The following is a 43,347-nucleotide window of genomic DNA, read 5'->3' on the forward strand; positions in this document are numbered from 1 at the left end:
GCCTGGTCCGCACGGCCTGTTCGATGCCGGCGGCATCCAGGCCGCACAGGCTCAGCAGGCGAGCCGGCTCGCCATGTTCGATGAACTGGTCCGGCAAGCCCAGCATCAGCACAGGCTTGACGACGCCAGCCGCAGCCATCGCCTCGGCCACGGCCGACCCGGCGCCCCCCTGCACGCACCCCTCTTCCACCGTCACGATCAGGTCGTGCTCGGCGGCCAGCTGCTTCACCAGCTCGACATCGAGCGGCTTGACGAAGCGCATGTTGGCCACGGTGGCGTCCAACGCCTCGGCCGCCTGGAGGGCCGGATACAGCAGCGTGCCGAACGCCAGGATGGCCACACGCCGCCCCGCTGCCGGCGCCACGGCCTGGCGACGCACCTCGCCCTTGCCCCAGGGCATGGGGGTGAGGTCGGCGGGCACCGGCACGCCGGCCCCTGCACCACGCGGGTAGCGCACGGCCACCGGATGGTGCTGCGCATAGGCCGCACTCAGGGCCTGGCGGCACTCGGCCTCATCGGCCGGGGTCAGCAGGCTCATGTTCGGGATGCAGCGCACAAAGGCGATGTCGAACGCGCCCATGTGGGTCGCGCCATCCGCGCCCACGATGCCCGCGCGGTCGAGCGCGAACACGACCGGCAGGTTCTGCAGGGCCACGTCGTGGATCAACTGGTCGTAGGCGCGCTGCAGAAAGGTCGAGTAGATCGCCACCACCGGCTTGAGGCCTTCGCAGGCCAGGCCGCCGGCAAACGTCACGGCATGCTGCTCGGCGATGCCGACGTCGAAGTAGCGACCCGGAAAACGCTGGTGGAACTCGACCATGCCCGAGCCTTCGCGCATGGCCGGCGTGATGCCCACCAGGCGGCTGTCGGCCGCGGCCATGTCGCACAGCCACTGGCCGAACACCTGCGTGAAGGTGGGCTTGGGCGGCTCGACCGGCGCCGGCTTGACCAGGCCCACGGCCGGGTCGAACTTGCCAGGGCCGTGGTAGGCAATCGGGTCGGCTTCGGCCAGCTTGTAGCCATAGCCCTTCTTGGTCACCACGTGCAGGAACTGCGGGCCTTCCAGCTCGCGCAGGTTTTCCAGCGTGGGGATCAGGCTGTCGAGGTCGTGGCCGTCGATCGGGCCGACGTAGTTGAAACCAAACTCTTCGAAGATGGTGCCGGGCACGACCATGCCCTTGGCATGCTCTTCCAGCCGCTTGGCCAACTCGAACAGCGGCGGCGCGTTCTTCAGCACCTGCTTGGCGCTTTCGCGCGCGGCCGTGTAGAAGCGGCCCGACATCAGGCGCGCCAGGTGGCGGTTCAGCGCGCCCACCGGCGGCGAGATCGACATGTCGTTGTCGTTGAGCACCACCAGCAGATTGGGCATCTTGCCGGCGTGCGGCACCCCGGCGTTGTTCAGGGCCTCGAAGGCCATGCCGGCGGTCATCGCGCCGTCGCCGATGATGGCCACGGCCTTGCGCGCCTCGCCGCGCAACTGCGCACCCAGCGCCATGCCCAGCGCCGCCGAGATCGAGGTGGACGAGTGCGCCGTGCCGAAGGTGTCGTACTCGCTCTCGTCACGCCGCGGGAAGCCGCTCATGCCGCCGAACTGGCGCAGCGTCGGCATGCGGTCGCGGCGGCCGGTCAGGATCTTGTGCGGATAGGTCTGGTGACCCACGTCCCACACCAGGCGATCGTGCGGCGTCTGGAACACGTGGTGCAGCGCGATCGTGAGTTCGACCGTGCCCAGGTTGGACGACAGGTGCCCGCCCGTGCGCGACACGCTCTGCAACAGGTACTCGCGCAGTTCGGTGGCCAGCTGCTTGAGCTCGGACCGAGACAGGTGCCGCAGGTCGGCGGGCTGGTCGATCTTCGACAGCAGGGGGTAAGTCATGGTCGTCATCCTTGGGGTGGATTGCGGGAGCTCAGTGGTCACGGCGCACGATGCGCTCGGCAATGGCGGCCAGCGCGCCGGTGGCCTCGGCAGGCAGGCCGCTGCGGGCCAGGGCGTCCAGCGCTTGCTGCAGCAGGCCGTCGGCCTCGGCACGCGCGCCGTCCAGGCCCAGCAGGCTCACATAGGTCGGTTTGTTGGCGTCGGCGTCCTTGCCGGCGGTCTTGCCGAGCTTGTCGGAGCCCTGGGTCGCGTCCAGCACGTCGTCGACAATCTGGAAAGCCAGGCCCATGGCGTGGCCGTAGGCGGTCAGCGCCGTCCACGCGGGCGACTCGGTCGGAATGCCACCACAGGCTGCCCCCATCTGCACACTGGCGCGCAGCAAGGCTCCGGTCTTGCGCTGGTGCATGTCGCGCAGGGTGGCTTCGTCCAAGGCCTGGCCCACGCTGGCGAGGTCGATCGCCTGGCCGCCGGCCATGCCGGATTCGCCCGAAGCCCGGGCCAGCAGACGCACGAGACGGGCCTGCAGCGCGGGCGCCACACCGGCGCCCTCGCCTTCTTCCGGCGTCAGCACCTCGAACGCGAGCGCCTGCATGGCATCGCCCGCCAGCATGGCGCAGGCCTCGCCATAGGCCACATGCACCGTGGGCTTGCCGCGGCGCAGCACGTCGTTGTCCATGCAGGGCATGTCGTCGTGCACCAGCGAATAGGCGTGGATCAGCTCGACCGCGCAGGCGGCACGCAACGCGGCTTCGGCGCCGGCCTCGGTGTGGCATGCCCCGACGGCCTCGGCCGCCGCCTGCACCAGCAAGGCGCGAAGGCGCTTGCCACCGTCGAGCACGCCATAGCGCATGGCTTCGCCCAGCCGGGCCGGGGCCTCTGCGGGCACCCAGCGGTCCAGCCCGGCCTCAACGCGCAGCAGGACATCGGCTGTCCAGCGGCCCCAAACGGCGGCATCACTCATGCTTCATCCCAGGGCTTGAGCTGGCCGTCTTCCAGCAGCTTGACCTGGGCCTCGACCGCCTCCAGGCGCGTGCGGCAGAACTGCAGCAACTGCGCACCGCGCTGGTAGCTGCCCAGCAGTTGCTCAAGGGGCAGCGCTCCGCTCTCCATCTGGCTGACGAGCTGCTCGAGCTCGGCCAGGGCGGCCTCGTACGTCGCAGGCAATGCGACGTCAGCAGATGGGGAACCGGCGCCGCCGGCGGAGGACTTGGCCATGGTCTTGCCTGAGGGTGAGCCCGTGTCCGGGCAAACGCGTATTCTATTTCGAGGCGCCTGGCCCCGACGCGCACGGGGCGCTGCCACCGTACCTTCACTTCCGGGGCAGGCCACGCACCGCAGGCGCATGGCAATGGTGCCCCTTTCCGTTTGACAGGGATCAGAGACGGGCTTTGCCTCGGGGAAAGCCCGCGGGTACAATACAAGGTTCCCCGGAATGCTCCCCGCATGGTGACCGTTTGGGCTGAGTCCAGCACCGTCGTCGCCCTGCACGCTGGCGTTTCGGGTTTTTTGTGGCCCCCTCTCGCCGGACACTTCTTCGGGTGTCACATCGGCCTGGGGGATTTTCCAAACCTCTGGCAGCCATCCGGGCCCGCCCCGCCAGCCACCAGAGGGGGTTGACATTGGTTTTTGGAGATCCTGGGGATCATGTCCGACCTGAGTCCTGCGCTCAACGCCCTTCGCCGCAGCCGCACGCAGCTGCCCGTGTCCGTCTACTTCGACGAATCACTGTACAAGGAGGAGCTCGAACGCATCTTTCAGTCCGGTCCGCGCTACCTCGGCCACGCCCTGAGCGTGCCCGAGGTCGGCGACTACTATGCCCTGCCCCAGGAAAACGAAGGCCGCGCGCTGGTGCGCACCAAGGACGGCATCGAGCTGATCTCGAACGTCTGCCGCCACCGCCAGGCCATCATGCTCAAGGGCCGCGGCAACAGCCGCAACAACATCGTGTGCCCGCTGCACCGCTGGACCTACTCGCACAAGGGCGAGCTGATCGGCGCGCCGCACTTCGACCACGACCCGTGCCTGAACCTGAACAACTACAAGGTGCGTGACTGGAACGGCCTGCTGTTCGAGGACAACGGCCGCGACATCGCCGCCGACCTGGCCAACATCGATGCGCGCTTCAAGCCGGGCGGCGACCTGGACTTCTCGGGCTTCGTGCTCGACCGCGTCGAGCTGCACGAGTGCAACTACAACTGGAAGACCTTCATCGAGGTCTATCTGGAGGACTACCACGTCGGCCCCTTCCACCCCGGTCTGGGCAACTTCGTGACCTGCGATGACCTGCGCTGGGACATGGCCAAGGAGTACTCGGTGCAGACCGTGGGCGTGGCGTCCACCTTCGACCGCCCGGGCTCCGACGTCTACAAGAAGTGGCACGACGTGGTCATGAAGTACCGCGGCGGCGAAAAGCCCTCGCAGGGCGCCGTCTGGCTGACCTACTACCCGACGATGATGGTCGAGTGGTATCCGCATGTGCTGGTGGTGTCGAACATGTACCCGCAGGGCCCGCAGAAGACGCTCAACGTGGTGGAGTTCTACTACCCCGAAGAGATAGCCGCCTTCGAGCGCGAGTTCGTCGAGGCCCAGCAGGCCGCCTACATGGAGACCTGCATCGAGGACGACGAGATTGCCGAGCGCATGGACGCCGGCCGCAAGGCGCTGATGGAGCGCGGCGACAACGAGGTCGGCCCCTATCAGAGCCCGATGGAAGACGGCATGCAGCACTTCCATGAGTGGTACCGCCGCGCCATGGGCTGGCCTGCCGAGTCCGACGACCGCCCCTGACCCGCCCTTCGCCCTTGCGCGCCACCTTCAACCGCCTGTCGGCGCCGTGGCTCATGGTCACGGCCACGGTGCTGTTCGCGCTGATGGGCGTGTGCGTGAAAATGGCCTCCCAGACGGCCTCCACCGGGGAGGTCGTTTTCTTTCGCGGCGGCGTGGGTGCCGTGATGATGGGGCTGCTGGCCTGGCGCACCGGCCTGAGCCTGCGCACCGCCGTGCCGCTGCTGCACGTGCAGCGGGGCGCGTCCGGCGTCACGGCGCTGGCCCTGTGGTTCTACACGCTGGGCACGCTGCCGCTGTCGACAGCGGTCACCCTGAACTACATGTCCTCGGTGTGGATGGCCGTGTTCCTGGTGCTGCAACTGGCCTGGCGGCGCTGGCGCGGGCAGGACGTGCCCACCATCCCCTTGCCCCTGCTCGGCGCCGTCGTGGTGGGTTTCCTCGGCGTCACCCTGGTGCTGCGACCCACCATCGAGCGCGACCTTTGGCTGCAGGGCTTGGTGGGCCTGGCGTCCGGCATGCTGTCGGCAGTCGCCTACTTTCAGGTCGCCAGCCTCGGTCGGGCCGGGGAGCCGGAGGTCCGCGTTGTGTTCTATTTCTCGCTGTTCGGCGCCGTCTCGGGCCTGCTGATCAGCGGGGTCGAAGCGCTGTACCGCGGGTCGACCTGGTCGTGGCCAACCGACACCACCCTGTTGTGGCTGCTGGGCACAGGCCTGTTTGCCACCCTCGCCCAGGTCTGCATGACGCGCGCCTATGCGCGGGGCAACGCGCTGGTCATGGCCAGCCTGCAGTACCTCGGCATTGCACACGCCTTCGTGCTGGGCGTGCTGCTGTTCGACGACCCGGTCCACGCGGTGGCCGTGGTCGGCATGGCCCTCATTGTCCTGGCCGGCATCGCAGCCACCCAGGCCAGCGCACCGCTCAAGACTCGTCGCTGATCAGCGGGTGTCGCCGGCGTGGCGATGTGCGGCATCGGGCGCCGGCGGGTGCTCCGGTGTGGCAGCATCGTGGTGATGCGCATCGCGCTGCTCGTGGTGGTGCAGGCCGCTGACAATGGCGGCGATCATGCCCAGACCCGCGGCCAGCCACACGATCTGCAGCGCCGTCTCGCGCCAGTGCAATCGCTTCTGCAACTGCGGGATCAGGTCGGCCACGGCCACGTAGATGAAGCTGCTGGCCGCCACCACCATCATGTAGGGCAGGTAATCCTGCCAGGGCGCGATCAGGAAGTAGCCGAGCACGCCGCCGACCACGGCCGCCATGCCGGAAATCATGTTGTAGACCAGCGCGCGAACCCGCGAGAAGCCGGCGTTGACCAGCACGATGTAGTCGCCCACTTCCTGCGGGATCTCGTGGGCGATGATGGCCAGTGCGGTGACGAGCCCGATGTGCGGATCGGCCAGAAAGGCCGCCGCGATCAGCACACCGTCGCAGAAGTTGTGGATGCTGTCGCCGATGAGCACGCTCCAGCCGCCGCGCCCGGCCTGTTCTGCATCGAAGCCATGATGGTGATCGTGGTGATCGTGCTCGTGGTGATGGCCGTGGCGGTAGAGCTCGGCCTTCTCGAGCAGGAAGAAGAACATCAGCCCGCCCAGCAGCGTCAGGAACAGCGAGTGCGGCGCGACGTTGCTTTCGAAGGCCTCGGGCAGCACATGCAGCAGCGCCGTTCCCAGCAGCACACCGGTCGACAGGCTCACCAGATGTCGGACGATCAGGCCCAGCAGGGGTGCCGACACGGCAGCCGCCAGGCCGACAGAAACCACGCCGCCCAGAAAGGTGGCTGCGACGATGTAAAGCAGGGTCATCGACCGATCCTAGCAAACCTGTCAACACCTGCCTGGCGTCGCGCCGAAGGTGTCACGTAACCGGGGGACAATAGGCAGATGGACACACTGCTGCGCACCAAGACGGGCAAAGGCCAGGGCACCCTGGAACCCAGCCGCTTTCCTCACCTGCTGGCGGCCATCGACATGGGCTCCAACAGCTTTCGTCTCGAGATCGCCGAACTGGGCCGGGGCAAGTACAAGCGCATCGACTACCTGAAGGAGACGGTGCGGCTGGGCGCAGGTCTGGATGCGCACGGCCTGCTGACCGAAGAGGCCACCCAGCGTGGTCTGGCCTGTCTGGCTCGCTTTGCGCAGCGCCTCAAGGGCTTTGCATCGTGGCAGGTTCGGGCGGTGGCCACCCAGACCTTGCGCGAAGCCCGCAACCGCGACGCCTTCCTGCAGCGAGGCAACCTGGTGCTGGGGCATCCCATCGAGGTGATCTCGGGCCGCGAAGAGGCCAGGCTGATTTTCCAGGGTGTGGCCCGACTGCAGGCCAGCGAGTTGCCCCGGCTCGTCATCGACATCGGCGGGCGCTCGACCGAAATGATCCTGGGACATGGCCGCACCCCGCAACGCACCGAGTCCTTCGGCGTCGGCAGCGTGAGCCTGTCACTGCAGCACTTCCCCAACGGACGGTTTACCCCGGAGGCCTTCCGCGCCGCCCAGATCGCCGCGGGCGCCGAACTGGAAGAAGCACTGACCCTGTTCCAGCGCGAACAGTGGCAAGAAGCACTGGGATCGTCGGGCACCGTGGGCGCGGTCTCGCAGATTCTTGCGGCCAATGGCATCACCGACGGCACCATCACCCCCGAGGCGCTGCGCTGGTGCATCAGCCGCTGCATTGAAGCCGGCCACCTCGACGCCTTGAACCTGCCTGGACTCAAGCCCGAGCGCAAGGCCGTGCTGGGCGGCGGCCTGAGCATCCTCTACACACTGGCCATGCAGTTCGACATCGAAGCGCTGCGACCAGCCAAGGGCGCCCTGCGCCAGGGGGTCATCTTCGACCTGGACGAGCGCGTGGAAGCAGCACGCAACCACCGCCTGCCCGACCCGCGCGACAGCTCCGTGCGCGAACTGCAGCAGCGATTCCAGGTCGATGTGGCGCAGGCCGAACGCGTGCGCCTGCGCGCGCTGCAGCTTTGGACATCCTTGCAGTCGGGCACACCCTCGGGTGACAGCGACGACGCCCGAGAGCTGGGCTGGGCCAGCGCCTTGCACGAGATCGGCATGATGGTGTCCCACCACGATCACCACCGCCACAGTGCCTACCTGCTGGGCCATGTCGATGCATCGGGCTTCTCACAGTCGCAGCTGCGCCGGCTGGCGACGCTGGTTCTGGGTCAGCGCGGTGAACTCATCAAGCTGGCCGAATTCCTGCACGACACCGCCCTGATGGACCTCGTGCTGTGTCTGCGCCTGGCCCTCATCCTTCACCATGCCCGTGTTGACCTGCCGCGGCAGGTGGCCACACTCAAGGCGGGCCGAGGTCGCTCCCGTCTGGTGCTTTCACGCCGCTGGGCGGAGCAGCACCCCCGCACCCTGCACCTGCTCAACGAAGAAGCCCTGCGCTGGGCGCGTCAAGGCGATCGCCACCTCGACATCACGCTGGAAGCCTGAACCGCGCGGCGCCACGCCCGCGGCCATCGACCGTCACTTGGTGCGGGCGCGCCGCGGCGTGCTGGTGGTGCGGGCATCGGCCATGGCGCGCTGATAGGCACGCGCCCACATGGGATGACCTGACTCGGTCTTGCTCAGGGCGAAGGCGGGGTCGGCCGCACGGGCCGCACGGAAGGCCTCCAGACACTGCTTCTCGCGCTGACTGGTGCAATAGATGAAGGCCAGGTGCTTGTGGGCATTGGCCCGATCGACGCCACTGGCGAGCCCATCCTTGAGGGCCTGGCGCAGCTGCACTTCGGCCATGGCGTACTTGCCGCCCTGATACGAGCGCACGCCCTGGGCCAGCGTCTGCTCGGCCGGTGGGGTGGTCGGTTGTACTACAGCCGGCGGAGAGGCCGGACCAGCGGGCGCGGCAGCCGGCGCGGCCGGTCGCACCGACGGCGGCGGCCCCGGGTCCACCGCAGGGCGCGTCGGGGCGTTCTGGCAGGCTGCCAGCATCAGCACCACGGGGCCCAGCAACAGGCTCCGGCCCGAGACGCGGGACCACAGGGCAGACGGCACGGCCCTTGATGGGCGGCTGCGGACAGACTTCATGGTGAATGAGGATCAGAACTGGTGACGGATGCGCAACTCTCGTCCGGGCTGCACCTCGACAGTCTGCCGGAAAACGGGCGCATCGCCGTTGCGGATGGTGATGGTGTGTGGGCCCGGCGTGAGCTTCAACTGTGTGAGCGGCGGCGTGACACCCATCACCTGGCCATCGACATCCACCTCGCCCCAGGGGCTGATGGCCAGCCGAAGCACACCCGGCGGTGCATCGACAGCCACGTGCACCGCCACGCCGACGGGCTGGGCAGCCGATGGCGCAGCCGCGGCAGACGATGCCGACGCGGCCATGCCCATCGAGAGCCCACCCCCCGCAGGCGACGGGGGAACGGGGTCTCGCGTGGACACCAGCTGCCAACCCAGAAAGCCCGCGGCCCCGAGCGTCGCCGCACTGGCCCAGGCGGCAAAACGGATCTGGCGCCCGCTGCGCTGCCCCCCCGTCGGCGCGGCGGCGGATGTCGATGCACCGGCCTCGGCGTCCACCGCCGAGGGGTCCTCCACGGTCTGCAACCAATCCCGCAGCGATTGCGCCAGCAGGCGAGCCGAGCGGGTCCGCTGCCCAGGATCGCGCGCCATGGCCTGCTCGACGATCGCCGACAACGCAGCGGGCACCGCCGCGTTGAGCTCGCGGGCCGTGGGGCGCTTGCCGACCAGGACGGCCTCCGCGATGCCCTCCAGCGTGTCGCCGTGAATGGCGCGCTGCCCGGTCAGCAGCTCGTACAGCACGGCCCCGAGGGCATAGACATCCACGCGCCGATCGACCGGCTCGTGGCGAAACTGCTCCGGCGCCATGTAGAACGGCGAGCCCCCCACGATGTCCTGAAAGCGACTCTGCGGATCGTCGCGCTGCGCCAGCGACTCCACCTGGCGGATGCGAGCGATGCCGAAATCCAGCACGCAAGGCTGGGTGCGCCCCACCATGAAGATGTTGGCGGGCTTGATGTCACGGTGGATGACGCCCTTGTGGTGCGCGTAGCTCAGCGCGTCGGCCACCCGCCGCACGATGAGCGCAGCCTGGGCCGGCGTCGGACGCCAGCCGGACTGCAACCACTGCCGGAGGTCCTTGCCCTTGAGCAGCTCCATCGCGATGTAGGGCCCGCGCTCGCTGGTGCCCGCGTCGTAGACCGTGACGATGTGCGTGTGGTTGAGGCTGCCTGCGGCGCGGGCCTCGTTGAGAAAGAGCGCATCGAACCGGGCCCGATCGGCCTGGGGCAGGTCCACATGCAGCGTCTTGATTGCGATCAGCCGGGACAGCAGCGGATCGTAGGCCGCATAGACGGTACCAAGCCCCCCTTCGCCGATCACGTACTTCAGCGCATAACGGCCGATGTGGCCAATGGTGGGCAGCCGGTCAGGGTGTGCAGGGGGGCGTCCAGCGGCCTCGACGGGAGGCAAAGGCTGCGTGTCGGCCACGGTATCCGGCCCTTCGGCCGCCGCGGCGCCCAGGTCCAGATCCAGCGAGGCCGGTGCAGCAGGCGGTGCAGGCACCGGTCGACTCGGCACGGTCGGCACAGCGCGGCCTCCTGGCTCCCTCAGCGGGAGCCGGCGCGTGCGGCCTTGACTTCGTCGGGGCGCAGGCCGGGCGCGAGGTGATCCAGCACGCCATTGACGTACTTGTGGCCGTCGGTGCCGCCAAAGGTCTTGGCCAACTCGACCGCCTCGTTGATCGCCACCTTGTAGGGCACGTCCAGGCAGTGCATGAGCTCGTAAGCACCCACCCACAGCACGGCGTGCTCGACCGGCGACAGTTCCTCGACCGGACGGTCCAGAAACTTCAGCAGCGCCGCATCCAGGCGATCGCGCTGCTCGATGCAACCGTGCAGCAGGGCGTCGTAGTGGGCGCGGTCACACTTGGCGAAGTCATCCTGCTCGCGCACATGCGCATCCACTGCGCCCGCATCACGCGGGTTCAGCTGCCATTCGTACAAGCCCTGCAGGGCGAACTCGCGGGCACGGCGTCGGGACGACTTGGCACGGTCGCGGCCCGGCGCGCCCGGCTTGCGGGCAGGACGGCCTTCCAGCGGCTTCGGGGTGTCGGACGGGGCACTCACAGCAGGTCATCCAGCAGGTTGGCCATCTCGACGGCAACGCGGGCCGCATCGCGGCCCTTCTCTTCGATGCGGGCCTCGGCCTGGGCCAGGTTCTCGACCGTCAGGATGGCGTTGGCGATGGGGACGTGGTGATCCAGGCTGACGCGGGTCACGCCGGCGCCGCTCTCGTTGGCCACGAGTTCGAAGTGGTAGGTCTCGCCGCGGATGATGCAGCCCAGGGCCACCAGCGCGTCGAAGCGCTCGCTGTCGGCCATGGCCTGAAGGGCCACAGCCACCTCGAGGGCACCTGGCACGGTCACGTGCTGGATGTGCTTGGCGGCCACGCCGAGCTTGACGAGCTCGTCGATGCAGACCGCGGCCAGGCGGGAAGTCAGTTCGTCATTGAAGCGGGCCTGCACGATGCCGACACGCAGATCGTGTCCATCGAGTCGGCCGGCTTGTCCTTTGTCAGCGCCTTGCATGGTGAATTCCGTAAAAGAGCGAAAGGGGTGGGTGAAAAGAACGAGGAGAAAAGCGCGAAATCAGTGTCCAGGCACAGGGTGCTGGGTGCCGTCGGCCTTCAGGTAGCCGGTGACCTCCAGGCTGTAGCCCATCATGCTGGGCAGCCGTTGCGGGTTGCCCAGCAGACGCATCTTCTGCACGCCGAGCGCCCGCAGGATCTGGGCGCCCACGCCGTAGGTGCGCAGGTCGACCGGGGTGCGCGGACGGGTGGCCTCGGGATCGGGCAGCAGGCGGCTCAACAGGCGCTCCTGTTCGTCACCAGCATTGAGCAGCACCAGCACGCCACGGCCCGCGGCCTTGATGGTCGACAGGGCCTGCGGCAGTGGCCAGGCATGGCGACAGTTGCCTGCATCCAGCCAGTCCATGGCCGAGAAGGGCTCGTGCGCGCGCACCAGCACCTCGTCGTCCGGGCCCCAGGTGCCCACGCTCAGCGCCAGGTGCAGTGCGCCCGTGCGGTCACGGAACACCTGCGCGTCGAACTCGCCCTCGGGCGTGGCCATGGTGCGGGTGCCCAGGCGCTCGATCAGCGATTCGTTGCGGCTGCGGTACTGGATCAGGTCGGCGATGGTGCCGATCTTCAGGCCGTGCTCTTGAGCGAACACCTCCAAATCCGGCAGGCGGGCCATGGTGCCGTCGTCATTCATGATCTCGCAGATCACGGACGAGGGTGTGAGCCCGGCCATCGCGGCCAGATCGCAACCGGCTTCGGTGTGGCCCGCGCGCATGAGCACGCCGCCGTCCTGCGCCTGCAGCGGGAAGATGTGACCCGGCTGCACCAGGTCGGCCGGCTTGGCGTCCGCGGCAACGGCCGCTTGCACCGTGCGCGCCCGATCGGCCGCCGAGATGCCGGTGGTCACCCCCTCGGCCGCCTCGATCGACACGGTGAAGGCCGTGCCATGCTTGGTGCCGTTGCGGGTGGCCATCGGCGGCAACTGCAGCCGCTCGCAACGCTCGCGGTTCAGCGTCAGGCAGATCAGGCCACGGCCGTACTTGGCCATGAAATTGATCGCCTCGGGCGTGACGTGGTCGGAGGCCAGGACCAGATCGCCTTCGTTTTCGCGGTCTTCTTCATCCACCAGGATGACCATGCGACCAGCGGCCAGTTCGGCAATCAGCTCGGGAATCGGGGAAATCGGCATCTGGACATTGTAGAGGGGGCGCCGACGCGTTTCCGGGAAAACGCCCAGTTCTGGCGCCGGAAAAGCGCTGACAGCACCGTCAGCGCAACCGAACAGGCCTCAGACGCCGAGCTTGCCGTCCGACGACAGCATGCGCTCCACGTAGCGGGCGATCAGGTCGACCTCAAGGTTGACCGGGCCGCCTGCCTTGAGCGCACCGAGCGCCGTGTTGGCAATCGTGTGCGGGATCAGGTTGATGTCGAACGCAGTCTGGCCATCGGGCAGGTCTTCGACGCGGTTGACCGTGAGGCTGACGCCGTTGACGGTGATCGAGCCCTTGTAGGCCAGGAAGCGCCCCAGCTCGCGCGGCGCGTGGATGCGCAGCAGCCACGACTCGCCCACCGGCTCGAACACGTCCACACGTCCCACGCCGTCCACATGGCCGGTGACGATGTGACCACCCAGGCGGTCATGCGAGCGCAGGGCCTGCTCCAGATTGACCGGGCCGAGGGTGTCGAGGCCCGCCGTGCGCGCCAGGCTTTCAGCCGACACATCGATGGTGAAGCGCCCGGCCGCCACATCGAACGACGTGACCGTCATGCACGCGCCGTTGATGGCGATGCTGTCGCCCAGGCCCACGCCGTCCAGGTAGCCGGCCGGGGTCTGCAGGGTCAGGCGGCGGCCGTGGCCGGGGCCCTCGCCCAGCGGCTGAGAATCGACGATCTGGCCCACGCCAGTGATGATGCCGGTGAACATGGATGAAAACTCGTGGTGATGAGGATGGTCAGAACAGGTCGCGCCCGGGTGGCCGGGCCACGATGCGCAGGTCGTCGCCCACGGTCTGGACGTCGATGAAGCGCAGCGTGGGGGCGTCGGCCAGGTGGGCCAGCGGCGGCAGGTCGGCCAACGCACGGCCGGGGCCGATGAGCTTCGGCGCAAGATACAGCAAAAACTCGTCGACCACCCCGGCCTGGATCAGGCTGGCGTTGAGCCGGGCACCGGCTTCCAGATGCAGTTCGTTGACACCGCGCGCTGCCAGGTCCTGCCAGACCCAGCCGGGATCGGGGCGCCCATCCGGCCCAGGCATGGCGTCGATGACAGTGGCACCGGCGTCTTCAAGCGCCGCACGCCGCGCCGCGGCTTCGGCCTCTTTCGCCGGCACGCCGTAGACCCACACCGCGCCGGGCGACTGCAGCAGGCGGGCCCCCGGCGGCGTGCGCCAGGTGGAATCGAGCACCACGCGCCAGGGTTGCCGCGGGGTGTCGACCTCGCGCACGTCCATGCGGGGATCGTCGTCCAGCACCGTGCCCACACCGGTCAGCACCGCCGAGGCCCGCGCGCGCCAGGCATGCCCATCGGCGCGCGCCGCAGGCCCGGTGATCCACTGGCTTTCGCCGTTGTCCAGCGCGGTCCGACCATCGAGCGAGCCGGCAATCTTCATGCGGGCCCAGGGCCGCCCGCGCACCATGCGCGACAGGAAACCAATCATGGTTTCGCGCGCCGCGCGGGCATGCGGGTGATCCGAGGGCAGGCAGTCCACCCCGATCCCGGCAGCACGCAGGCGTTCGAAGCCACGGCCTGCCACCAGCGGGTTGGGGTCTGGCAACGCGACCACGACGCGGCGGACGCCCTCGCGGACCAGCGCGTCGGCACAGGGTGGGGTGCGTCCATGGTGCGAGCACGGCTCCAGCGTCACGTACGCGGTGGCGCCGCGGGCATGCCCGCCTCGCGCCAGCAACTGCGCCAGCGCGCTGGCCTCGGCGTGCGGCCCGCCCACTTCAGCCGTGTGGCCGGTGGCGATCACCGCGCCATCGCGCACCAGCACACAGCCCACGGGCGGGTTCGGCGCCGAGCGCCACAAGGCCAGCCGCCCCTGTGCCACGGCCAGGGCCATGCCTTCGAAATCGTTCACGTCGCAGGCCCCTCCTCACCGGCCAATGCACCCGGTCCGGCCTCGCGTCAGCGCACCGTCTCGTCGTCGGAGGTGATTTCTATCACGACGCGGGCCGGCCGGGGCTCGCCATGCCGATACCCGGGCTGCATGGCGGTGGCGGCCAGCGGGGCGATGGCCTGAAGCGCCCACGGGCCGTTCGGCTCGGCGGCCAGGGGGCGCACGTGCACGATCACGCCTTCGGCCGACACCCAGACGGCCACCGTGAGGCGCGCGCGATAGCGTTGCTGCAGCGCCGACTCGTCCAGCACCCAGCCACTCAAGGGCCGGGGCGGCTCGTCCAGGTCATCTGCCTCCAGATAGTCAGCGAGCCAGCCAGGCGGTCCCTCGATCGGGCGCAGCGCCTCGGGCGGTGCTTCACGCGGCACGGGGGAGCCGAACTCGGATGAGGGCGCCGGCGAGGGGCTCGCACTGCCCGGCTCGGGGGAAGCGGCGCGCGGCACGGCGAGCGGCGTGACGGCATGCGGTGTCACGTCCGCGCCGCCAGTGAGGGCCGGGCGAAGGATCCGAACCGAGCGCACCGACAGCCCCTGGGAACGGGATCCGCTGACCGTCGATGCGGCCTGAGATGCGCGCCCCGGGTCGCCTGCCCCGCTGCGCGCCATCCAGCTCCACCACAGCCCAGCGTGGGCGGCGACCACGCCCAGCACCACCATGGCCAGCCCGGACTGGCGCAGCACGGGTCGCCAGGGCGACCGGTCGCTCAGCGCCAGCACTCCGCCACCGCCGCGGCGGCCGTCGCGTACCGGCCGCCGAACGTTCCGCTTGCGACGCCCTTCACGCCCTTGCCGGTGACCGTCGGGTTGCCGCAGGGGTCGGCAGCCATCGGGCCGGTCGCCACACGGGTGGCGGTCAGGGTGTAGGACTGGCCATCGGCCGCCACCTCCACCGCCAGCGTGTACACCGCTGCGCCCTCTCCACTGGGCGGGCTCGCGCTGAACGGCTGGGTGGAAAACAGGCCTGCCGCACCGTCCACCGTGTCGCCAGCGGTGTTCTTCTTGTAGCTGTAAGCGTCGCTGTAGAAGCGCTCCATCCACTGCTGAGCCAACGCCATCTGGGTCTTGAGCTGGCCGCGGTGCCCTTTTGCCACGTGCTCACGGTACGAAGGGTAGGCCACCGCAGCCAGGATGGCGACCACGGCCACGGCGATCATCAGCTCGATCAGGGTGAAGCCCGACGCCACCACCGGGCTACGGGAGAGACTGCGGGACGTGCTCATAAGGTCTTCATGCCGGGAATTTCGCGCCACTGGATGCGCAACTGGTTGGCCGGCGCACACATGAGCGCGTCGGTGCTGGCGCCCAGGCGGCGCGTCTTGATCTTGCCTGGAGGGCAGGTGCTCGCTTCGTCCACCGTGCACCTGCCCTCGGCATCGCAGCGGGTCTTGGTGGACGTGTCGCGCACGTTGATGACGCGCTGATCGGCGCTTTCCATGCCGAAGGGATTGACCTCGATCGGCGTGCCATCCGGGCCGAGCACCGTGCGCCGGGAGAAGAGCCCTGACACGGGCAGGCCCGACGTCGGGCTGAGCGCATACACCGACGCTTGTGGCGCCACGCTGCACGACTGGCTTTCGTCTTCAGCAGGGCGAACGGAGGTGAACAGAATGAAGCTCTGACGGTTCACGGGCGCCGAGATGACCGATTCCCCACCGGTCGGGAAGTCGAAGAACCAGCCGTCGTGCGTCGAGGGGTTGAAGGACGTGGCCGCCTCGGTGGCCGGCACGGGCACCAGGCTGGTGCCCACGCGCTTGGCCAGGTAAATGAGGCCCGTGCTGGGGTCGCGCACCAGCAGGCGTTGCAGGAAGGCCGTGCTGTCCAGCGTGCGCGTGCCGGTTCCCGGCAGCGGGTTCGGTGTGGCCGACTCCGGGGCGGGGGTCACCTGGTCGCCCACGTAGCGGCCCTTGTCCCACACGGTGAAGAAGCGGTAGGTGGTGGTGCTACGCGGGAAGTCACCCGCCTCGATGGCACGCCCTGTACCGAAGCTGACCAGGGCTCCGCCGAAATTCGGGAAGGTCACCACCGGCGAGGTCGTGATCGGCAAGGCGGTACCCGCGCTGTCGACGGCCGAGAAGAAGGGCACCGGCACGTCACCTGTACCCAGGAAGGCACTCTTCCACCGCGCCGGGTCGCTGGAGCGGATGTCGAACTTCCACACCCGGCCCTTGAGGTCGGTCGCGTAGACGATGTCGGCCGTGGTGTTGTTGTCCAGGTCGACCCAGGTCAGACCCATCAGCCCGTTGTCGGTGTCGGTCGCTGCCGTGGCCAGCTTGCGGTAAGCCCGGGGCACGCCCGCGCTGTCCTTCCAGCCCGACGAGTCCGGCCCGGCCGCATCCAGGATGAACAGCACCGCGCGCCCGGTGGCGGACTTGTAGCCATTGGGCACCAGCACGCCAAAGCCACCCGAGTTGAGCCGTACCACAGGGTGCGCCTGGCCGGACGCATTGTGGCGCACCGGGTCCATCAGCACGTGCCCCAGGTCGTTGTCATCCTGCGCGGTGAACACCCATTTGAAGGTAGAGGCGGCATTCGCCTCGGTCAGGGTGCTCGGGTCGGTGACGTCCAGCGCGAACACGCCCTTCCCGCCCCGGCCCAGGCTGCTGTAGAGGTAGGTCCGCCAGGCAGCACCGGTACCGCTGCCGATCAGCACATCGGCGGTGAAGGGGCTGCCTTCCATCAGCGGCGTGGCGGTCGTGGTGCGCACGTCGAAAGCGTTGCTGAGTTGGGCGACGACAGGGCTGGGCACATACGACAGCACCGGAGCTCCGGAGGTTGCCCGGAAACTGTGCAGCATGCCGTCCTGCGCCCCTACCCACAGCAGGCTGGCGCGCGAGGCCTTGGTGACCGAGAAGGCGTAGTACGACGGTGTCCCGCTGGCAAAGTCGCTGTCCGTGAAGCGTGCCGCCGACTTGGCGTCCTGCAGCCACGGCGAGGAACTCACCACCGCGCCCATCAGGTTGGTATCGTCACGGCCGCGGAACACCACCCGCTCGTTGCTGCGCCCGCCTCGGAGGTAGTCCACCAGTTGGTCCGCACGAGTCCGCAGGGCCTCCGTGTCGCCCCCACCCAGCGCGATCTTGTACAGCGGGGTCGCGCCGGCGGTCGCGGCGGCCGACGCGTTGATGGCCGTCGTGGTGAAGGCCATGCCAGACGCCACACCCGTGCTGCTGACCTGGTTGGTGATGATCTGGCGCGTGCCCGCCGTGGCAGCCGTTGTCAGCAAGCGACCGGCGTCCCACAAAGGGGTGGCGGCGAACTCGCCATTGACCAGCTCGTAGGCCTTGATCGTGCCGTTGAAGGTCTGTGCGTTGAACTCGGCCACAAACTTGTAGCTGCCGTTGATCAACTGAGCGGACGACACAGCCGGCAGGGCGTTGCTGTTCTGCACGATCTTCTCGAGCAGCACGCGCAGACGCGACTCCAGCAACTCGGGCCGCCGGGCCAGGAAATAACCATCCGGTTCACCGTCGGCACAGGTGGCGCCCGACGCACACGGCTGACCGTTGTTGTTCTCCTTGTCCCAGTTCACGGCGGTGGTGCCGCGCCGGGCTTCCGGCAGGGCCGAGGTCGACGTCGCAAAAGTGGTTTCGCCCGTGTCGAAGCTGCCGTACTTGGCGATGTACCACAAGGGATCGCGCAGGGTGACGGCATCCACACCGGCGGACACACGGAACTTGGTGGCCACGGTGGTGGTGAGGTTCACCGTGCCGGCACGCTGTTGCTCGATGAAGCCCACCGAGCGGGTGGTGGTGCCGAACCGCAACTGGCTCGGCCAGCCGAACCCGTCAGGATCACTTCCTCCGGTAGCCGTGGTGCTGGGCTGACGGGGCATGCCGCTGTCGGTGAAGTTGCATCGCAAGGCAAACCCAGGCTGGGACAAGGTCGCTGGCACCGACAACGTGCTGCAATCGCCCGCCGAGCGGAAGCCGTTGGAGCCGTGGGTCAGGTAGCGCCCATCGGCCTTGAATTCGCTGCTGGGCGGGGCATCGGCGCCCATGATGCTGAAACCATGCGAGCCCCCGGCGCCGGCGTTGTGGTTGAGCACGTCGGTGAAGATCTCGAGGTCATAGCCGGTGCTGCCCGAAACGGGCGTGAGCTTCCAGCGAATGAACCCCACCAGGTCCATGTCGTAGTCGCCGCCGAACTGGGTGTCGTTCCAGGTGACGACGTAAGCGCCCGAATCGGCGCTGGAATAGAGGGAACGGAAGGTCAGCATCGCGCCCGGGATCAGGCCCTCTGCCGCGCCGTGGTTCCAGGAACTTTCGGGGGTGATGTAGACCTTGCGCGAGGTGCCGGGAATCGGCACCTCGATGCGGGCGACGCCCCCCGCCAGCGAAGCCGCGTAGGTTCTCACGCGCAGGGCCGCGGCCGGCAGGCGGCTCGTCAACACGGTGCGACCGGTCGCGTCCGTCAGTTCCGTGGTGCGCCCCCCGGCCCCCCCGATCTCGCGGATGGCCCGCGTGTTGGCGAAGAAGGCAGCGCCTGCGCCCAGGTAGGTGCCCTTGATACCCGGCGCTTCCGGGCACACGCCCGCGACGCTCGACAGACCAGGGCTGTAGACGCCGCCGACGAGATTGCCCGCGCCGATCGGCTTGGCCGTGCAATCGACGCCGAAGCCGGCACTGGCCGAGCCCACCGAGCGGCTGGTGCCGTTGATGCCCTCGTTCCGTCCCACAGCATCGGTCAGTGCTTGAAGGGTGTTGCCACTCTGCCCATTCAGGCTGGCGAACCGGTCGAACAAGGCATAGAGGTCTTCGGTGCTGCCGGCTTCGTCCGTGTCGTAGTTGGTGGCGCCACTCGAGATGGCCAGAAGGTTGGTCGCCCGGCAGATGCCTCGCCCGTACAGCGTCCTGCGGGACACGCTGGCCACGGGGTCGGTGAGGGTGTCGTTGAGGGGATCCCTGCGCGTGACCCCGGTGGGGAAACCGACGGCCGCATCGCGCGTGGTGCTGCTCGGGTCCGACACGGACTGACCTGCCAGGTAGGAAAGGGCCTGAACCACCATTTCCGACATCGGGTTGCCCCACGAGGCAAAGTTGCCGTTCGTGATCACGCTCGGGTGAACCCATTCCCCATAGCCGTCGGGACGGGTCCGGCCGTAGCTGCCCACGTCATACAGCCGGATGGCGTCGAACGAGGCGATGATGCCGCCGCTGCTCGCACACGTGCTGGGACGGGTGCCGCCGATGCGATGGCAGAAGCGACCACTGACCGGGTCAACCTCGTCATTGAGCGAGCCGATGTTCTTGCGCAAGGCCCCACCGCGCAGATTGGAGTCGTAGCTGCCGGTGATCAATCCGAACTCGGCACGTGCGGGCTGGTCCGTCTGACGGGTGGTGCCGAACTCCTGCAAGAGGCCGACCGGCTTGAGCACGGGCGAGGTGGCGCTGCCATACGTCTGGCAGCGCTCACTCCCGACCCAACCGGCGCGGCAGGCTTGCACGCGGATCTGCAGCTCCGGCCCGATGGTGGTCGATGCCGCGGTATAGGTGGCGCCGTCGGTCGACTGCACCGGCAGGTTGGGCTTGTGGGCCGTGGGATCACTGGCCAGCCTGCCCTGGTTGGGCCCGTACTGGCTGTAGAACGCGGTGGCCTTGGTGCCAAAACTGAAGCCGGACAGCTCGCTGCTCCAGCGGCACACCGTGCCCGGGATGGTGGCCCACAGGCTGAAGTTGCCCTTGAGCACGCGCATCACTGGCGCACCGGGTGAGCTGGTGGTGGGATCGCTGTTGATGGTGCCGCGGTTGCAGATGGTCAGTCCGGCGCCGGCCAGATCGGTGGCGAACGAGAAGGGCGTGAAGTCGCGGACATCGTCGCCCGCGTAGTACTTGACGAACGAGTGCGCATCCTGTGACATCTGCGCCATCTCGAGCGTGGTGTCCGTGCTCGAGTCTTCGCGCCGGAAACCGCCATACATCATCTTGCGCACCACGTCGATGCGCGTCATGGTGGCCCAGTTCAGGAAGTTGCCGCTCCAGTAGCGTCCCGTGGTCGGGCAACTGTAGCGGGTGGTGCTGGACACGTTTGCCACAGGCTCGAACCGCCCCCCGGTGCTGTGGCTCGGGTTGTAGCTGTAGCATTTCAGGGAGTCGAAGTAGCCGTAGTAACGGAAGGTCGGCTTGAAGGTGTAGTCGTCCACACCGTCGCCATCGATGTCCTCGTAGTCGGTGTAGATCGGCGAGAACAGCGTGTGGTCGCGCGAAGCCGCGAGCATCATCATCGGCCCGCCCACCCCGTACCCCACATTGGGCGGGTAGGCTGACAGCGAGGTGGTCACGAACGCTGGAGAGACCGCGCGGGCGGCCTCGGTGGCCAGCAGGCCACCGCACAGCAGGGCAACGAGGCCCAGGAGGCCACGGAGCATCCATGAACGGGCAGACAGGAAGGACATGCTGCAGCGACGACGTAGGAGGTGAACGAACCGGCTCAGAGAGCCGGCACGAGGAAGTAGCTCTGCATCACCACCTCGGTGCCGGACCGGTACCCGAATCCGCGCGCGGTGATACGGAAGAAGAACGATTCGCCCCGGCGAATCGGCTCGATGACGTACTCGGGTTGCCGGGCCACACCGGTCACGGCCGCAGCACCGGTGAAAACGCCCAGCGGCACGCCTCCGTTGAATGCCGCACAGGCGGCGGCGCTGGTGCGGGTGGGCTTGGTGCTCATGTCGTTGTTCCATTGCCCGCCTTGCTCTGCGGGCCACCAGGGCTCGCCGACCTTGGTCGTAGCCGCCGCGGCGTAATCGGTGTTCTGCCAGTCCGCGGTGGCGCACTGCCCCCTTCGGCAGGCGCTGGTGAATCGGGCAATCTGGTTGAGCACGGGCCGGTCGTCGCCCCGGGCGCACACGGCGCCGGCCGGCGCAGCGCCCGGCGCCAGCATCAGGTCCTTCTCGGCGTCACGCAAGGCCGCCTCGGCGGCCTGCCGGGCCACCTGGATGTCCAGCTGATTGCGGGAAACCGACTCACCCAGCAAGGCCGAGCGGGCACCCACCAAGGCCATGCCGGCCAGCGCGATGATCAAGGCCAGCGCCACGATCAAGGCCACGCCACGCTGGCGTTCAAGACGAGCGGCTGAAGGCAGGGACAGGCGGCTCACAGCGGCAGCTCCACGGTACGCAACTGACGGTTCTTCACGCCGAACACCTGGGTAAAGGTGCGATAGACCACTCCACTTGGCGGCGTCACCGACGTGCCATTGCAGTCGACCACATTGGCGCCGCCCGTGCCGCCATCCTGGAACCGGGTCGATGACAGCGACCGCACCATGACGCACAGGCGCACCGAGGCGACGCGCTGCCAAGGCTGATAGACCGCCCCGTCGCCCAGCGTGAGTGCCGACAAGGCCCGCACCTCGGTGGCGGTCAGGTAGGTCTGCGGGCGCAGCGTATCGTCCGAGAACACGCCGTAGCGGACGGTCATCTGGACCACGCCGGGGACGAGATCAACGGTTGAGCCACCTCCGTTGCCACGGCAGGCCAAGGCGAAGGTGTTGATCCGCTTCCCCTGGTCGTCCACATAGCTCAAGGCATTGAGAAAGAAGCGGTTGGCCACCAGCAGCGGCGACGTGGGCGGCAAACCCATCGTCCCCCGCGCCTCCTTGACCGGACCGGACGCGCTGGTCTTGGTGACCTCCCCTACGCGACCCGCGTTGTAGAGGGTGTCGGCCCCGACGTCAGCGCGACTGCAGTCCCCCCGCTGCCCCACGTCCAGCGAGAACGCATCGTTCGTGAAGTAGGAGACGACGAGCGTGTCCGAACCCGACGGATCACCTGTCCCGTTGGCCACACACCCACTGAGCGTGGCATTGAGCTTGCCGTCCGCGCAGCCATAGAGGCCATAGAGATACGCGTCGGGCACGACCCCGCCGTTGAGCCCCTTGACCGCGGCGTCGTAGGAAACCAGCACATTGGTCGAAGGCACCCCGCTGCCCACGGTCGGCTCCGTGCTCACCACGGGGTAGAAGCCGGCGTTGGCGATCTCTCGCCCCAGCAATTCGAGCACCATCTGGCCGGTCTCGAACAGGGCGGCCGTCTCATCGGTGGCACGCTGGGTAGCGCGCGATCCGACGAACAGACGTGTTGCCACCAGAACGACCACCAGGCCGATGACCATGGCCACCATCAGCTCGACCAGGGTCAGGCCGCGCGCAGGTCGGTTCTTGATGGCACTCATGGGATCACCGTGAAGTTGGCGCAACGCACGCCATCGGGCGCCGCTGCCGCAGAGGGACACCGGCTCGTGCTGGCCAGCACCGTTTCACCGGCTGCGGCCGCCGAGGCGGCTGGCGCCCCCAGGCGCACGCCACCGCCCAGCAACTCCTTGTCCGCCCACATGAAGGTGACGGTGAGCCCGCGCGGCGCATCGCCACTGACCAGCACGGATCCCAACGGCAGGCTGCGGCGGACGGTGGCTCGCCACTGAGCCATGTCGTACTGAGCCAGTTCGACCGCGCTGCACGTGACGGATCCACAGTCCCGCGAAGCCGTGGGCACGTCGGTCCGCGACTGGGTGGCCCAGTTGTCGGACACCAGATAGGGCGACGTCCCGCTGACGAGACCGGGCGCCTGGTCCAGGTTGGCGCGCACGCGCTCTGCGTAATCCGCCAGCAGCACCGACAACTGGGCACGCTGCGACGAACCACGCTGGTACTTGACCGTGGCCGATTGGAGCGCCGCCATGCTGACCATGGCCAGGGCCACGATCAGCAGCGACACCAGCACTTCGATCAGCGTGGCACCACGTTGGGGAAGTTGAGGCCGGATCATGCGCATCGGTCACCCGAACTCTTGGGCAGATCGGCAAGCAGGCGCCCTTGCATGTTGAGCTTGAGACAACGGGCATGCGGGCTGCCGGCGTCGGCCGTGTCGTTCAGCAGGATCGTGCGGCCCGTGGAGCGCAGCACGCCCCGAGCATTGAACGTGTGCAACGATGGTGGTGAACCGCCCTGGTCGATCAGGGTGTAGCGCGCCGCGCCGGGCTCACGCACCGCGATGATGTCGGCGGCAGCCGGGCCACCTGCCGCCACCGCCCCGCAACCGGGGTTCGCAAACACGATCCAGCCCTGGTGCCAGTTCCCCAGGTTGGCTGCGGTCGACTCGCAGGTCGATGCTGCCGAAGAGGAGAGCGGACACAGCGAGACGCAACTGTTGCGCGAGATGGCGTCGAGCCGGGCCCGGTTGAAAGCCGAGGCAAAGTCGGTTTGAAGCCCCTGCATCGCGCTGCGCGCGATGAACTGCTGCATGGCCGGCGCAGCGATGGCCAGCAGGATGACCAGCACGGCCATCGTGATGACCAGCTCCACCAGCGTGACGCCCTGCGCTCCCCTGTTCTTATGTCCTTGCCACTTCATGCAAGGAAATATATCGAGCGTGACAAGGTTCACAAATGCCGCTCGTCCGCCTCCGGGCGCCGTCCGTCGATACGGGGGCCCGCAGACGACGGTTCACCCCCCCTGCCCCCTCACTCAAGGGCTAGGTTTCTTCCCGGTCTCCTTGATCGCCGCCACGAACTCACTGACGTCGTCAAAGCTGCGGTAGACCGACGCAAAGCGCACATAGGCCACCTTGTCCAGCTTGCGCAACTCCTTCATCACCCACTCGCCGAGCTGGGTGGAGGTGACCTCCTTGTCGCCGGACTGGCGCAGGCGCGCCTCGATCGCCTCGATGGCGGACTCGACCGACTCGGCGCCCACCGGCCGCTTGCGCAAGGCCAGCATGAGCGACGCCTTCAACTTGGCGCGGTCGAAGTCCGTGCGCCGTCCGTCGCGTTTGACGATGGCGGGCAACTCGATCTCGGCGCGCTCGTAGGTGGTGAAGCGCTTGTCGCAGGACTGGCACTTGCGGCGTCGGCGGGTCGAGTCGCCTTCGTCCGAGTCACGCGTCTCCACGACCTGGGTTTCAGGGTGTCCGCAGAAGGGGCAACGCATCGGGCAGCTCTCAGGAAGTCAAATGCAGAAAACCCGGCGAGGACGGTCGGTCCTGGCCGGGTCTGCGATCAGTCACGCATCAGCGCGCAGCTCAACGGTAGACGGGGAACTGACGGGTCAGGGCCGACACCTGCTCGCGCACGCGGGCGATGGTGGCTTCGTCGTGCGGGTTGTCCAGCACGTCGGCGATCAGGTTGCCCACCGCCACGGCCTGCTCTTCCTTGAAGCCACGGGTCGTCATGGCCGGCGAGCCCAGACGGATGCCCGAGGTCACCATCGGCTTCTGCGGGTCGTTCGGGATGCCGTTCTTGTTGCAGGTGATGTGCGCCTGGCCCAGGATGGCTTCGGCTTCCTTGCCAGTCAGGTTCTTCGGGCGCAGGTCGACCAGCATCACGTGGCTCTCGGTGCGGCCGCTGACGATGCGCAGGCCCCGCTTGGTCAGGGTGTCAGCCAGCGCCGCGGCGTTCTTCACCACCTGTTGCTGGTATGCCTTGAACTCGGGGCTCAGGGCTTCCTTGAAGGCCACGGCCTTGCCGGCGATGACGTGCATCAGCGGGCCGCCCTGGATGCCGGGGAAGATGGCCGAGTTGATCTTCTTGGCGATCTCTTCCGAGCGCATCAGGATGATGCCGCCACGCGGGCCGCGCAGGCTCTTGTGGGTCGTCGAGGTGACCACATCGGCGTGCGGCACCGGGTTCGGGTAGACGCCCGCGGCGATCAGGCCGGCGTAGTGGGCCATGTCCACCATGAAGTAGGCGCCGATTTCCTTGGCGATCTTGGCGAAACGCTCGAAATCGATGCGCAGGGCGAAGGCCGAGGCACCGGCGATGATCAGCTTGGGCTTGTGCTCACGGGCCAGGGCTTCCATCGCGTCGTAGTCGATGTCTTCCTGGGCGTTGAGGCCGTAGGACACGACCTTGAACCACTTGCCCGACATGTTCAGCGGCATGCCGTGGGTCAGGTGACCGCCTTCGGCCAGGCTCAGACCCATGATGGTGTCGCCGGGTTGCAGCAGGCCGAAGAACACGGCCTGGTTGGCCTGCGAGCCGGAGTTCGGCTGGACGTTGGCGAATTCGGCGCCGAACAGCTGCTTGAGGCGGTCGATGGCCAGTTGCTCGACGACGTCGACGTGCTCACAGCCACCGTAGTAGCGCTTGCCGGGATAGCCTTCGGCGTACTTGTTGGTCAGCTGGGAGCCTTGGGCTTCCATCACCGCCGGCGAGGTGTAGTTCTCGGAGGCGATCAGCTCGATGTGGTCTTCCTGACGGGTGTTCTCGGCCTGGATGGCGGCGAACAGTTCGGGATCGACGTTGGCAATGGTGTGCTTGGCGCGGTCAAACATGACTTGGCAGTCCTCTTCATGGTGTGAAGACCCGCGGCCCGAATCCCGCCAGGATGACGAGGTCGGCGTGAGGGCTGCCCAGGCGAACGGCTTGGCGACACGGTGCGGGCACCGGCCGGCTGCGCTTCCCGGTGGTTCACCACCTCAGGCCGACTTCATCAGGCCAGAGCCGGATGGAGCCACCGTGTATCGCCAGTCGCGCAGCGGGATGGATTGTAGCGGAGGGCGCCGGGGGGCGCCAACCGCCTTCCGTACCGCCCCCTGGCGCAAGGCCATTCAGTGCAGAGACAACACCGCCACCTGCTCGGGACGGTGCGGAGGCGGCTCGGCGGGATTCGCGCCCGAGGCCGCCCCGCCCTGCTGTGCGCCGGCAGGCGGTGCCGCCACCGGCACGGCCTGAACCGGCGCAGGCGCCGCCGACGGGGCCACGGCCTGCACCGTGGCCTGAGGCAGCGGCGACATCACGGGCACCTGGCGGCCCGCCGCCACCTGGCGAAGGTAGGCCTGCTCGGCCAGTACCTTGGCGCCATAGCCGCCATCGTCCGACAGATTGGCTGCGCCGACGTAGTACTTCAGGCCGCCCTCCAGGCTGCCCGCACGGCGGATGCAGTCGCGCAGCACCTGCACCCCGACGCGTAGGTTGGTGACAGGGTCGAACGCCGCGTTCTGCCCGCCGAAGATGGCGTACTTGTCATGGTGGACGCGGGTCATCACCTGCATGAGGCCTTGCGCACCCACATGGCTCTGGGCAAACGGATTGAAGCCCGACTCGACGGCCATCACGGCCAGCACGAGGGTGGGCTCCACCCCCATGTGCTGCCCCACGGACCAGGCCTCCTGCACGAGGCGGCTGATGGGTTCGGGCGCGACGTTGTAACGTCGGGCGATCCAGTAGGCCACCGCCGCCTGCTGGCGGTTCAGCTCCTTGGGGTTGGCGGCCGTGGCGCGCTGGATGGCTTCCGGCTCGGCCAGCTCGGCCAGGGCCGACGCGTCTTCGGCATCGGCATCCTGCGCCACGCGCTGCTCGGCCCGCTGCAGCAGCCAGCTCAGGGCGCGACCTTCCAGATCGTGACGCAGATCGGGCCGGTGCGCCAGAAACAGGGCTGCAGCCACCGCGGCCAGGCCCAGCATCGCCAGGGCGTTGTGGCTGACGCAGCGCAGGCCACCCATCACGTCGGACAAGAACAGACGGACGGCGGCCATCACGCCACCTGCCGCGGTGCGGACGGCCTTCGCCCGCTGAGGAACCACTGGTGCGGTCGGCACGGGGCCTTCCGCTGCACGGTCAAACGCTGTCATGTTGCTCCTTTCCCCACCGGCACCCGGGACACGACGACGTCAGGTCAAGGACCCGACCACGCCATGCCCGAGCGGCAGTGATAATGGCCCCGGCTGGACGATGGCGGCGCTGTGCAAAGGCGCAGAGCCATCACGAAAGGCAGGTCCGAACGACATGGACCGCGAGGGTGTGCCAGGGCTGGCAGCGTTGCGCCTCATGTTCGAGGCGCAAGGGATAACCCGGAAAAATCAGACTCCGGGCTCAACGGAGGCGGATTCTAGGCAGCCTTGAAATAACCAGTCAAGCATAACGGATTCATTCTTTATAACTTCACAAAATGAAATACCGCGATCTTCGGGACTTCGTCGGCGGCCTGGAAGCCCAAGGCGAACTCCGCCGGGTCCGCGAACCCGTGTCGGTCCACCTTGAAATGACGGCCCTGTGCGACCGCGTGCTGCGTGCTGGCGGACCCGCCATCTGGTTCGAACAGCCCACCGGCCAGGGCACCGCCGAGGCACCGGGCAGACGCCATGCCATCCCCGTGCTGGCCAACCTCTTTGGCACCCCCCGCCGGGTGGCCCTGGGCATGGGGGCTCAGGATGTGAGCGAGCTGCGCGACATCGGCCGGGTGCTGGCCAGCCTGAAGGAGCCGGAGCCCCCGCGCGGCCTGAAAGACGCCGGCAAGCTGCTGCACATGGCCAAGGCGCTGTGGGACATGAAGCCCGCACAGGTGCGCCGCGCAGCCTGCCAGGAAGTGATGCTGGAACAGGCCGATGTCGACCTCACGGCCCTGCCCATCCAGCACTGCTGGCCGGAGGACGCGGCGCCGCTGCTGACTTGGGGCCTGGTCGTCACGCGCGGGCCGCAGAACGTGCCCACGCCCCGCCGCAGGCAGAACCTCGGCATCTACCGCCAGCAACTCATCGGCCGACGCCAGCTGATCATGCGCTGGCTGGCGCACCGTGGCGGCGCACTCGATTTCCGAGAGTTCGCGCTGGCCAACCCGGGCCGCCCCTTCCCCATCGCGGTGGCATTGGGCGCCGACCCGGCCACGATCCTGGGTGCCGTGACCCCGGTGCCCGACAGCCTGAGCGAGTATCAGTTTGCCGGCCTGCTGCGCGGCAGTCGCACGGAGGTGGTCGACACCGGGGTGGGCGAAGGCGACCTGCGCCTGCAGGTGCCCGCATCGGCCGAGTTCGTGCTGGAAGGGCACATTCCCACCGCCCCGACCGGCTATGAGGGCGTGAGCGAGCACGGCGTGCCACTGAAAGAGAAAGGCGGCTACCTGCACGCGCTGGAGGGGCCGTTCGGCGACCACACAGGCTATTACAACGAGCAGGACTGGTTTCCGGTGTTCGAGGTGACGCGCATCACACACCGCGACAACCCGGTCTACCACTCGACCTACACCGGCAAGCCGCCTGACGAACCCGCCGTGCTGGGCGTGGCGCTGAACGAAGTCTTCGTGCCCATCCTGCAGAAGCAGTTTCCCGAGATCGTCGATTTCTACCTGCCGCCCGAGGGTTGCAGCTACCGCATGGCCATCATCAGCATGAAGAAGGCCTACCCAGGGCACAGCAAGCGCCTGATGTTCGGTCTGTGGAGCTTTCTGCGTCAGTTCATGTACACGAAGTTCATCGTGATCGTCGACGACGACGTGAACATCCGCGACTGGCAGGAAGTGATCTGGGCCATCACCACCCGCATGGACCCGGTCCGCGACACGACCCTGGTGGACAACACGCCGATCGACTACCTGGACTTCGCATCACCCATCAGCGGACTGGGCGGCAAGATGGGCCTGGACGCAACCAACAAGTGGCCGGGCGAGACCCAGCGCGAATGGGGCCGCACGATCACCATGCCGGACACGGTCGAACGGCGGGTGGACGATCTGGTCGCCGCCATCCTGCAGCCCTCGAAGCGCGCTTGAGCGCAGGTCACAGGCCCCGCTCCGTGCCGCAAGACGCGTCCTGCCGCTGAATATGTAACAAGGGCTTGCGAGACCCACGGGGCCGGCGTAATCTTCATGCACCTGCTCAATGCAGGCACCACAAGGGACGCAGTCACTGCGTCCTGGGAAGCGGCAGACAACGCGCTCTGCCCTTTCCTCGGACGGCCCGCGCGCCGCTCCAACCCCCGGCTTAGTCCGGGGGTTTCTCGTTTCAGGCGCCTGCCAGCCAACCCAGCCACTCGCGGAGAACCTGCCGCACATTGCTCACCCCGTCGGTGGACGGCAGCCAGTCCAGCAGGGGCCGCTCGCTGGGGCGCCAATACGCCACCGGCGCGGGCGTGACGCGGATGATGGGCCACTCGGGATGCTGGACCAGCGCCTTGCGCGTGGCCTCGATGAAGGCCCGCTGGGCGCGGGGCATGTGGGCCGCATCGGTGACCAGGACGATCTCCCGGACCCCCTGAGGGGCGAGCAGTGCCACGGTGCGCTGGGCGTTCTCGCGGGTGTCGGAAGAGGTCCCCTCCACCCACGTCATGCGCATCCCGTGCAGCCGCTCGGCCATGCGTGCGGCCACCTCGGCCTCGCTCGATCCGACCTGCCCCCCCTGCTGTGCCCAGCCCACGCCACCACTGAATCCGAGTGGCAGCCCGGTTTGTCGGCTCAGCCACACCCCGTATGTCAACCGCCGCTCGGAAGACGGCGAAAGGGCTGAAACCCCAAACTCCGGAGCCAGCCGTTCCAGGCCGCCCCCCAGCACGATGATGGCAGCGGGCGGTGGGGTGGTCGCCCCCTTCGACGCGCGGCGCCCCTGAGCCTGATGGGCGCGGCCTGCTTCTTCCAACCGCTGTTGCTCGGCCCCGAACAGGGCAGGCGGAGGCCGCATCGCACCCTGCTGAAGCCACAGTGCGGTTTTCTGGCAACTGCTGAACCACAGGCCCGCCACGCCCAACAGCAGCAGAGCGTAACCCCACCCGCGGCGCGGCAGGATCAGCCGAGCCCCCACCAGCACGAGCACCAGAAAAGGCACAGGCGGCAGGGCCAGGGCCGTCAGCAGGGGTTTGGAAGCACCCCAGTCCACCATGTCATCCCCCTTGAAGCGGCACACTGCCGCGGTGGTTTTGATGCCGGTACCGCGTCCTGCCCCGCACACGACAAGGTTTGAGCCCGCACCGGATAATGGGCCAGTCTAAGCGGAGACCCCATCCATGCCTTCCAGCCCACCCGTCTCGCCTCACGCCCCCGCGCTGGCCGAAGCCACCTTCGCGGGCGGCTGTTTCTGGTGCACCGAGGCCGTCTTCCTGCCGCTGCGCGGCGTGGTGAGCGTCGAATCCGGCTACAGCAACGGCCATGACCCGGTACCAACCTACGAAGCCGTCTGCAGCGGCGAGACCGGTCACGCCGAAGTCATCCGTGTGCGCTTCGATCCGGCTCAGATCAGCTACCGGCAGTTGCTGGCCGTGTTCTTCGCCACGCACGATCCGACGTCGCTCAACAGGCAGGGCAATGACGTGGGCACGCAGTACCGCTCGGCCGTCTTCACGCACGACAGCCAGCAGGCGCTGGAGGCGCGCGCCTTCATCGAGGAGCTGAACGCCACGGCCGTCTACACCCAGCCGATCGTGACCGAGGTGACGCCGGTGGCGAACTACCATCCGGCCGAGGCCTACCACCAAGACTATTTTGCGCAGCACCCCCACCAGGGCTACTGCGCATTCGTGGTGGCCCCCAAGGTGGCCAAGGCCCAGCAGGCCTTTGCCGACCTGCTCAAGGCCTCGTCGTGATCTGCGCCCCTCAGGGCGCCAAGCGCTGTCTCAGCCAGCTGCCATCCGTCTGGCGGACGTAGGCGATGCGGTCGTGCAGACGCGAAGGGCGGCCCTGCCAGAACTCCCAGCGGTCCGGCACGAGCCGAAAACCGCCCCAGTTCGGCGGCCGTGGCGGATCATCCCCCAGTTCCGCCTGACGCCGGGCCCAGGCCGCCTCAAGCTCGGCGCGCGAGGCCAGCACCTGGCTTTGCGGTGACACCCAGGCGCCGATGCGCGAGCCCAGCGGACGGCTGCGGTAGTAGCCATCGGACTCGGCGTCGCTGACACGCTCGACGCGGCCCTCGATGCGCACGACGCGTTCCAGCTCGCCCCAGAAGAACTGCATGGCGGCAAACGGGTTGTGCGCCAGGTCCTGGCTCTTGCGGCTGTCGTAGTTGGTGAACCAGACCAGCCCCTGCGCATCGGCCCCCTTGAGCAGCAGCACGCGGGTGGATGGTCGACCATCGGCCCCCACCGTGGCGACCGTCATGGCGTTCGGCTCCAGTGCCCGCGCGTGCACGGCCTCGTCAAACCAACGATGGAACTGGTCGATCGGCTCGGGTGCGACCTGCGCCTCGTCGAGTTCGGCCTGTTCGTAGCTCTTGCGCATCTGCGCCAGATCGTGAGGAGAAGATTTGTCCATGGCGCCAGTATCGGGCACATCGGCGCCCCGTGACGATGACGGACGTCAAGCCCCGCCGCGCGGGTATGCACTTAGGTAAAGGCACGGTGGTGCGGTGCAACAAACGGCACGACACTGGTGCACAGCCAGCCCCTCGCCATCATGCTTCGCCCTGCCACCGTCATTGTTCTCGCCAGTCCGGCGCCCGATTCGGGCACCGCTCATGGCGGAAGCGTGGACAGCGCCGCCAGGGCTTTGACATGCACCCTACAGAGAGTGATCGAAAGCGGGCTGCCAGCGTTGGTGGTTACAGCCCCGGAGATGGTCTCCACGGCCGGAGCCATGATGCCGTTTTCGAACGTGCTGCCACTGGAAGACAACTGGGGCACCGCCCCTGGCAACTGGATACCCGCTGCGATCAAGGCCGGCGTGGAGGCCAGTGCAAGTGCGGGAGGATGGATCCTACTGCCCGTCCGACCACAGCCTCCATCTGGAGAGCAACTTCAGGCGATGGCAAACAGCCTGACCTCGGCGCCGCTGGTCAAGGCTGCTGAGCCGTCCCCCGCTCCCGCCATGGGCGTCGGCGCAGAGCTCTTCTCAGAGCTGGTCCGCCTCACGCACGCAAGGGATTTGAACCGCTTGGCGAGCCGATACCCAGTAGCTACTTTGAACAAGTGAGCACATCATCGTTCTAGGGATGAGGCGGCTTTACGGCCGACCCACACCTTTTCGCCTTGAATCAGAATGAATAGCCGAGGCTTATGTTGAAGATGGTGTTGTCCAATGTTTGCTTTTGCTTGCGGGTGTAAGTACCCAGATCGCTCCCGCCCTTGGTTTCCGCAATCAACTGGGTCAATTTCGTCACCAAATTGGAGTCGATGTACGCACGATTACGCGGATTTTGTGTCGCATTGATTTGGTCCACGACCGTCTGAGGATAGTCCTGCAATACGCCGTCACCGGTCTTGAACATCGTGTTGTACGTCGTAACAGTTGCCTCGGTCTTGATCTGCACCGTGCCAATGGCAACACTCAGGTGCATGTTGTCGCTCAGCCGTGCCATCAAGCCCGCAAACGGCCCTACCCCGAACGCGTTCTTCAGCTTGGCTGTGCTGCGCCCCCCGACATAGCTGTCATACGCGCTCGTTGTACGCGTGTCAAAGAAGACGGCGTAAGTGCCACCGATGCCGAGATAGGGCCGCACGCGCTGATCGCGCGGACCGAAATAGCGACCCAGCACCGCGAGAGGGGGGAGCATCTTGGTCTCTAGGATCTGCTTGCCGTTGAGGCCATTTGGTCGACCGCGGGCGTTTACCCCTTCGCCATAGGCTTTGACTGTCAGAGGAGCAGCCAGCACATAAGCCTCCGCCACCCAGGTATGGTCGTCACTCAACCAGTACCCGATGCTGAGCGTCAACGTCGCAGAATCGCCCGCCTTGGACTTGATGCCCGGCGGCGTTCCTAACGCGAGACCATTGCGCTCCAGGGTCGCGGCCAGGATATTGACGCCGTCGATCCCGGAATACGCCTTCAATTCATCTCCGGTCTCCACGGCAGCCAAGTTGTAATCCAGGTTGGCTGCACTCAGGGGATGCTCATCAGGCAGAGAGTCACCATAAGCCGCGGCGGCCCGGATGTCTGCCGCGGTAACCACGGGCCCTGTCACGTCAACCGCATCGCTGGATTTCGTCTTGACTCCGATACTCGTGTACCCCAGCCGCATGAAGAGATTGCCCCGTACCGCATTGGACAGTTGCTTGGCCATGTAGGGGTCTGGCGAAGCACTCTGCGCGGCCGCGCCACCGGCCGCACCGGCCAGGGCTGCCATCGCAGCAAGGTTCAGAGCGAAGCGTCCACAGCGACTCATGATGTCTCCGTTAACCGTTCAACGTTTTCATTTTCCATGATGAAAACAGCCGCTCACGTGAGCGCGAGCGGCTGCTCTCATGAGTGAAGTGGGCGACCCACTTCACTGCGTCTTCCCGAGACGGCTTACTTGGCGCGGCGACGTGCCACGGCAGCAATGCCGACCAGACCCAGGCCCATCAGGGCGTAGGTGGAGGGCTCGGGGATGGGCGGCGTCGGGGGCGTGGATGCCTTGGTCGCGGTGATGGTCGACACGATCGAGCCGTAGCTGGTGATGCCCTTCATGGCCACGATGCCGGTTTCGGTCAGGCCCAGCGACTTGGCGAACGTGTTGAACGCGTCGCCCGTGGTGCCGCCAGCGATGGTCAGGCCGGTGATGGTCGTGATGGCGGTGCCGTCCTTCAGGGCGGTGTCACCCGTGATCGAGGCGATGTCCCACAGGTAGTAGTTGGTCTTCGAACCCACGCCGTTGGCACCGTTGATGTCCACGTAGACACGCTTGGCCACCAGGTCGACGTTGATGTTGGTCACCGACAGCGAGCCACCGGTCGAAGCCAGGTTGTCCTCGCCTTCGATCGTGGCGGGGGCCACCATCAGGGCACCACCGGAGGTGGAGGCACGGGTCACTTGACCGGACACGGTGTCGACGACCAGCGAGGTGATCGGCGCATTGAACACCGGGCGGTTGCCGTCGGTGTTGTTGTACTTGCCGGTGGACGTCTTCAGCAGCGTGGCGGTGGCCGGCGTGACGGCCGACAGCTGGATGCCGCCGGTGTTGATGGCGGTGACCAGCGAACGGTCGAAGGTCAGGGCGCCGGAGCCGCCCGTCAGGGTGTAGCCATTGACCGAGCCGCCCACGGTCACGGTCTGCGAGGCAGCGCTGGCAGCGCCGACTGCCACGAGGGCAGCCGCGGCGACGATGCTCTTCATTGCAAGTTTCATCTTTATCTCCACTTCAAAGCGGCCCTTTGGGACTTCTCTGCGCTCCGAAGGCATCCGCGTGTTCCTTCGGTTCGCACAGACCTTTAAACGTCTGTTCGTATGAAGGATAGTGGGGCCGCCGGTGTGGAGACAACGCGGGGGACCCTGCCGGGACGTGATTAATTCCCCTGGAAAACACGGAGGCACCGCGCGCCCCCCCGCGTTCGTGCGTCGGGGTTACCCCCGACATGCCTTCAAAGCGTGACTTTGGCGAACTTGCGCTTGCCGACCTGGATCACGAAGGTACCGCGTTGAATCTTGAGACTTTTTTCACGGACGACTTCCCCGTCGACGCGCACGCCGCCCTGCTCGATGAGGCGCAGTCCTTCGCTGGAAGAAGCCACCAGGCCCGCCTGCTTGAGCAACACGCCGATGCCCAGGCCCTCGTCTGTCGCAGTCAGCGTGAGCTCGGGAATGTCGTCCGGAATTCCTCCGCGTGCGCGGTTGACGAAATCCTGCAACGCCTCGTCCGCGGCCTGAGCGCTGTGAAAGCGCGTGACGATTTCCTTGCCCAGCAGCACCTTGGCATCCCGCGGGTTGGCGCCGGCTTCGCAATCGGCCTTCAACCGCGCAATCTCGTCCAGCGGACGGAAGCTCAGCAAGGTGAAGTACTTCCACATCAGGTCGTCGCTGATGCTCATCAGCTTGGCGAACATGGTGTTGGCCGGCTCGCTGATGCCGATGTAGTTGTTCTTGGACTTCGACATCTTCTCGACGCCGTCCAGGCCTTCCAGCAGCGGCATCGTCAGGATGCACTGGGGTTCCTGGCCGTATTCGGCCTGCAGGTGTCGCCCCATCAGCAGATTGAACTTCTGGTCGGTGCCGCCCAGTTCCAGATCGGACTTCAGCGCCACCGAGTCATAGCCCTGCATCAGCGGGTAGAGGAACTCGTGCACGCTGATCGGCGTGTTGGCCTTGAAGCGCTTGGTGAAGTCGTCGCGCTCCATCATGCGGGCCACGGTGTAGCGGCTGGCCAGCTGGATCATGCCGCGCGCGCCCAGCGCATCGCACCATTCGCTGTTGTAGCGGATCTCGGTTTTCGCCGGGTCGAGCACCAGGCTGGCCTGCTTGTAGTACGTCTCCGCGTTGGCCTTGACCTGTTCTTCGGTCAACGGCGGGCGGGTCGCATTGCGGCCGGATGGGTCGCCGATCAGCGAGGTGAAATCACCGATGAGGAAGATCACGGTGTGCCCCAGGTCCTGCAGCTGGCGCAGCTTGTTCAGCACCACGGTGTGGCCCAGGTGGATGTCAGGCGCGGTCGGGTCCAGGCCCAGCTTGATGCGCAGCGGCACGCCGGTGGCCTCCGACCGGGCCAGCTTCTTGACCCAGTCGGCCTCGGGCAGCAGCTCGTCCACACCGCGCAGGGTGACGGCCAGCGCCTCACGGACACGGTCGGATACGGGGTGATCGGGCGTAGCGGGTGCGGGATTTTCAGGGTGCAGCATGACGGGCCATCGGGTGGAATTCGGCGGATCGGCGTGCCCCACGATGGGGCTATACTCCGCAGATTGTGCGCGCGCGCGGGCATGGGCCTTGCGTTCGACGCGGGCTGATTTTAGGGGAGCAGGCTCGCGCCCCTCCTCCAGAAACCAGAAGGATCCCAGTTTTGACTTCGCCCAAGCAGATCAAGACCGCCACGCCCTCGCCGCTCACCACCCTCGCCCACCGCGCCCAGGCCCTCCAGGCCGCCGCGCACCGTCACCCCCGTCGCGTCAGCGCCGCCGTCCTGGCGTTGCTGGCTGGCTCGGCCGTGACCGCGTTTGGTGTGGCACCGCTCACCACCCTGCCCGACACCGCCCAGCCCACCGTGGTGGAAGTGGTGGAGCCGGTTCAGGCCCCCGCCCTGACGGCCGAGTTGAGCCGGCTGGATGCCGAGCCGCTGGCGCTTTACCGCAGCGACATCACCCGCAGCAGCGACACCGCAGACAGCCTGCTGCGCCGCCTGGGCGTGGACGACGCCGACGCCGCGCGCCTGTTGCGTGAGGACCTGGTCGCCGCGTCCATCCTGCAGGGGCGCACCGGCAAGGCCGTGAAGGCCATCGTCGACGACGGCCGACTGCGCGAGCTGGTGGTGCGCGGGCCTGCCGCGTCGGGCGATCAGCTCGACACCCACTTCACCCGCATCACCATCCAGCGCACGACCACCGAAGGACAGGTTCACTGGGATGTGCGCAGCGAGCAACTGCCGCTGGCACGGGCCCAGCAGCTGGCTTCGGGCACGATCCGCTCGTCGCTGTACGCCGCGGCGGACGATGCCCGCGTGCCGGACGCCGTCACCAACCAGGTCGCCGAGATCTTCGGCAGCGACATCGACTTCCGCCGTGAACTGCGCAAGGGCGATGCATTCAGCGTGCTGTACGAGGCCCTGCTGGCCGACGGCGAGCCGGTCACCTGGACCAGCGGCACCGGCCGCGTCCTGGCTGCCCGCTTCATCAACAAGGGCGAGGTGCATGACGCCGTCTGGTTCCAGCAACCGGGCAGCAGCAAGGGTGCGTACTTCGACCTGACCGGGCGCAGCAAGACACGCGCGTTCCTGGCGTCACCGCTGGCCTTCTCGCGCGTGACCTCGGGCTTCGCCATGCGCTTCCACCCGATCCACAAGACGTGGCGCGCTCACCTGGGCGTGGATTTCGGTGCCCCGACCGGCACCCCGGTGCGCACCGTGGGTGAAGGCGTCGTGAACTTTGCCGGTGTCCAGAACGGCTATGGCAACGTGGTGCAGATCCAGCACGCCGGCGACCGCCAGACGGTCTACGCCCACCTGAGCCGCATCGATGTGCGCAAGGGCCAGCGCGTGGAACAGGGGCAGCTGATCGGCGCCGTGGGCGCCACGGGCTGGGCCACCGGACCGCACCTGCACTTCGAATTCAAGGTCAAGGGACAGCAGGTCGACCCGATGGTGGTCGCCCGCGCCTCGGAGGCGCTGCAACTGTCGCCGCAAGCCTTGGCCAGCTTCCGCAGCCAGGTCGGCGCCATTGCCGCCCGCCTGGACATGGCCAGCGAATGGGCCTCGGCAGGCGCTCAGTCCGGCCCCCGCTTCGAATAAGGCATGAGCACGCCGTCAGCCGGCCTGCCAGACACCGGTGCGCTGTACATCGGGCTGATGTCGGGCACCTCGCTCGACGGCGTCGATGGCGTGCTGATGCGGCATGAGCAGGGGACCTGGTCCACGCTCACCCATGCCCACCGGCCGCTGCCCCCGCCCCTGCGGCAGGCGCTGCTCGACCTCAACACCGCTGGCCACGACGAACTGCACCGCAGTGCCGAGGCAGCCCAGGCCCTGGTGGTGCTGTATGCGGCCGTCGTGCACGCGCTGTGCACCGAAGCCGAGGTGCTGCCCACCGAGGTGCGCGCCATCGGCGCCCATGGCCAGACGGTCCGGCACCGCCCCGACCTCGCCTACACCTGGCAGCTCAACAACCCGGCACTGCTGGCCGAGCTGACGGGCATCGACGTCGTCGCCGAGTTCCGCACGCGCGACATCGCGGCCGGCGGCCAGGGAGCCCCTCTGGTTCCAGCCTTTCACCAGGCCCTGTTCGGGCAGCCGGACCGCACCGTGGCCGTGCTCAACATCGGGGGCATGGCCAACGTCAGCATCCTTCGCCCCAGCCAGGATCCCCTGGGCTTCGACTGCGGGCCAGGCAACGCACTGCTCGACCTGTGGTGCGAGACCCAGACCGGCCACGCCTACGACGCGAATGGCGAATGGGGTGCGATGGGTTCGGTGCGCGAGGACTGGTTGACCGATGCGCTGGCCGAGCCCTTCTTCAGCCTGCCGCCACCGAAAAGCACGGGGCGAGACCTGTTCAACCCAGGCTGGCTGGCCCGCTGGCTGGCCCCTCATGGCCTGCCCGACGGTCCGCTGGGCGATGCCGAGGTGGCGCGCGACGTGCAGGCCACGCTGTGCGAGCTGACGGCACGCAGTGCCGCCCTGGCGCTGCAGCAGCATGCACCGGACGCGACCGAAGTTGTGGTGTGCGGTGGGGGCGCCCTGAATGGCGACCTGATGCGCCGCCTGGGCGAACAACTGCCAGGCGTGCGCGTGGGACGTTCGGACGCCCACGGCCTCGACGTGATGCAGGTGGAGGCAGCCGCCTTTGCCTGGCTGGCCTGGCGGCATGTGGCACGGTTGGCGGGCAATGTGCCGGCGGTCACGGGGGCCCGAGGCCCCCGCGTGCTGGGCGCGCTGTATCCAGCGCGCTGAACAGCGTCAGATCAGACCGAGAAGCTCGAACCGCAACCGCAGGTGGTGGTGGCGTTCGGATTGCGGATCACGAACTGGGCGCCTTCGAGGTCGTCCTTGTAATCGATCTCGGCACCCACCAGGTACTGCAGGCTCATGGCATCGATCAGAAGGGTCACGCCGTTCTTCTCCATCTTGGTGTCGTCTTCGTTGACGATCTCGTCAAAGGTGAAGCCGTACTGGAAGCCGGAGCAGCCGCCGCCCTGCACGAACACGCGCAGCTTCAGGTCCGGATTGCCTTCTTCGGCAACCAGTTCGGCGACCTTGCCTGCTGCCGCGTCGGTGAAGATGATCGGGGCCGGCACGTCAGCAGAGAAGGTGTCGGCGGTCTGGGTTTCTTGGGCAACGGCGGTCATGGGTTGTACTCCGGGAACGGGGATCGATTTCAGATTTTGTGCAGTGGGTTCGCGGCGGCAGGCTGCTGAACCCGGTCAGGGTTGCCGGCGGCCGAGGCGGCCAGCTTCAAAGCGGGCTTGTCATCGGCCTGCAGGGGATGCAGCCCACCCTGGATGGTGGCGCCCTGGTGCATCTCGAGGGCTTCGTACTTCACGTCACCCACGATGCGGGCCTTGGGCTGCAACTCCAGCAGGCTGTCGGCCAGCACGGGGCCATGCACGGTTCCGTTGATGATGACATGGCCGGCCGTGACCTTGCCATGCACACGGGCTTTTTCGCTGATGACCAGCAGGGTGCGGCCCTCACCGGCGGCGGTCACGTCGCCATGCACTTCGCCGTCGATGCGCAGGCCATCCGTGAAGCGCAGTTCACCGCTGACCACCGTGCCCTCGCCCACCAGCGTGCGAATCGGCGGGGTTTTCTTCCATCCGAACATGTTGACCTCAAGACAAAGTAGGCCGAATACGCGAGCGTACACCTTTGTGCGGGCCGGTCAACGGCCTCACAGGCGCAAGGACTGACTGGCGCGCACACCCCCCGTGCCATCCAGCACGCGAACCTGCACCAGGCGCAACTGAACACCTTGCGGGCAGGCCGCCACGCCCTCGACACGGCTGTACTGTTTGAACTGCAGCGGCCGTGCGACGACGGGATGGGCATCCGCCCATGGCTTGCCATCGCGCGTACCCGACAACCACAGCTCGAATCGGCCGACGAAGTCGCTTTGGATGCGGCCCTCCGCCCGCTGCATCACGAGCAGGCGGTAGCGCAGCTGACCGGACTCGGTCAGTTCGCCTTGCAGGCCCCGCACCGACACGCCCTCGCCGCCCGTGGCGGGCAACAGGCGCTCGAAAAAGCCCAGGTCATCTTTCAGGGCAAGGTTTTCGGCCTCCAGCGCCTTGACCTGCTCGGCCAGCCGCTGCTGGGTGACACGCTCGGCCTTGAGCAGGCTGTCGGCCGAGTTGGCCACCGACTGCGCCCGATCCCGGTCCTGGCGTGCCTGCGCGAGTTGCTCGCGCGTCTGCGCAAGCACGTCGGCCATCTGGCGCGCGCCATGGTTCAGCCCTGCGATGTTGCGACCAAACTCGAAGGCCCACAGGGCCAGCGCGGCGGAGAAGCCGAGCATCAGGGCCGCCACCGCCCACCGCAAGGGCCACGGCAGGTGGCTGCGCACCGCCATGCGCGGCGCACTGATCGACAGCCGCCGGCGCAACAGCCGCCAACGCATCAGGGCAGCACCGGCACGCCGGTCAGCCCGAGGTGCTCATCCAGCCCGCACATCAGGTTCATGCACTGCACAGCCTGACCGGAGGCGCCCTTGGTCAGGTTGTCCTCCACCACCAGCACCATCACGGTGTCGGGCAGCGGCCGGTGAACGGCGATGCGCACGGTGTTCGAGGCACGCACCGTGCGTGTTTCGGGCGCACTGCCCGCGGGCAGCACGTCGACGAAGCGCTCGCCGCGGTAGGCATCCTCGAACAGCGCCTGCAGGTCTGCCGCCTGGCCCGAGCTGTTGAGGCGCGCGTACAAGGTGGAGTGAATACCCCGGATGATGGGCAGCAGGTGCGGCACGAACAGGCAGCGCACGCTGTCGTCGCCCGCAATGGCGCGCAGCTGCTGGTTGATCTCCGGGCCATGCCGGTGGCCCTTGACGCCATAGGCCTTGAAGTTGTCGGCCGCTTCCGCCAGCAGGGTGGGCACCTCGGCCTTGCGGCCTGCCCCCGACACGCCCGAGGCGCAGTTGGCGATCAGGCCGGTGGGCTCGATCAGCTTGTGACGGAGCAGCGGCGCAAAGCCCAGCTGCACCGAGGTGGGATAGCACCCCGGGTTGCCAATCACACGGGCCCGCTTGATGGCCTCGCGGTTGATCTCCGGCAAGCCGTAGACGGCCTCGGCCAGGATGTCGGGGCAGCTGTGCGGCATGCCGTACCACTGCTCGAACTCGGCGGTGTTCTTCAGGCGGAAGTCGGCGGCCAGGTCGATGATCTTGACGCCGGCGGCCAGCAACTCGGCGGCTTGCGCCATCGCCACACCATGGGGCGTCGCGAAGAACACCACGTCGCATTCGGTCAACCCGGCGGCGTCGGGCGTGGTGAAGGCCAGGTCCACATGGCCGCGCAGGCTGGGGTACATGTCGGCCACCGGCATGCCGGCCTCCTTGCGCGACGTGATGGCGCGGATCTGGACCTCGGGGTGTTGCGACAGCAGGCGCAGCAGTTCCACCCCGGTGTACCCGGTGCCACCGACGATGCCGACCTTGATCATGGAGGGGACCTTTCAGCCACGCCACCAGCCAACGCCAGCGTCGCAGCAAGACAAGATGAGAGGAAAGACAGGGCGAGGCGCCATTGTAGGGACAGCGCATGACGCCCAAAAAACAAACCCGCCCGAGGCGCGGGCCTGGGGCGGGTGCTGGATGCCGGCAGCCAAGGCCGCCGGTCCAGAAAGATCGATCAGCGCTTGCTGAACTGCTTGCGGCGACGGGCGCCGTGCAGACCGACCTTCTTACGCTCGACTTCACGGGCATCGCGGGTCACGAAACCAGCGCGGCTCAGTTCGGGCTTCAGGGCAGCGTCGAAGTCGATCAGAGCGCGGGTCACGCCGTGACGGACGGCGCCGGCCTGGCCGGATTCGCCACCACCGTGCACGTTGACCTTGATGTCGAACGCTTCGAGGTTGCTCGTCAGGGCCAGCGGCTGCTTGACGATCATGATCGAGGTCTGACGACCAAAATACTGATCGACGGGCTTGCCGTTGACGGTGATCTGGCCAGTGCCCTTCTTGATGAAGACGCGGGCGACGGAGGACTTGCGACGGCCGGTGCCGTAGTTCCAGTTACCGATCATGGTTCCGCTCCTCAGATTTCCAGGGCCTTGGGCTGCTGGGCGGCGTGCGGATGCTCGCTGCCTGCATAGACCTTCAGCTTCTTGATCATGGCGTAGCCCAGGGGACCCTTGGGCAGCATGCCCTTGACGGCCTTTTCGATGGCGCGGCCCGGGTGCTTGGCTTGCATGTCCTTGAACTTCGTGGCGTAGATGCCGCCGGGGAAGCCCGAGTGACGGTAGTAAACCTTGTCGTTGGCCTTGGTGCCAGTGACGCGGATCTTGTCGGCGTTGACGATGACGATGAAATCGCCGGTGTCCACGTGAGGCGTGTAAATGGCCTTGTGCTTGCCGCGCAGACGGAGAGCGACTTCGCTGGCCACTCGTCCGAGCACCTTGTCGGTGGCGTCGATCACAAACCACTCGTGCTTCACTTCGGCCGGCTTGGCACTGAAGGTCTTCATGAGATTTCCTAAGTGGTAAAACTGGCTGACAGCCGCCTTTGGAACCACTTCTTGGAAGGTGGTGGCCTCTCCGGCAGCGGGGCAACCGACGGCGACCGCGCTTGAAAGCTTGCGGGCAGTGCCCGCAATGCGCAGCCGACCGGATGTCGATCGGACCCGGCCTTGCCACCCCACCGCGCCCGTGAAGGACACCTCAGAATGACAAAGCCTCCCGGCAACCATGTCGGGAACCCAAGATTGTAGCCCTGAAATTGCGCGCAGCACAAACTTTTTTCCGAGCGCCCCAGTGTGCGCCGCATCCGTCTCCAGACACGGACAGCGTGAAAGCCATCACGGATGACGTTCATCCCCACACGGGGACGGTTGCGCGACACCGGGATTTCCCTTACTATTAGGGGAAACCCTAGGTTAACGCACACCCGTGGGGCGCAGGATGTTGAAGCGCCCCGACATTGGGCAGAAAGGGGTCCTCCGTGACCGCAACCCAGACACCCCCCCAACTGGATCGCTTCGGCTTCAACAAGACTGATGGCGCCCCGCCGAAGCGGCCGGCCAGCCCGGACGGCTGGGTGCCGATCCGCAACCTGCATGCGCGCCACCGCGCCCGCATCCTGGATCACCTGCTCCAACTGGACGAGCACGACCGCTACCTGCGCTTCGGCTTCCAAGCGTCGCAAGAACAGGTGGCGCGCTATGTCGCGTCGATCGACTTCCGCCGCGACGAGGTCTTCGGCATCTTCAATGGCCGCCTGCAGCTGGTGGCGGTGGCCCACCTGGCGGCCATGCCCGGCGGCGACGCACGCGGCTCTGACGCATCCCGGGGCCGCGCCATGGAGTTCGGCGTGTCGGTGCTGAAGCAGGGGCGCGGCAAGGGCCTGGGCTCGCGGATGTTCCAGCATGCCATCATGCACGCGCGCAACCGCCACGCCAGCCACCTGATGATCCACGCGCTGAGCGAGAACGCGCCCATGCTGCGCATCGCGGCCAAGGCCGGCGCGACGGTGGAACGGGACGGCCCCGAGGCCGAAGCCTGGCTGAAGTTGCCACCCGACACCACCTTCAGCCACATCGACAGTTCACTGCAGTCGCTGGCGGCCGAGGCCATCTACCGCGTCAAATACCAGATGCTGCACGCGAGTGACTGGCTGCGCCTGCTGATCACCTCGGCCTGAGGGCCGCCCAGCTCACTCCCCCCTCCCTAGCAGGCTGCGGAAATACCCAACAGCCAAGTCCACGCCCCAGTGGCGTGATGCGTTATCAGCGTAGCACCTCAACGACCTGAAGCGACACCCACCATGCGCGGCGCCGACACCTTCACCGAAG

40 protein-coding genes and 1 riboswitch are annotated in these 43,347 nt (G+C 67.4%); of the genes, 8 read left to right on the forward strand and 32 right to left on the reverse strand.

Translation table 11 applies throughout. The features are described 5' to 3' along the window. The 3 genes from dxs to QZ709_RS15950 form a co-directional block, all read right to left on the reverse strand. The coding region (gene dxs, locus QZ709_RS15940; protein ID WP_294638383.1) for a 1-deoxy-D-xylulose-5-phosphate synthase at positions 1 to 1,885 on the reverse strand (1,885 nt) is incomplete at its 3' end. Positions 1,886 to 1,907: 22 nt separating this feature from the next. Beyond that, a complete protein-coding gene (locus QZ709_RS15945) occupies positions 1,908 to 2,837 on the reverse strand; it encodes a polyprenyl synthetase family protein (RefSeq protein ID WP_294638384.1) in 930 nt (309 codons plus the stop codon). Next, positions 2,834 to 3,091, reverse strand: coding sequence for an exodeoxyribonuclease VII small subunit (locus QZ709_RS15950; RefSeq protein ID WP_294638386.1), 258 nt, complete (start codon positions 3,089 to 3,091; stop codon positions 2,834 to 2,836). The genes QZ709_RS15945 and QZ709_RS15950 overlap by 4 nt, the downstream gene beginning before the upstream one ends. A gap of 429 nt (positions 3,092 to 3,520) precedes the next feature. Here QZ709_RS15950 and QZ709_RS15955 point away from each other — a divergent pair, with 429 nt between their 5' ends. Beyond that, positions 3,521 to 4,663, forward strand: a complete 1,143-nt coding sequence (locus QZ709_RS15955) for an aromatic ring-hydroxylating dioxygenase subunit alpha (RefSeq protein WP_294638388.1) — start codon at positions 3,521 to 3,523, stop codon at positions 4,661 to 4,663. Between the two features lie 14 nt (positions 4,664 to 4,677). Then, positions 4,678 to 5,598: a DMT family transporter gene (locus QZ709_RS15960; protein ID WP_294638390.1), complete on the forward strand. Its 921-nt coding sequence runs from the start codon at positions 4,678 to 4,680 to the stop codon at positions 5,596 to 5,598. Here QZ709_RS15960 and QZ709_RS15965 read toward each other — a convergent pair whose 3' ends face one another. Then, on the reverse strand, positions 5,599 to 6,465 hold the full coding sequence (locus QZ709_RS15965; RefSeq protein WP_294638392.1) for a ZIP family metal transporter: 867 nt from the start codon (positions 6,463 to 6,465) through the stop codon (positions 5,599 to 5,601). Between the two features lie 165 nt (positions 6,466 to 6,630). Here QZ709_RS15965 and QZ709_RS15970 point away from each other — a divergent pair, with 165 nt between their 5' ends. Then, positions 6,631 to 8,103 (forward strand): Ppx/GppA phosphatase family protein, encoded by a 1,473-nt coding sequence (locus QZ709_RS15970; protein WP_294638428.1) that lies wholly within the window; start codon positions 6,631 to 6,633, stop codon positions 8,101 to 8,103. A gap of 33 nt (positions 8,104 to 8,136) precedes the next feature. On the opposite strand, the gene QZ709_RS15975 is transcribed toward QZ709_RS15970, so the two are convergent. From QZ709_RS15975 to QZ709_RS16055, 17 genes are all read right to left on the reverse strand, one after another. Then, positions 8,137 to 8,697, reverse strand: a complete 561-nt coding sequence (locus QZ709_RS15975; protein WP_294638393.1) for a TssQ family T6SS-associated lipoprotein — start codon at positions 8,695 to 8,697, stop codon at positions 8,137 to 8,139. Positions 8,698 to 8,709: 12 nt separating this feature from the next. After that, positions 8,710 to 10,197: a serine/threonine-protein kinase gene (locus tag QZ709_RS15980; protein ID WP_294638394.1), complete on the reverse strand. Its 1,488-nt coding sequence runs from the start codon at positions 10,195 to 10,197 to the stop codon at positions 8,710 to 8,712. Between the two features lie 44 nt (positions 10,198 to 10,241). After that, positions 10,242 to 10,730 carry a transcription antitermination factor NusB gene (gene nusB / locus QZ709_RS15985; protein WP_294638430.1) on the reverse strand — a complete coding sequence of 163 codons (489 nt, stop codon included), beginning with the start codon at positions 10,728 to 10,730 and terminating at the stop codon, positions 10,242 to 10,244. A gap of 26 nt (positions 10,731 to 10,756) precedes the next feature. Further along, positions 10,757 to 11,221, reverse strand: coding sequence for a 6,7-dimethyl-8-ribityllumazine synthase (gene ribH / locus QZ709_RS15990; RefSeq protein ID WP_294638395.1), 465 nt, complete (start codon positions 11,219 to 11,221; stop codon positions 10,757 to 10,759). Between the two features lie 60 nt (positions 11,222 to 11,281). Then, entirely contained in the window at positions 11,282 to 12,400 is a 1,119-nt protein-coding gene (gene ribBA, locus QZ709_RS15995; protein WP_294638397.1) for a bifunctional 3,4-dihydroxy-2-butanone-4-phosphate synthase/GTP cyclohydrolase II, read from the reverse strand. Positions 12,401 to 12,499: 99 nt separating this feature from the next. After that, positions 12,500 to 13,135, reverse strand: a complete 636-nt coding sequence (locus tag QZ709_RS16000) for a riboflavin synthase (protein ID WP_294638398.1) — start codon at positions 13,133 to 13,135, stop codon at positions 12,500 to 12,502. A 28-nt stretch (positions 13,136 to 13,163) separates the two neighbouring features. After that, on the reverse strand, positions 13,164 to 14,291 hold the full coding sequence (gene ribD, locus QZ709_RS16005; RefSeq protein WP_366937185.1) for a bifunctional diaminohydroxyphosphoribosylaminopyrimidine deaminase/5-amino-6-(5-phosphoribosylamino)uracil reductase RibD: 1,128 nt from the start codon (positions 14,289 to 14,291) through the stop codon (positions 13,164 to 13,166). A gap of 47 nt (positions 14,292 to 14,338) precedes the next feature. Beyond that, positions 14,339 to 15,046, reverse strand: coding sequence for a hypothetical protein (locus tag QZ709_RS16010; RefSeq protein WP_294638399.1), 708 nt, complete (start codon positions 15,044 to 15,046; stop codon positions 14,339 to 14,341). Continuing rightward, a complete protein-coding gene (locus QZ709_RS16015) occupies positions 15,034 to 15,549 on the reverse strand; it encodes a type IV pilin protein (RefSeq protein WP_294638401.1) in 516 nt (171 codons plus the stop codon). The genes QZ709_RS16010 and QZ709_RS16015 overlap by 13 nt, the downstream gene beginning before the upstream one ends. After that, positions 15,546 to 20,720, reverse strand: coding sequence for a PilC/PilY family type IV pilus protein (locus QZ709_RS16020; RefSeq protein WP_294638402.1), 5,175 nt, complete (start codon positions 20,718 to 20,720; stop codon positions 15,546 to 15,548). Before QZ709_RS16020 ends, QZ709_RS16015 begins: the two co-directional genes overlap by 4 nt. A gap of 35 nt (positions 20,721 to 20,755) precedes the next feature. Beyond that, positions 20,756 to 21,424 carry a pilus assembly protein PilX gene (locus tag QZ709_RS16025; RefSeq protein WP_294638403.1) on the reverse strand — a complete coding sequence of 223 codons (669 nt, stop codon included), beginning with the start codon at positions 21,422 to 21,424 and terminating at the stop codon, positions 20,756 to 20,758. Continuing rightward, positions 21,421 to 22,500 (reverse strand): PilW family protein, encoded by a 1,080-nt coding sequence (locus QZ709_RS16030; protein WP_294638405.1) that lies wholly within the window; start codon positions 22,498 to 22,500, stop codon positions 21,421 to 21,423. The genes QZ709_RS16025 and QZ709_RS16030 overlap by 4 nt, the downstream gene beginning before the upstream one ends. Further along, positions 22,497 to 23,093 (reverse strand): type IV pilus modification protein PilV, encoded by a 597-nt coding sequence (gene pilV, locus QZ709_RS16035; RefSeq protein WP_294638406.1) that lies wholly within the window; start codon positions 23,091 to 23,093, stop codon positions 22,497 to 22,499. The genes QZ709_RS16030 and pilV overlap by 4 nt, the downstream gene beginning before the upstream one ends. Next, positions 23,090 to 23,677 carry a GspH/FimT family pseudopilin gene (locus tag QZ709_RS16040; RefSeq protein ID WP_294638407.1) on the reverse strand — a complete coding sequence of 196 codons (588 nt, stop codon included), beginning with the start codon at positions 23,675 to 23,677 and terminating at the stop codon, positions 23,090 to 23,092. The genes pilV and QZ709_RS16040 overlap by 4 nt, the downstream gene beginning before the upstream one ends. A gap of 114 nt (positions 23,678 to 23,791) precedes the next feature. Continuing rightward, entirely contained in the window at positions 23,792 to 24,253 is a 462-nt protein-coding gene (gene nrdR / locus QZ709_RS16045) for a transcriptional regulator NrdR (RefSeq protein ID WP_294638409.1), read from the reverse strand. Between the two features lie 91 nt (positions 24,254 to 24,344). Continuing rightward, a complete protein-coding gene (gene glyA / locus QZ709_RS16050) occupies positions 24,345 to 25,595 on the reverse strand; it encodes a serine hydroxymethyltransferase (RefSeq protein WP_294638410.1) in 1,251 nt (416 codons plus the stop codon). 69 nt (positions 25,596 to 25,664) lie between these two features. Continuing rightward, positions 25,665 to 25,805: riboswitch (ZMP/ZTP riboswitch) on the reverse strand. A 66-nt stretch (positions 25,806 to 25,871) separates the two neighbouring features. After that, a complete protein-coding gene (locus tag QZ709_RS16055) occupies positions 25,872 to 26,798 on the reverse strand; it encodes a lytic transglycosylase domain-containing protein (RefSeq protein ID WP_294638434.1) in 927 nt (308 codons plus the stop codon). Positions 26,799 to 27,211: 413 nt separating this feature from the next. Between QZ709_RS16055 and QZ709_RS16060 the strand changes: the two genes are divergently transcribed. Continuing rightward, entirely contained in the window at positions 27,212 to 28,807 is a 1,596-nt protein-coding gene (locus tag QZ709_RS16060; protein ID WP_294638412.1) for a UbiD family decarboxylase, read from the forward strand. A gap of 232 nt (positions 28,808 to 29,039) precedes the next feature. Here the strand turns inward: QZ709_RS16060 and QZ709_RS16065 are convergent, their stop codons facing one another. Then, positions 29,040 to 29,909 (reverse strand): YdcF family protein, encoded by an 870-nt coding sequence (locus tag QZ709_RS16065; RefSeq protein ID WP_294638413.1) that lies wholly within the window; start codon positions 29,907 to 29,909, stop codon positions 29,040 to 29,042. 124 nt (positions 29,910 to 30,033) lie between these two features. Between QZ709_RS16065 and msrA the strand changes: the two genes are divergently transcribed. Further along, positions 30,034 to 30,609 carry a peptide-methionine (S)-S-oxide reductase MsrA gene (gene msrA / locus QZ709_RS16070; RefSeq protein ID WP_294638414.1) on the forward strand — a complete coding sequence of 192 codons (576 nt, stop codon included), beginning with the start codon at positions 30,034 to 30,036 and terminating at the stop codon, positions 30,607 to 30,609. A gap of 10 nt (positions 30,610 to 30,619) precedes the next feature. Here msrA and pdxH read toward each other — a convergent pair whose 3' ends face one another. From pdxH to tyrS, 4 genes are all read right to left on the reverse strand, one after another. Beyond that, positions 30,620 to 31,273, reverse strand: coding sequence for a pyridoxamine 5'-phosphate oxidase (pdxH, locus tag QZ709_RS16075; protein ID WP_294638415.1), 654 nt, complete (start codon positions 31,271 to 31,273; stop codon positions 30,620 to 30,622). A 718-nt stretch (positions 31,274 to 31,991) separates the two neighbouring features. Next, on the reverse strand, positions 31,992 to 33,119 hold the full coding sequence (locus QZ709_RS16080; RefSeq protein ID WP_294638416.1) for an OmpW family outer membrane protein: 1,128 nt from the start codon (positions 33,117 to 33,119) through the stop codon (positions 31,992 to 31,994). Positions 33,120 to 33,244: 125 nt separating this feature from the next. Continuing rightward, on the reverse strand, positions 33,245 to 34,060 hold the full coding sequence (locus QZ709_RS16085; RefSeq protein ID WP_294638417.1) for a PEP-CTERM sorting domain-containing protein: 816 nt from the start codon (positions 34,058 to 34,060) through the stop codon (positions 33,245 to 33,247). Positions 34,061 to 34,293: 233 nt separating this feature from the next. Beyond that, complete coding sequence (gene tyrS / locus QZ709_RS16090) at positions 34,294 to 35,544, reverse strand: tyrosine--tRNA ligase (protein ID WP_294638418.1); 1,251 nt, start codon at positions 35,542 to 35,544, stop codon at positions 34,294 to 34,296. Positions 35,545 to 35,705: 161 nt separating this feature from the next. Between tyrS and QZ709_RS16095 the strand changes: the two genes are divergently transcribed. Next, entirely contained in the window at positions 35,706 to 37,145 is a 1,440-nt protein-coding gene (locus QZ709_RS16095) for a M23 family metallopeptidase (RefSeq protein WP_294638420.1), read from the forward strand. A gap of 3 nt (positions 37,146 to 37,148) precedes the next feature. Next, positions 37,149 to 38,303 carry an anhydro-N-acetylmuramic acid kinase gene (locus QZ709_RS16100; RefSeq protein WP_294638421.1) on the forward strand — a complete coding sequence of 385 codons (1,155 nt, stop codon included), beginning with the start codon at positions 37,149 to 37,151 and terminating at the stop codon, positions 38,301 to 38,303. An 11-nt stretch (positions 38,304 to 38,314) separates the two neighbouring features. Here QZ709_RS16100 and erpA read toward each other — a convergent pair whose 3' ends face one another. The 6 genes from erpA to rplM form a co-directional block, all read right to left on the reverse strand. Further along, the gene (gene erpA / locus QZ709_RS16105; protein ID WP_294638422.1) at positions 38,315 to 38,698 is read right to left on the reverse strand and encodes an iron-sulfur cluster insertion protein ErpA; all 384 of its coding nucleotides are present in this window, start codon (positions 38,696 to 38,698) and stop codon (positions 38,315 to 38,317) included. Positions 38,699 to 38,727: 29 nt separating this feature from the next. Then, positions 38,728 to 39,174 (reverse strand): polymer-forming cytoskeletal protein, encoded by a 447-nt coding sequence (locus QZ709_RS16110; RefSeq protein ID WP_294638423.1) that lies wholly within the window; start codon positions 39,172 to 39,174, stop codon positions 38,728 to 38,730. A gap of 66 nt (positions 39,175 to 39,240) precedes the next feature. After that, complete coding sequence (locus QZ709_RS16115; RefSeq protein WP_294638424.1) at positions 39,241 to 39,966, reverse strand: DUF6776 family protein; 726 nt, start codon at positions 39,964 to 39,966, stop codon at positions 39,241 to 39,243. Further along, positions 39,966 to 41,003 carry an N-acetyl-gamma-glutamyl-phosphate reductase gene (gene argC, locus QZ709_RS16120; protein WP_294638425.1) on the reverse strand — a complete coding sequence of 346 codons (1,038 nt, stop codon included), beginning with the start codon at positions 41,001 to 41,003 and terminating at the stop codon, positions 39,966 to 39,968. Before argC ends, QZ709_RS16115 begins: the two co-directional genes overlap by 1 nt. A gap of 188 nt (positions 41,004 to 41,191) precedes the next feature. Next, complete coding sequence (rpsI, locus tag QZ709_RS16125) at positions 41,192 to 41,584, reverse strand: 30S ribosomal protein S9 (protein WP_294638426.1); 393 nt, start codon at positions 41,582 to 41,584, stop codon at positions 41,192 to 41,194. A gap of 11 nt (positions 41,585 to 41,595) precedes the next feature. Further along, positions 41,596 to 42,024 carry a 50S ribosomal protein L13 gene (gene rplM / locus QZ709_RS16130; protein ID WP_294638427.1) on the reverse strand — a complete coding sequence of 143 codons (429 nt, stop codon included), beginning with the start codon at positions 42,022 to 42,024 and terminating at the stop codon, positions 41,596 to 41,598. A gap of 473 nt (positions 42,025 to 42,497) precedes the next feature. Between rplM and QZ709_RS16135 the strand changes: the two genes are divergently transcribed. Beyond that, positions 42,498 to 43,196: a GNAT family N-acetyltransferase gene (locus QZ709_RS16135; protein ID WP_366937186.1), complete on the forward strand. Its 699-nt coding sequence runs from the start codon at positions 42,498 to 42,500 to the stop codon at positions 43,194 to 43,196. Positions 43,197 to 43,347: the final 151 nt, after the last annotated feature.

Source organism: uncultured Aquabacterium sp., from assembly GCF_913773725.1.
Lineage (GTDB): Bacteria > Pseudomonadota > Gammaproteobacteria > Burkholderiales > Burkholderiaceae_C > Aquabacterium.

What these genes read in the sequence shown, in the direction of transcription:
- QZ709_RS15945 (WP_294638384.1), bottom strand. Translation starts at nt 2,837, where the DNA reads ATGAGTGATGCCGCCGTTTGGGGCCGCTGGACAGCCGATGTCCTGCTG.
- QZ709_RS15950 (WP_294638386.1), bottom strand. Translation starts at nt 3,091, where the DNA reads ATGGCCAAGTCCTCCGCCGGCGGCGCCGGTTCCCCATCTGCTGACGTC.
- QZ709_RS15955 (WP_294638388.1), top strand. Translation starts at nt 3,521, where the DNA reads ATGTCCGACCTGAGTCCTGCGCTCAACGCCCTTCGCCGCAGCCGCACG.
- QZ709_RS15965 (WP_294638392.1), bottom strand. Translation starts at nt 6,465, where the DNA reads ATGACCCTGCTTTACATCGTCGCAGCCACCTTTCTGGGCGGCGTGGTT.
- QZ709_RS15970 (WP_294638428.1), top strand. Translation starts at nt 6,631, where the DNA reads ATGGGCTCCAACAGCTTTCGTCTCGAGATCGCCGAACTGGGCCGGGGC.
- QZ709_RS15975 (WP_294638393.1), bottom strand. Translation starts at nt 8,697, where the DNA reads ATGAAGTCTGTCCGCAGCCGCCCATCAAGGGCCGTGCCGTCTGCCCTG.
- ribH (WP_294638395.1), bottom strand. Translation starts at nt 11,221, where the DNA reads ATGCAAGGCGCTGACAAAGGACAAGCCGGCCGACTCGATGGACACGAT.
- ribBA (WP_294638397.1), bottom strand. Translation starts at nt 12,400, where the DNA reads ATGCCGATTTCCCCGATTCCCGAGCTGATTGCCGAACTGGCCGCTGGT.
- QZ709_RS16000 (WP_294638398.1), bottom strand. Translation starts at nt 13,135, where the DNA reads ATGTTCACCGGCATCATCACTGGCGTGGGCCAGATCGTCGATTCTCAG.
- QZ709_RS16015 (WP_294638401.1), bottom strand. Translation starts at nt 15,549, where the DNA reads ATGAGCACGTCCCGCAGTCTCTCCCGTAGCCCGGTGGTGGCGTCGGGC.
- QZ709_RS16020 (WP_294638402.1), bottom strand. Translation starts at nt 20,720, where the DNA reads ATGTCCTTCCTGTCTGCCCGTTCATGGATGCTCCGTGGCCTCCTGGGC.
- QZ709_RS16030 (WP_294638405.1), bottom strand. Translation starts at nt 22,500, where the DNA reads ATGAGTGCCATCAAGAACCGACCTGCGCGCGGCCTGACCCTGGTCGAG.
- pilV (WP_294638406.1), bottom strand. Translation starts at nt 23,093, where the DNA reads ATGATCCGGCCTCAACTTCCCCAACGTGGTGCCACGCTGATCGAAGTG.
- QZ709_RS16040 (WP_294638407.1), bottom strand. Translation starts at nt 23,677, where the DNA reads ATGAAGTGGCAAGGACATAAGAACAGGGGAGCGCAGGGCGTCACGCTG.
- nrdR (WP_294638409.1), bottom strand. Translation starts at nt 24,253, where the DNA reads ATGCGTTGCCCCTTCTGCGGACACCCTGAAACCCAGGTCGTGGAGACG.
- glyA (WP_294638410.1), bottom strand. Translation starts at nt 25,595, where the DNA reads ATGTTTGACCGCGCCAAGCACACCATTGCCAACGTCGATCCCGAACTG.
- QZ709_RS16055 (WP_294638434.1), bottom strand. Translation starts at nt 26,798, where the DNA reads ATGGCCGCCGTCCGTCTGTTCTTGTCCGACGTGATGGGTGGCCTGCGC.
- QZ709_RS16060 (WP_294638412.1), top strand. Translation starts at nt 27,212, where the DNA reads ATGAAATACCGCGATCTTCGGGACTTCGTCGGCGGCCTGGAAGCCCAA.
- QZ709_RS16065 (WP_294638413.1), bottom strand. Translation starts at nt 29,909, where the DNA reads ATGGTGGACTGGGGTGCTTCCAAACCCCTGCTGACGGCCCTGGCCCTG.
- msrA (WP_294638414.1), top strand. Translation starts at nt 30,034, where the DNA reads ATGCCTTCCAGCCCACCCGTCTCGCCTCACGCCCCCGCGCTGGCCGAA.
- pdxH (WP_294638415.1), bottom strand. Translation starts at nt 31,273, where the DNA reads ATGGACAAATCTTCTCCTCACGATCTGGCGCAGATGCGCAAGAGCTAC.
- QZ709_RS16080 (WP_294638416.1), bottom strand. Translation starts at nt 33,119, where the DNA reads ATGAGTCGCTGTGGACGCTTCGCTCTGAACCTTGCTGCGATGGCAGCC.
- QZ709_RS16085 (WP_294638417.1), bottom strand. Translation starts at nt 34,060, where the DNA reads ATGAAACTTGCAATGAAGAGCATCGTCGCCGCGGCTGCCCTCGTGGCA.
- tyrS (WP_294638418.1), bottom strand. Translation starts at nt 35,544, where the DNA reads ATGCTGCACCCTGAAAATCCCGCACCCGCTACGCCCGATCACCCCGTA.
- QZ709_RS16100 (WP_294638421.1), top strand. Translation starts at nt 37,149, where the DNA reads ATGAGCACGCCGTCAGCCGGCCTGCCAGACACCGGTGCGCTGTACATC.
- erpA (WP_294638422.1), bottom strand. Translation starts at nt 38,698, where the DNA reads ATGACCGCCGTTGCCCAAGAAACCCAGACCGCCGACACCTTCTCTGCT.
- QZ709_RS16110 (WP_294638423.1), bottom strand. Translation starts at nt 39,174, where the DNA reads ATGTTCGGATGGAAGAAAACCCCGCCGATTCGCACGCTGGTGGGCGAG.
- QZ709_RS16115 (WP_294638424.1), bottom strand. Translation starts at nt 39,966, where the DNA reads ATGCGTTGGCGGCTGTTGCGCCGGCGGCTGTCGATCAGTGCGCCGCGC.
- argC (WP_294638425.1), bottom strand. Translation starts at nt 41,003, where the DNA reads ATGATCAAGGTCGGCATCGTCGGTGGCACCGGGTACACCGGGGTGGAA.
- rpsI (WP_294638426.1), bottom strand. Translation starts at nt 41,584, where the DNA reads ATGATCGGTAACTGGAACTACGGCACCGGCCGTCGCAAGTCCTCCGTC.
- rplM (WP_294638427.1), bottom strand. Translation starts at nt 42,024, where the DNA reads ATGAAGACCTTCAGTGCCAAGCCGGCCGAAGTGAAGCACGAGTGGTTT.